Raw genomic sequence first — 57,671 nt, 5'->3', positions numbered from 1 at the left:
CCGGCCTGTCCGCCTCCGAGATCCTGGACGAGCTGATCGACGCCGGCCTGGAGTCGCTGACCGGCGGCGGCGCCGAGATCTTCGACTGGGAGGTCCGGCAGCACATCGTCGACCACGCCACCCACTGGGAGGACTGGTCGCGGATCCACCGCCTCGCCCACGAAAAGGGCCTCAAGACCCCTGCCACGATGCTCTACGGGCACATCGAGGAGCCCCGCCACCGCGTCGACCACGTCCTGCGGCTGCGTGAACTCCAGGACGAGACCGGGGGCTTCCAGGTCTTCATCCCGCTGCGCTACCAGCACGACTTCGTCGACATGCAGGACGGCAAGGTCCGCAACAAGCTCCAGGCGCGGACCACGATGGCCAGCGGCGCCGAGGCCCTGAAGACCTTCGCGGTCTCCCGGCTGCTCTTCGACAACGTCCCGCACGTCAAGGTCTTCTGGGTGATGCACGGCGTGCAGACCGCCCAGCTCGCGCTCCAGCACGGCGCGGACGACATGGACGGCTCGGTCGTCGAGTACAAGATCACGCACGACGCGGACAACTACGGCACGCCGAACAAGCTCACCCGCGACGACCTGCTGGAGCTGATCCGCGACGCCGGCTTCCGCCCCGTCGAGCGCAACACCCGCTACGAGACGCTCCGCGAGTACCCCGGCCCGGACGCCGAGCGCCGCGAGTCCCCGCAGCCGATGCGGCTCTGACGCCACTTCGGCCCCATGGGCCCCCGGTAGGGTCCGCTCCATGAGCGTGCGCTTCGAGCTGGACCCTGCCGTCACCCCGGAAGTCCGCGACGGGATCCGCGCGCTGTGGGCGGACGTCGCCAATGCGGGCGGCGCGGTCGGCCTGGTCCCGCCGGTGACCCCCGAGGACGTCCGCCCCGACCTCGTCCGCCACCTCCTGGCGCTCACCGAGGGCCGCGAACGGCTGCTCATCGGCCGGGACGCCGGAGGCCGGGTCGTGGCCACCGCGTTCCTCACGCTCAACTGGCACCGGATGTCCACCCACTGGCTGTGGGTCTACACCGTGATGGTCCACCCGGACCTCCAGGGCCGGGGCGTCGGCCGCGCCCTGATGGCCGCGGTCGCCGACGCGGCCCGCGGCATCGACGACATCATCGGCCTGCGCCTCACCTGCCGCGGCGGCACCGGCCTGCGCCGCTTCTACGAGTCCTGCGGCTACCAGGAGATCGGCCGCGCCCCCCGCGCCATCAAGCTCGCCGACGGCGACTTCCGCGACGACGTCACCATGTGGCTGGACCTGGCCTGAAGCGCCCCCGGCCGGGGGCCCGGAAGATCGCCCAGCGTCCTGTGCTTGACTGGACGGAGACCCTTTCGGTTGCCGTTGAGAAGAAGGTCCCGACCGTGAGTAGCCCCAAGTTCGCCACGCTCCGCTACACCGCCCTTCGCATCGGCCTGTTCGTTGCCAGCTTCGCCGTGGTGTGGGTGCTGGCGTACTTCCGGATCATTCCGCTCGGCGTCGGCAGCTCCAACACCGTCTGGCTGCTCCTCCTCGCCATCGTGATCTCCGCGCCGCTCAGCTTCGTGCTGCTGCGCAAGCAGCGGGACGCGATGTCCGAACAGATCGTGGCCAAGGTGGACCGCCAGAAGGAGCGCCTCGTGGCCAACCAGCGCATGGAGGACGGGCTGTAGGCCCCGCCCGTCCCGCCGCCGGACTGTAAGACGCGTCACGTCGACGCGCGGTCCGGCCCCCACGACTGCCCGGCGCCCGGTGCACGGAGTCCCAACTCCCTGCACCGGGCGCCGTTTTGTGCTTTCCGGCCGGTTTCGAGGCGCTCGGCCTCCCTGTCCCCCAACCCAAAGATTTTCTTTGGGTTCCTCAAAGTTAAAGTGTTAACGTTCTTGCCATGAAGACCGCAGCTGCGCCCTCGAACCCCATGAGCGTCCCGCTCGTGGTGCGCCTGCACGTCGATCTTTGCCGCTGTATGTCCGCGGCCTGTTGCCGCCGCTGACACGTCCCCCCAGCGGCCGGAGATCCTGCTCGTACGTACGGACCTCCTGGCGCCACGTCATGCCGTTCCCGACGCCCCGCGTCCTCACGCCTTCCCCGTCTCCGGAGTGTGTCCGTTGTCCACGTCTGCCCAGACCCCCGCGCCCGCCGGGGCGCCCCAGAGCCCGAAGACCTCCCGAATACCCAAGATCCCGTTCTGGGTGCAGATCCTGGCCGGCCTCGTCCTCGGCGTGCTGCTCGGCTGGGCCGCCAAGAGCGGCGACATCGGTTGGCTCGGCTCCACCCTGGAGCACGTCGGCGACCTCTTCGTCCAGCTGCTGAAGCTGGCCGTCGCCCCCCTGGTGTTCTTCGCGATCCTGGTCTCGATCACCAACCTGCGGCAGGTCAACAACGCCGCGCGGCTGGCCACCCGCACCCTGCTGTGGTTCATGGTCACCTCGCTCATCGCGGTGGCGATCGGCCTGGCCATCGGCCTGCTGACGCACCCCGGCGCGGGCACCGGGCTGACCCCCAAGGACGGCAAGCTCCCCCAGCACACCGGCTCCTGGATCGACTTCCTCACCGGCATCGTCCCCACCGACGTCATCACGCCGTTCACCGAGCTCAACGTCCTGCAGATCGTCTTCATCGCGGCCGTCGCCGGCATCGCCGCGCTGCAGCTCGGCGAGAAGGCCGAGCCGGTCCTCAAGCTCAGCCGCGCCACCCTGGAACTGCTCCAGAAGGCGCTGTGGTGGGTCATCCGCCTGGCCCCGATCGGCACCGTCGGCCTCATCGGCCACGCCATCGCCACCTACGGCTGGAACCTCATCGGCAAGTACGCGACCTTCACCGTCGACATCTACGTCGGCTGCGCGCTGGTCCTCTTCGTCGTCTACCCGCTGCTGCTCTCCACCGTCGCCAAGGTCAACCCGCTGCAGTTCTTCCGCGGCGCCTGGCCCGCCATCCAGCTGGCCTTCGTCTCCCGCTCCTCGGTCGGCACCATGCCGGTCACCCAGAAGGTCACCGAGCGCCTCGGCGTGCCGAAGGAGTACGCCTCCTTCGCGGTGCCGTTCGGTTCGACGACCAAGATGGACGGCTGCGCCTCGATCTACCCGGCGATCGCCGCGATCTTCATCGCGCAGATCTTCGACGTGCACCTGAGCATCGCCGACTACGTCCTGATCGCCTTCGTCTCGGTCATCGGCTCCGCCGCCACCGCCGGCCTCACCGGCGCCACGGTCATGCTGACCCTGACCCTCTCCACGCTGGGCCTGCCCCTGGAGGGCGTCGGCCTGCTCATGGCGATTGACCCGATCCTGGACATGATGCGGACCGCCACCAACGTGGCCGGCCAGGCCGTCATCCCGATCCTGGTCTCGGCCCGGGAGAACATCCTGGACCGCGACGCCTACGCCCGTGCGACCAGCATCAGCATCGGCGACACCGGCGCCGACGCCGAGGCCACCGGGCCCGCCGCCGAGCGCGAGCCGGCCCCGGCCGCGGCCTGACGCCACCCGCCGGGGTCCGACCCCGCAGCATCCGCAACGCCCCCGCGGCCCGTACGAGGCCGCGGGGGCGCTGTCGTGCGCGGCGGCGCGCACCACGTCAGCGGGCGCCCGCCGCCGCGCCGGTGTGCGCCAGGATCGCCGCCACCAGCGGACGGTGCACCGCCGGCGGCAGCGCGTGCCCCATCCCCTCGACCTCCACCAGCCGCGCGCCCCGCACCGCCTGTGCGAGGTGCTGCGGGTGCGGCGGCGGGAACACCGGCTCGGCCGGGGCGCAGACCACCAGCGTCGGCACGGCGGTGCGCGCCAGTTCGTCGGTGCGGAGCATCCCGCCGTCGTCGGCGCGCCCGTGGGCGGTGCCCACGCGGTGGTGCCCGGTGTGCGCGACGACCCGGCGCTCCAGGTCGCGGAAGAACGCCGCGTCGAACGGCAACCGCCCGCCGCCGAGCACCCGCCAGTGCGCGATCCGGCGCTCGATCTCGGCCGCTTCGCCGTGGTCCACCACCGGCCGGGCCCACATCTCCAGCACCTCTGGGGCGATGCCCGGCAACGCGTCCACCGGGACGGTGGAACCGTCGGGCCGGGTGTACGGGACGGTGCTGAGGGCGCAGGTGCCCATCAGCGTGGCGCTGAGCACCCGGTCGGGGTGGTCGGCGAGGAGCAGCTGCGCCAACATGCCGCCCAGCGACAGCCCGACCACGTGTGCCCGCTCGACGCCGAGCCCGTCCAGCACGGCGAGCGCATCGGCGGCCAGGTCCGTGATCCGGTACGGACGGTCCTCGAACGACCAGGTGGAGCGGCCGGTGTCCCGGTGGTCGTAACGGATCACCCGGTGGTGCGCGGCCAGTGCGTCCACCAGCGGCTCCGGCCAGCCGACGCCGGTGGCCTGCGCGCCCATGACCAGCAGCAGCGCCGGCGCGTCGACGGGTCCCCGCTGCTCGGTCCACAGCCGGATCCCCGGAGCGACCTCGACGAACTGCTCGTACACCGTCGTCCCTCGTTGCTGCACCATGCGTGGACCTCCTCGCCCTCAACGAAACGAACCGTAGCGTCTCGCCTTGTCTCACATCATGTCAAGCGAGCGGGCGCGGAGGACGAAGATCGTAAACTTACTTTGCGGTAAATGCCGCAAAGGGGTGTGCTGACGGAGGGGCTTGAGGGTGGGAGCTGCCAAGCGCAAGCGGGTGCCGCGGGCGGTCCGGGAGCAGCAGATGATGGACGCCGCGGTGCGGACGTTCGCGCGGTGCGGGTACCGGGCCGCATCCATGGACGAGATCGCCGAACGCGCCGGCGTCTCCAAGCCCCTGGTCTACCTCTACCTCCACTCCAAGGAAGACCTCTTCGGCGCGGTCGTCCGGCGCGAGTCCGCGGCGCTGGTGGCGGCCGTGACCGCGGCCGTCGAACCGGGCGCCGCCGCCGACCGCCAGCTCTGGAGCGGCCTGGCCGGCTTCTTCGCGCACACCGCCGCACACCCCGACGGCTGGGCGGTGCTGCACCAGCAGGCGCGGGCCCAGGGGGAGCCGTTCGTCGTCGAAGTGGCCGCCATGCGGGCGGAGATCGTCCGGTTCGTCACGGGCCTGATCGGCGCCGCCGCGAAGGAGGCCGGCTGCGCCGGCGAACTGGCCGACCGCGAGGCGGCCGGCCTGGCCCACGCCCTGGTCGGCGCCGCCGAATCCCTCGCCGAGTGGGTCAACGCCCCTACGGCGGAGGGCACTTCGTCCGCCGTAGGCGCCGCACCGGACCGCCCCACGGCCGAGGAGGCCGCCGGCACCCTGATGAACTTCGCCTGGACCGGCCTCGACCGTCGCATGCGCGGCGCACGCTGGGCGCCGGCCTGACCGGACCGGCGGGCCGTCACCGCCCCCCGGCCGCACGGGAATTGCCCTGCACGGGCATTGGCTAGCCCCGTGCCCCCGGCGTAAATTTACCGCGCAGTAAGGTTACCGTCGGGTCAGCGCCGAGAGTGGCCGGCACCTTGCTGCATCCACCGCGTTCCGGTCGACCGCGCCCACCCCGTCGCCGTCGCCGCGCCCCACCCCGTCGCCGCGGCCCACCCCGCCCGCGCCACCACCGGGACCGCGCCACCGGACCGCCGCCGTCCGGCAACCGCAACCGGGGCGGCGGGCGAGCCGCCCGCGGCGCGGGTGTCCCCGCCCGCACGGCGCGCGAGCCGACGACGCGGCGCGGCCACGGTCCCGCACCCCCTCTCCCCCCTGCAACACCAGCGCGCAACACCGAGGAGCCGCTCGTGTTCGACCACCCCACCGCACCCCCGACCACCCCCGCCCCGCGCCTCACCCCGCCCCGCACCACGCTGCACGACGGCACCGGCCGCGCCGCCGCCGTGCCCCCGCTCGCCCCACCCGTCCGCACCGGCTCACTGGGCGACATCCCCTTCACCAACGCCGCCGAGGACCCGGAAGCGACCGTCCTCTCCCGCAAACAGCCCGACGGAACCTGGCACGACGTCACCGCCGCCGCGTTCGCCGCCGAGGTCCGCGCCGTCGCCAAGGGCCTGATCGCGCACGGCCTCCGCCCCGGCGACCGGCTCGCGATCATGGCCCGGACGACCTACGAGTGGACCCTCCTCGACTTCGCCGCCTGGGCCGCCGGCCTGGTCACCGTCCCCCTCTACCCGACCTCCTCCGCCCACCAGGCGCAGTGGATCCTGCACGACTCGACGGCCCGCGCCTGCGCCGTCGAGGCCGTCGACGAGGCCCGGCTGATCAGCCAGCTCCGCGGCCGGCTCCCGGCCCTGGACCACCTGTGGCAGTTCAGCACCGGCGCCGTCGCCCAACTCGTCGACGCCGGCCGCGACCTTCCCGACGAGGTCGTGGACGAACGCCGCGCCACCCTCACCCCGCACGTCCTGGCCACCCTCGTCTACACCTCCGGCACCACCGGCAACCCCAAGGGCTGCGCCCTCACCCACGCCAACTTCTTCGCCGAGGTCGACAACGCCATCGCCCTGCTCCACCCGGTCTTCACGTCGGTCAGCGAGGAGCCCGCCGCCACCCTCCTCTTCCTCCCCCTCGCGCACGTCTTCGGCCGCATGGTCGCCGTCGGCTGCCTGCGCGCCCGGGTCCGCCTCGGGCACGCCGCCAGCATGCAGACCGACGAACTCCTCGCCGACCTCGCGGCCTTCCGCCCCACCTTCCTCCTGGCCATCCCGTACGTCCTGGAGAAGGTCTTCAACACCGGCCGCGCCACCGCGGAGAAGACGGGCCGGGCCGCCTCCTTCGACCGCGCGGCCCGCATCGCCCGCGCCTACGGGGAGGCCGTCGAGGCCCGCGAACACGGGACGGGCCCCGGCCCCGGCCTCACCCTCAAGGTCGCCCGCACGCTCTACGACCCACTGGTCTACCGCCGGATCCGGGCCGCCCTCGGGGGCCGGGTCCGCTACGCGATCAGCGGCGGCTCGCCCCTGGGCCACCGCCTCGCCGCCTTCTACTCCGGCGCCGGCATCGAGGTCTTCGAGGGCTACGGCCTGACGGAGACCACCGCCGCGAGCACCCTCACCCCGCCGCTGCGCCCGCGGATCGGCACGGTCGGCTGGCCGCTGCCCGGCAGCGCCGTCCGCATCGCCGACGACGGCGAGGTCCTGCTCCGCGGCCCGCACGTCTTCGCCGGCTACTGGGACGGCGCCCGCAACGCCGTCCGTCCGGTCACCGACCAGGACGGTTGGCTGGCCACCGGCGACCTCGGAGCGCTCGACGCCGACGGCTACCTCACCCTCACCGGCCGCAAGAAGGAGATCATCGTGACCAGCGGGGGCAAGAACGTCGCCCCCGCGCCCCTGGAGGACCGGCTCCGCGCCCACCCCCTCGTCGGCCCGTGCATGGTCGTCGGCGACGACCGCCCCTACGTCACCGCCCTGCTCACGCTGGACCCCGACGGCCTCGCCCACTGGCGCCAGATGACCAAGAAGCGCGACGTGCCGCTCGCCGAACTCGTCCGCGACGAGCGCCTCCTCGCCGACCTGCAGACCGCCGTCGACGACGCCAACCAGCTCGTCTCCCGCGCCGAGTCGATCCGCCGCTTCGCCGTCCTCACGGCGGAGTTCTCCGAGCGGACCGGCCACCTCACCCCGTCCCTCAAACTCCGCCGCGCCGCCGTGGCCCGTGACTTCGCCCACGAAATCTCCCGGCTTTACCAAAGGGAGTGAAAGGGAGTGACCGGGTTTGCGAAAGGGTTCGACCCGGCTCTGGAGCCACGGCCCTCGGCGCGTCAAACTGGAACCCCCGTGTCACCTCTGTGGGGGAGGTGGCACGGGGCCTTTCCGCCTGCCGGGCGCCCGTCGGCCCCGCGCGGCCGGCGGCGCCCCCTCACCGCGGGGGCAGGGCCACCGCGGTCTGCATCTGGCACGAGTTGCACCAAAACGCCCACCCGTTGGCGTCCACGGACCGCGATCCGCACGCCAGACAGGGATCCCCGACGAAGCTCGCCGCCACCCACGCACCGGCCGACGCGGCCCGCCGCCCCGCGGCCGCCCGCTCCTCGGCGAAGCAGGGGATGCACACGCCGCCCTCCCGGCCGGGCAACTTCATCGGCCGCAACCCGCAGACGGCGCACGGGAGTCTGCCGACGTACTGCGCGTCCAGGCCGACCGGCTTGTCGCTTCTGCTGAAGGCCACCATCGTCTGCGTCCGCCTCCTCTATGCCAGGACGGTTCCGGTGCCGGCGCAGCCGGAGCACTGCGTGGTGACCTTGTGGCCGCCGGGGGTCTCCCACTCGACGGTGCCCGCACCGCCGCAGTCCGGACACGGCTTCTGCGGGGGCATGCTCTCGCTCATTCTGCCCACGGTAGGACGTGTCATGTGGCCGTGTGACCACTTTCCGTGATCGCGGCCCTCGGTACCGCAATCGCCAAGTGCGGCTTCCCATTTGGACCGGTGGCCCGGTTTTTCCCCAGGTGCCCGAATTCGGAGAGCGGGCGCCCGTAAGGAGCGCGGGCCGGGGCCGCGAGCCCGGGAAGTGCGCAGGCCAGGGTGGTGTCGTGGGCGCGCGCGGCGGTCGGGGCGGTGGGCCGCGACGGGAATTGGGGGAGATTTCCCGGGCCGCGTGATTCCCGGTAATCCGCAATCCGATCTTCCGGGTCTTGCGGTGGCGGGATATTTGCGGGGGCGTTCCGTCGTGGGGGAATTATTCGTTCCGTATCCGGCCGTGGTGATCCTCGGCGGGGGCACCGGGAGCGGGGGCCGGCCGGGAGGAGGGGCGGCGCCAGGCGGCGGGCGATCCGTGCCATGCGCCGTGCCGCGGTGGGCCACGGCGGCTATTCACTTGGTATTCATTTTTCCGGCATGCCGGCGGGCGGGGAAACCGGGCGGCGGCCAGAGGACACGAAAGGCTGTACAAAAAGGGCAGGAGCCCCACTCTCCGCCCGAAGGCGGAGGGGGGCTCCTTGGGTGCTACTGGTCAATCACATGAGAAAGACCGGAGCGGGTGATTAGGCCGGGCTGACGTTCTCCGCCTGCGGGCCCTTCGGACCCTGGGTGACGTCGAAGGTGACCTGCTGGTTCTCCTCGAGGGAGCGGAAACCGGCGGCGTTGATCGCGGAGTAGTGGACGAAGACATCCGGGCCGCCGCCGTCCTGGGCGATGAAGCCGAAGCCCTTTTCAGCGTTGAACCACTTGACGGTTCCGGTAGCCATGAGCCCTCCTTGGGCCAAAGGGTTGCCCTGCTCCAGAACCTGCGAAGAAGTCTGAAAACTACAAAAGCCTGCGGGTTACATGCTCCGCAGGCTCTGTACTGCAAGGGAAACCAAACTGCAACTTGGCTTGAGCCTAGCACGGTGTGCTCCGGAGGTGGAAGAGCCAAAGATCACGTTTGGCTCTGAGCAGGAATGGCAACACCGGGCCCCGGCGTCCGGTACTGGGACCGACGGGTCTAGCCTCCGCATGTGGACAATTCAACCTTCGGAGACGCACCCGCGGGCACCGACGCAGACCACCGTCGCAGCCGGCCGCGAGTGGGCCACATCCAGTTCCTGAACTGCCTGCCCCTTTACTGGGGCCTGGCCCGCACGGGCACCCTCCTCGACCTGGACCTCACCAAGGACACCCCCGAGAAGCTCAGCGAGCGCCTGGTGCGCGGGGAGCTCGACATCGCGCCGATCACGCTCGTCGAGTTCCTCCGGGCCGCCGACGACCTCGTGGCCTTCCCGGACCTCGCGGTCGGCTGCGACGGGCCGGTCATGTCCTGTGTGATCGTCTCGCAGAAGCCGTTGGACCAGCTGGACGGCGCCCGGGTCGCCCTCGGGTCGACCTCGCGGACCTCCGTGCGGCTGGCGCAGCTGCTGCTCGCCGAGAAGATCGGCGTGCAGCCGGAATACTTCACCTGCCCGCCGGACCTCGGGCTGATGATGCAGGAGGCCGAGGCGGCGGTGCTGATCGGCGACGCCGCGCTCCGCGCCAACCTGCACGACGCCCCCAGGCTCGGCCTGGAGGTCCACGACCTGGGCCAGATGTGGAAGGACTGGACGGGGCTGCCGTTCGTCTTCGCCGTCTGGGCGGCCCGGCGCGACTACCTGGAGCGCGAGCCGGAGGTGGTCCACGAGGTGCACGAGGCGTTCCTGGCCTCGCGGGACCTCTCGCTGGAGGAGGTCGGCAAGGTCGCCGAGCAGGCCGCCCGCTGGGAGCACTTCGACGAGGCGCTGCTGGAGCGGTACTTCACCACCCTGGACTTCCGGTTCGGACCGGACCAGCTGCGCGGGGTCACGGAGTTCGCCCGCCGGGTGGGGCCGACCACCGGGTTCCCGGCCGACGTGAAGGTGGAACTGCTCGCGGCGGGCGCCGACGCCCTCGCCTAGGCCGCGCCGCGCTGCCGGGCCGGATGCCGTCCCGTCCGGCCGCGCGGACTACGGCGCCGGTGCCGGCGTCGGGCCGAGCAGGACCCGGCTGACGGCCTCCAGGCTCTCGTTGCGCATCCCGCGCAGATAGCTGCGGGCGTTGTGGCCGCCGCCCTCGATGACGTGCAGCCGGGCGTGCACCGGTCCCTTGGCGTACCGCTCGACGAACCGCTCCAGGTTGGCCCGGCCGCTCTCCTGGGTGCCGACCTGGAACTGCACGTAGACGTCCGGGGCGCCGGGGCGGGCGGCCAGGCGCTGCGCCAGCAGCTCCGGGTCGTTGGCCCGCATCTCCGCCCGGTGGCCGCGCCACAGCGGGGAGTCGGGGCGGGTGTCCGGGCCGCTGGCGATCACCGCCTTGAACCGGTCAGGGTGTTGGAGGACCTGCTTCAGGGCCGCGAACCCACCGGACGAGGAGCCCATGAACGCCCAGCCGTCGCGGCTGGTGAACGTCCGGAAGTTGGCCCTGACCAGGTCGGGGACGTCGTCGGACAGCCACGTGCCCATCTTCGGCTGCCCCGGGATGTCGCTGCCGTCGTAGTAGCGCTTGGCGGGGTTGAGGACCGGCATCACGACGAGGAACGGCCGGCCGCGGCCCAGGGCCGCCAGGTCGGTGACGGTCTGCTGGAGCTTGTGGCCGGTCGCCGCCCAGTAGTTGTCGGGGTGGCCGTAACCGCCCGGCAGGGCGATCAGGACCGGGAACGCGCTGCCGCGGTAGCGCTCCTCGTAGTACTCCTTGGGCGCCCAGACCCACACCTTTCCGGTGAAACCGGACTTCCCGCCGTGCAGGGTGGTGACGCCGATCTTGGTGCCGTCGCCGAGGGTGGCGGCCGTCCGGAACTCGGCCGGCGGACCGCTCGGCATCCGGACCGCCGGCTGCACCGCGGACGCCTGCACCTGACCCGGTGCCCCGTCGGGCAGCGCACGGCTGAACGACATCGGCTCCCCGGTGTCGTTGAGCACGTCCAGGTACTTCACGGTCGGATAGGCGCAGAGGCCGACCACGGCCACCGCGCCGGTCAGGAAGGACGCGCGCCAGCGCGGGAGTCGGGCCGACCGCCGAGCCCCGTCGGGCCGGGCGGAACGGCCGCGTCCGAGGAAGCGACCGCGCCGCATCAGGCCGCGCCGTCCGCGATGGTCCTCCCGGCGCGGGTCGTGGGAACGGTCCCCGGAGGTGCGGTGCATGGCGTTCTCCCGATCTGCCGATGGACGGGCCCTGGGCCAGGAGGTGCGGGGCGGATGGTCGGCTTGCGCCCTGTTTGATGCGGAAAGCGGGCCCGAGGGTTTCGGCGATCCGACATGACCTGAGTCATAAGCTGGTGCCGCCGTCTTGGAGGGGGAGGCGCCATGGAACCGCTGGCCGACGGGGACCCACGGGTCCTGGGCGGATACCGGCTGCTCGGCCGCCTGGGCGCGGGCGGCATGGGCCGCGTCTACCTGGGGCGCAGCGCCGGCGGACGGACCGTCGCGGTGAAGGCCGTGCACGCCCAGTACGCCGCCGACGAGCAGTTCCGGGCCCGCTTCAGGCGCGAGGTCGCCTCGGCGCGCCGGGTCGGCGGCGCCTGGACCGCGCCCGTCCTGGACGCCGACCCCGACGCCGCGGTGCCCTGGGTCGCCACCGGCTACGTCGCCGGCCCCTCGCTGGCCCGCGCGGTCGCCGACCACGGCCCGCTCGCCGACCGTGCGGTGCGGGCCCTGGGCGCCGGACTGGCCGAGGCGCTCACCGCGGTGCACGCGCTGGGCCTCGTCCACCGGGACGTCAAGCCCTCCAACGTGCTGTTGACCCTGGACGGGCCCCGGCTGATCGACTTCGGGATCGCGCGGGCCACGGACGGCACCGCCTCCCTGACCTCCACCGGGGTCTCCGTCGGCTCGCCCGGCTACATGGCGCCCGAGCAGGTCCTGGGCAAGGGGGCCGGGGCCAGGGCCGACGTCTTCTCCCTGGGGGCGGTGCTGGTGTACGCGGCCACCGGGGCCGGCCCGTTCCTCGGGGACTCGTCCGCCGCGCTGCTCTACAAGGTGGTGCACGAGGAACCCGAACTGGGGCCGGAACTCATCGGCGACCTGAGGGAGTTGGTGGTCGCCTGCCTGGCCAAGGAGCCCGTCCGGCGGCCGGCCCCCGAAACGGTCGCGGCCCGGCTCGCCGGCGCCGGGGGCGCGGCCGAACTGGTGCGCGCCGGCTGGCTGCCGGGCCCCCTGGTCGAGCAGGTCAGCCGCCAGGCGGTGGCCCTGCTCGACCTGGACGCGGCGGCGGATTCCGGTGCGGGGACGGGGGACGCGGCGTCCGGGGCGTGGGCGTCCGGTCCGCTCTCCGGTCCCGTTTCCGCGCTGGCTTCCGGCCCCGGCGGCTCCGGGACGGCCTCCGGGCTGATCCCGTTCGACCCGCGGGCGCAGAGCGGCGGACCGGCCACGCAGCCGGGGGCGGGCGGGGCGGCCTCCACCGGGCCCGCGCCCGTACCGCCGCCGCCCGGAACTCCGCCCGGTGCCCTCCACGGGCCACCGCCGGGGCCTTTGCCACCGGCCTGGCCGGCGGCCGGCGCCCCGCACGCCGCGGACGCGCCCCCACCACCGCCCACGCCCCCGGCCGCGCCCTTCGCCCCTTCCCCGTCCGGCCTCGCCGAGCTGCCGACCGGCTCCGCGGCGTCCTCGGCCGCCGGCCCCAAGGAGCGGCGGATCGCGCTCACCGGTGCGCTCGGCGGCAAGGAGCGGCCCCGGCGGATGAGCTGCACCCTGGTGCTCTCGGTGGCCGGCGCGCTGGCGGTCGCCACCACCACCGCGGTGTTCTTCGGCGTGCTCAAGGGGCCGGGGGGCGGCGGCTCGGCCGCCGAGCCGCCGTCCGGGGGCCGCCCGACGGTCGGGTCCCCCGCGCCGACCGCCGCCGGCGGCGTTCCGAAGGGCTTCCTCGGCACCTGGAGCGGCACCGTCACCATGGCGAACGGGATCCCCAACGGCACCATGACCAGCGTCATCAAGGCCGGCCACGAGGGCGACGTCGTCGTGCGGACCACCTACGACGTGGTGCTGCTGCGGTGCCAGGCCGCGTCGAAGCTGGTGTCGGCCACCGGCGACCGGCTCGTCCTGCGGGAGAGCCCCGACGGCAAACAGGGGCCGGGGTGCACGGGCAACACCTCCACCGTGACGTACGTCCTGGGCAAGGACGGCTCGCTCTCCTTCACCTCGGACGACGAGCGGGGCGGCACCCCGAAGGCCACCCTGACGAGGAGCGGCGGCTGAGCGGCGGGCCGGCCGGCGGAGTAGCAGGCCGGCGGCCCGGCCCGCGAACCGGCCCCCACCGGCGGTGTCGGGCCCCTGGCGTACGCTGGTTGGCGGTCCTGCTTTTTGCAGTGCTCGCTGTCTGTCCGCCTCCGAAAGGGACGCCCCGGTGACCGAGAACGCCGACCTCAAGACCATTGATGTCACCGCCGTACTCGACCGCGCCGCGCAGGGCGGCCGCATCACGCCCGAGGAGGCGCTCGAGCTCTACCGCTCCGCGCCGTTGCACGCGCTGGGCCAGGCCGCCGACGCCGTGCGCCGCCGTCGTTACGCCGGCACGGAGCACATCGCGACGTACATCATCGAGCGCAACATCAACTACACCAACGTCTGTGTGACGGCGTGCAAGTTCTGCGCCTTCTACGCCGCCCCCAAGGACACCGAGAAGGGCTGGACCCGCGACCTCGACGACATCCTGCGGCGCTGCGCGGAGACCGTCGAACTGGGCGGCACCCAGATCATGTTCCAGGGCGGCCACCACCCGGACTACGGCGTCGAGTACTACGAAGAGCACTTCTCGGCGATCAAGAAGGCGTTCCCGCAGCTGGTCATCCACTCCCTCGGCGCCTCCGAGATCGAGCACATGGCGCGGATCTCGAAGGTCTCCGCCGAGGAGGCGATCTCCCGGATCCACGCCGCGGGCCTGGACTCCTTCGCGGGCGCCGGCGCCGAACTCCTCCCCGCCCGCCCCCGCAAGGCGATCGCGCCGCTGAAGGAGTCCGGCGAGCGCTGGCTGGAGATCATGGAGGCGGCGCACCGGCTCGGCGTCGAGTCGACGTCCACGATGCTGATGGGCACCGGCGAGACCAACGCCGAGCGCATCGAGCACCTGCGGATGATCCGCGACGTCCAGGACCGCACCGGCGGCTTCCGCGCCTTCATCCCGTACACCTACCAGCCGGAGAACAACCACCTGAAGGGGCGGACGCAGGCCACCCTCTTCGAGTACCTCCGCATGATCGCCATCGCCCGGCTCTTCCTCGACAACGTCGCCCACATCCAGGGCTCGTGGCTGACCACCGGCAAGGAGGTCGGCCAGCTGTCGCTGCACTACGGCGCGGACGACCTCGGCTCGATCATGCTGGAGGAGAACGTGGTCTCCTCGGCCGGCGCCAAGCACCGCTCCAACCGCCAGGAGATCATCGACCTGATCCGCAAGGCGGGCCGGGTGCCGGCGCAGCGCGCGACGACGTACGAGCACCTCGTCGTGCACGACGACCCGGCCAACGACCCGGTCGACGACCGCGTCGTCTCGCACCTCTCCTCGACGGCCATCGAGGGCGGCACCGCCCACCCGGAACTGAAGCTCGTCGACGCCAACTGACCACCCGCGACGGGGCGCCGACCGTAGAGGGACGCTGACGAGACCGGATGTTGACGCTCCACAAGGTGCGGGCCGTGCGGCCCGCAGCCACTGAGGACGCCGAGCCGCTTCCCGGCTACGCGGTCGTCGTCGACGGCGACCGGCTGGCCGCCGTCGGACCGTACGAGGAGCTGGCGGCGGCCTACGGGAGCGCCCGGATCCGGGAGTGGGACGGGGTGCTGACCCCCGGCCGCCACGAACCGGACGGTGCGGCGCTCCTGGAGGCCGCCTACCACCCCGATCCGCGCGAGGCCGACGAGCTGGGCACCGCGCCGCTGACCGGTGCGGCGCTGGCCGCCCTCCCGATGTCGGAAACCCGCTGGGGCGCGAGCGCCCGGCGTGGCCTGCAGCGCCTGTTGGCCGCCGGCACCACCTCGCTGGCCGGCCCGTTCGCCCGCCCCGCGGTCCGCACCGCGGTCCAACGTTCCGGCCTCGGCCGGAGCGACGGCCGGCCCCCGGCTCCCCTCGCCCCCGGCGCCCCGGCCGACTTCGCCGTCTTCGCCCCCGACGGCAGCTGCCTGGCCACCGTCCTCGCCGGCCGCCTGGTCCACCGCCGCCGCTGACCGCGCGCCGGGACGCCGGTTCCGCGCGCCCGGGCGCCCCGTCAGGGACCCGTCAAGGCGGACCCGTCGCACGTCAGGGCGGTGTCAACGGAAGCGGAGTGACGGATTCAGGCCGGCAAGATCGTGTTCGCGGGGACGGCCGTCACCCGGCCGCTCACGATGCGTCACGCACCGCTCGACCGCCCGGAATGCCAGAGGGGGGCACGACGGCCGTCCCCGACCAACCGTCCGGCCGCCGGCCGGGGCGGTGCCGGGGGCCGGCGGCGCACGGTGGACAATGGCCCGGTGACCCGAGCATCCCTGGACAAGCAGCCGCACGAAGTCGCCGCGATGTTCGACGACGTGGCGGCACGGTACGACCTCACCAACGACGTGCTCTCCCTGGGCCAGGCGCGGCTCTGGCGCAAGGAGGTGGACCGCGCGGTGGCCGCGCGGCCCGCCGAGCGGGTGCTCGACCTCGCGGCCGGGACCGGCACCTCCTCGCTGCCGTTCACGCGGTCCGGGGCCTACGTCGTGCCGTGCGACTTCTCGGTCGGCATGCTGCGGGAGGGCAAGAAGCGGCACCCGTGGCTGCCGCTCACGGCGGGGGACGGGACCCGGCTGCCGTTCGCCGACGCAGTCTTCGACGCCGTCACGATCTCCTTCGGGCTGCGCAACATCCAGGACACCGGGGCCGCGTTGGCCGAGCTGTACCGGGTCACCAAGCCCGGTGGGCGCGTGGTGATCTGCGAGTTCAGCGAGCCGACCTGGGCGCCGTTCAGGACCGTCTACACCGAGTACCTGATGCGGGCGCTGCCGCCGGTCGCCCGGGCGGTCAGCAGCAACCCGGACGCGTACGTCTACCTCGCGGAGTCCATCCGCACCTGGCCCAACCAGCCGGAGCTGGCCGCCCGCCTCCAGGGCGCGGGCTGGACCGAGGTCGCCTGGCGCAACCTGACCGGCGGGATCGTGGCGCTGCACCGGGGCACCAAGCCGGTCGAGGGCTGAGCCGCAGCGCCCGGCCGGCCCGGGGCGCGGAAGCGACGGAGGGCCCGTCCCGACCGTGGAACCACGGTCGGGACGGGCCCTCCGACGTGCTGCGCGACGCCCGGACTCCCCGTGCGAAGCGGTGCCGGTCCCGTCGTGCGACGGGACGCGGGTCACTTCTTGAAGGCGTAGTCCATGAGCTTCTTGGCGTCCGCGGTGCGGTTGTTCACCGACGGGGAGGCCAGGACCGTGCCGATGACGGTCTTGCCGCCGCGGGTGGCCGCGAAGACCAGGCAGTACTTGGCCTCCGGGCCCGAGCCGGTCTTCACGCCGATGGTGCCCTGGTAGCTGCCGAGCAGGTTGTTGGTGTTGGTCCACGACATGTAGCGGTAGCCGCCGCTCTTCGTCGTGACCTTCTGCTTGGTCGACTTGGTGCCGACGACCGTGCGGAAGGTGGAGTACTTCATCGCGTTGCTGGCGAGCTTGGTCAGGTCGCGCGGCGTCGAGTAGTTCGCACCACGCCCTATCCCGTCGAACGAGTCGAAGTGGGAGTTCTTCATGCCCAGGCTCTTGGCGGTGGCGTTCATCTGGCCGATGAACGACTTCACCCGGGCGTCCCGGGTCGAGCCGGTGCCGAACTTGTCGGCCAGCGCGTAGGCGGCGTCGCAGCCGGACGGGAGCATCAGCCCGTAGAGCAGCTGGCCGACGGTCACCTTGTCGCCGACGATCAGGTGGGCCGACGAGGCCCAGTTGTTGTTGACGATGTAGTCGCTGTACGCCTTCTGGACCGTGACCTGGGAATTCAGGTTGAGGCCCTTCTGGGCCAGCACCACCCGGGCCGTCATGATCTTGGTGGTGGAGCCGGTGGACCGGCGGGTGTCCGCGGCCTTGGCGAAGAGCGTCGACCCGGTGCCGTTGTTCATCACGAAACCGCCGGCGGCGGTGATGCCGGGCGTCGGGAGGGTCGCGGCCTGCGCCTGGGAGCCCAACGCGCCGGCGGTCAGGACGGCCCCGGTGGTGACGGCCACCGCGGATGCGCGCCGAATGCCCTTGATGCGCCTGATGCCTTTGATGCCGATTTTCAAGTGGATGCTCCAAATACCCCTGCAGTGCGGGCACATGAGAGTGCCGCTCCCTCTTGAGACACACGGGGCGGGGCAATGGATGCGCGGGCCCGGCTCTTGTTTCGGTCAAGTCCACGGGCCGGGCCCGGGTTCCTCCGGGGCCGGTGCGCCGACGCCCGTGGCGGGGGGCGGGATGCGCGGACCGGGCAGACGCGGACGGGCGGGGACGGGCGGGGACAACCCTTCAGTTTCCGATCATCAGGGCCCCCATAGACTGCACCTGCCCAGTGCCGGTCGGCACCCAGATATCCACAGCGGATATCCAGATTTCGACTTCCGGGAGACAATGCCGTGACCGAGTCCGTGTCCGAGCCCGAGTCCGCGAGCGCCCTCCGATCGGAGCACCGCGCGGACGTGATCGTCGTCGGCGCCGGCCCGGCCGGTGCGGCCACCGCGTACCACCTCGCCAAGTCCGGCCTGGACGTGCTGCTCCTGGAGAAGACCGCGTTCCCGCGCGAGAAGGTCTGCGGCGACGGGCTCACCCCGCGCGCCACCAAGCAGCTGATCGCGATGGGCATCGACATCTCCGAAGAGGCCGGCTGGCTGCGCAACAAGGGCCTGCGCATCATCGGCGGCGGCTCCCGACTCCAGCTCGACTGGCCGGAACTCGCCTCCTTCCCGGACTACGGTCTGGTCCGCAAGCGCGACGACTTCGACGAGCAGCTGGCCCGGCAGGCGCAGAAGGCCGGGGCCCGGCTCTACGAGCGGTGCAACGTGGGCGCGCCGATCGTCGACGAGCTGACCGGCCACATCTCCGGTGTGCACGCCAAGCTCGGCGAGGAGAAGGCGCCGGTGACCTTCCACGCCCCGCTCGTGGTCGCCGCCGACGGCAACTCCACCCGGCTGTCGCTGGCGATGGGGCTGCACCGGCGCGAGGACCGGCCGATGGGCGTCGCGGTGCGGACGTACTTCACCTCGCCGCGCCACGACGACGACTACCTGGAGTCCTGGCTGGAGCTGTGGGACCGCCGGGGCGCGCAGGACCGGCTGCTGCCGGGCTACGGCTGGATCTTCGGCATGGGGGACGGCACGAGCAACGTCGGCCTCGGGATCCTCAACTCCAGCTCCGCCTTCCGGGAGCTGGACTGGCGGGAGATCCTCAAGGCGTGGTGCGCCTCGATGCCGGCCGACTGGGGCTACACCCCGGAGAACATGACCGGTCCGATCCGCGGTGCGGCCCTGCCGATGGCCTTCAACCGCCAGCCGCACTACACCAAGGGCCTGCTCCTGGTCGGCGACGCCGGCGGTCTGGTGAACCCGTTCAACGGCGAGGGCATCGCGTACGCCATGGAGTCCGGCGCGATCGCGGCCGAGGTGATCGTCCAGGCGCAGGCCCGGGCGACGTACGCGCAGCGCGAGCTGGCGTTGCAGCGCTACCCGAAGGTCCTCAAGGACACCTACGGCGGCTACTACTCCCTGGGCCGGGCGTTCGTGAAGCTGATCGGGAACCCCAAGGTGATGCAGATCGCCACCCAGCGCGGCCTGACCCACCCGCTGCTGATGCGCTTCACGCTCAAGATGCTCGCCAACCTCACCGACCCCACGGGCGGCGACGCGATGGACCGGATCATCAACGGTCTGAGCAAGGTCGCGCCGAAGGCCTGACGCACGTCGCGCGCCGGCCCCGGGAAAACGGGGCCGGCCCGCCCCAACCCCCGTGACCAGCGGAGTGACTGAGCCCTCCCGTTGGCCGGGGGTTTTCGCCGCATCGCGGAGCTGATCCCGTGCGCCGTCTACACGGAGCGCCCGGACGCCGGCCACCGCCTCCACGCCGGCCACCACGCCCGGCTCGACGCCGACCTGGGGGAGTTCCTCAAGCGCTGACGGGCCGGCGGCCGGCCCCGGACGACGCGGAAACCGCCCCTCCCGAGCGGGGGAGGGGCGGTTTCCGTAGGGCGTCTTACGGTGCGGTGGTCGGTCAGAGGACGCGCACCGCGCCGGTGGGCATGTCGTAGCTGAGGGGGCGCTCGACGATGCCGGTGCTCGGGTTCTGGGCGCCGATGAAGTTGCCGTTACCGACGTAGACGGCGACGTGGTAGGCGCTGCCGGCGCTGCCCCAGTAGAGGATGTCGCCGACCTGGAGGTTGCCGAGGCCGACCTGGGTGCCGGTGGTCGACTGGCTCTGCGAGACCCGCGGCAGGTCGATGCCGATCTGGGAGAACGCGGCCTGGGTCAGGCCGGAGCAGTCGTACGAGGACGGGCCGCTGGAGCCGAGCACGTACGCCTTGCCGAGCTGCGACTTCAGGAAGGAGACGAGGGTGGAGACGCTGCCGGAGGCCGCGGGGGCGTCGGAGACGGCGGAGAGCGTGCTGCGCGCGTCGGAGCGGGAGGCGCGGGTCTGCGCGGCCTCCTTGGCCTTGCGGGCCTCCTCGGCGGCCTTCTTCGCCTCGGCCTCGGCCTTGGCCTGCTTCTCCGCGGCGGCCTTCGCCTTGTCCGCGGCCTTGTCGGCCTTGGCGGCCGCGGCGTCCTGGAGCGCCTGACGCTCGTAGCTGAACGCGGCCTGCTGGGCGGCGTCCGCGCTCTTGGCGGCGCTGGTGGCCAGCGCCGTAGTGATGGTGGGCATCTCCTGGGTTTCGGAGACGGGCTTCTCGGCGGCATTGGCCGGCACGGTCGCGCCGGTCACCGCGAGGGTGAGGAAGCCACCGGTCACGCCCGCACGCAGGGCCCGCGAGGACGCGGAGCGGCGGGGCTTCCGGTGGCTGGGTATGAGTGCGTTCGGGGACATGGCACCACGGCTATCAGGAGCCGCAGGTTGCTGCCAACAAAGGTGGGGTGCGCCACACTTGGCGTGTACGCGACGAATAAAACGGACTTTTTGTCAGCCGTCGCGCCGCTGACGCGATGTCCGAATTTCGCGATCATGTTCCTACGCACGGCATTTGATGTTCGGCGCGGCCTCCGGGGGCGCTTATCACTTCTTGATCCGCCACGCCAAGGCTTCCCGGACGTCAAGGTCTTATGACTCCAAGCCGCGTGGGATAGGTCACTCGTGAGTGTCCGTTATGTTCCCGTGACCGACCGTCGGTTCCCGGCCGGCCGTGCACCGCCCCGGAGTTCCGCGGATCCACCCTCCGCTCGTGAGCGGGAGCACGTACCAACGATCACGAGAGGGTCACGAGAGCATCACGTCTACGGCCGTCGCGCATATAGCAGTTGACTCGCGTCCAGCGCCAATTTGCTTGCGAGGCTTGGTTCTTGATAGTGAAACCACCGCTCTGACCAGCGGTAACCGGGGTGAATGTCACCTCTGGTGATCACTCGCGCGCTTCGTGTGTGGAGATCACCGGTCATCCGACTTCATGATCCTTCGTCAGGTGGTGAAGATCACAAAGGCGTTGTCTCACCCCGTGTCGCAGATCACAGACCGACGGGCATAAGATGCGGGCATCGGGCTTGTGAACTGCCTCACATATCCACGATCACCGGGGCAGCGGGCGAGTCCGAGCGGACCGCCATCCAGTCATCGTCGACTGAAGGGAGCGAGGACGGTGAACGCTTACGCGCCCATCCTCGTACTGGGAGCCCTCGGGGCAGGCTTTGCGATCTTCTCCGTGGTCATGGCCACGCTCATCGGCCCCAGGCGCTACAACCGGGCCAAGCTCGAAGCGTACGAATGCGGAATCGAGCCGACGCCACAGCCGTCCGGTGGCGGTCGCTTCCCGATCAAGTACTACCTGACGGCGATGCTCTTCATCGTCTTCGACATCGAGATCGTCTTCCTCTATCCCTGGGCGGTCAGCTTCGACGCCCTGGGACTGTTCGGGCTCGTCGAGATGCTCCTCTTCGCGCTCACCGTCTTCGTCGCCTACGCCTACGTCTGGCGTCGCGGCGGCCTGGAATGGGACTAGGGGGCACCAATGGGACTGGAAGAGAAGCTGCCCAGCGGCTTTTTGCTGACCACCGTCGAGCAGGCCGCGGGCTGGGTGCGTAAGTCATCGGTCTTCCCCGCGACCTTCGGGCTGGCCTGCTGCGCCATCGAGATGATGACCACCGGCGCCGGGCGCTACGACCTGGCCCGCTTCGGCATGGAGGTCTTCCGCGGCTCCCCGCGGCAGGCCGACCTGATGATCGTGGCCGGCCGGGTGAGCCAGAAGATGGCGCCGGTGCTGCGGCAGGTCTACGACCAGATGCCGAACCCGAAGTGGGTGATCTCCATGGGGGTTTGCGCCTCCTCGGGCGGCATGTTCAACAACTACGCGATCGTGCAGGGCGTCGACCACATCGTCCCGGTCGACATCTACCTGCCGGGCTGCCCGCCCCGCCCCGAGATGCTCATGGACGCCATCCTCAAGCTCCACAAGAAGATCCAGGGCACCAAGCTCGGGGTCAACGCGGTGCAGGCGGCCCACGAGGAAGAGGCCGCGGCGCTCAGGGCACTCCCGCTGATCGAGATGGACCGCTCGTCAGAGAAGAAAGGGCTGCTGCGGTGAGCGAGCCGACGAACCCCCCGAACCCGGACGCCCCCGACGAGGCCGTCCCGGCGCAGCGCGCGGACACCGGTGAGGTGATCGGCACCCGCCGCGGGATGTTCGGCGCCAACGACGGCGGTGACACGTCCGGTTACGGCGGGCTGGTCCGCACCGTCCGCCTGCCCGGCGCCAGCACCCGCCCCTACGGGGGGCCGGACGGCGCCGAGGGCGCCGGCGTCTTCGACGAGATCGCCGACGAGCTGGAGGGCGCCCTCGACGAACAGGGCCTGGTGCCCGAGCACGTCATCGACAAGACCGTCGTCGACCGCGGCGAGATCACCTTCCACGTCCAGCGGGAGTACCTGCCGGCCGTCGCCCGGACCCTGCGCGACGACCCCGCGCTCCGCTTCGAGCTGTGCACCGGCGTCAGCGGGGTCCACTACCCCGATGACAAGGGCCGCGAGCTGCACGCCGTTTACCACCTGCGCTCGATCACCCACAACCGGCTGATCCGGCTGGAGGTCACCGCCCCCGACGCAGACCCGCACGTGCCGTCCACCGTCGACATCTATCCGACCAACGACTGGCACGAGCGCGAGACCTACGACTTCTTCGGCCTGATCTTCGACGGGCACCCGGCGCTCACCCGGATCATGATGCCGGACGACTGGCAGGGCTTCCCGCAGCGCAAGGACTACCCCCTCGGCGGCATCCCCGTCGAGTACAAGGGCGCGCAGATCCCGGCTCCCGACCAGCGGAGGTCGTACACCTGATGAGCACTCCCAGTGAGACGTCCCGGGCCACCCCCCGCGAGACCACCGAGGGCCCCGTCTACACCGTCACCGGCGGCGACTGGGACGAGATCGCCGCGGCCGCCGCCAAGTCCGACGACGAGCGGATCATCGTCAACATGGGGCCGCAGCACCCCTCCACCCACGGCGTGCTCCGGCTGATCCTGGAGATCGACGGCGAGACCGTCACCGAGGCCCGCTGCGGCATCGGCTACCTCCACACCGGCATCGAGAAGAACCTCGAATTCCGCACCTGGACGCAGGGCACCACGTTCGTGACGCGGATGGACTACCTCACGCCGTTCTTCAACGAGACGGCGTACTGCCTGGCCGTGGAGAAGCTGCTCGGCATCACCGACGACGTCCCGGACCGGGCCTCGGTGATCCGCGTGCTGCTGATGGAACTCAACCGGCTCTCCTCCCACCTGGTGTGCATCGCCACCGGCGGCATGGAGCTGGGCGCCACCACGATCATGATCTACGGCTTCCGGGACCGGGAACTGATCCTCGACATCTACGAGCTGATCACCGGCCTGCGGATGAACCACGCCTACGTCCGCCCCGGCGGCCTGGCCCAGGACCTGCCGCCCGGCGCCGTCGACCAGATCCGCGCCTTCGTCAAGAAGATGCAGAAGAACATGGCCGAGTACGACAAGCTCGCCACCGGCAACCCGGTCTTCAAGGCGCGCATGGAGGGCATCGGCTACCTCGACCTGGCCGGCTGCATGGCCACCGGCGCCACCGGGCCCCTCGTCCGCTCCGCCGGACTGCCCCACGACCTGCGCAAGACGCAGCCGTACTGTGGATACGAGACCTACGACTTCGAGGTGCCGACCGCCGACACCTGCGACGCCTACGGCCGGTTCCTGATCCGGCTGGAGGAGATGCGCCAGTCGCTGCGGATCGTCGAACAGTGCCTGGACCGGCTGGAGCCGGGGCCGGTGATGGTCGCCGACAAGAAGATCGCCTGGCCCGCCCAGTTGGCCCTCGGCCCCGACGGCCTGGGCAACTCCCTGGACCACATCAAGAAGATCATGGGCACCTCGATGGAGGCCCTGATCCACCACTTCAAGCTGGTGACGGAGGGCTTCAGGGTCCCGCCCGGAGAGGTGTACACCGCCGTCGAGTCGCCCAAGGGCGAACTGGGCGTGCACGCGGTCAGCGACGGCGGCACCCGCCCCTACCGGGTGCACTTCCGCGACCCCTCGTTCACCAACCTCCAGGCCATGGCGGCGATGTGCGAAGGCGGCCAGGTCGCCGACGTCATCGTCGCCGTCGCGTCCATCGACCCCGTGATGGGAGGCGTCGACCGGTGAACGCCACTCCGGCACCCAAGGACGTCCAGCTGGGGATGCCCCAGCTTCCGGCCCCCGACTATCCGGCCGACGTCAAGGCCCGGCTCGCCGCGGACGCGCGGGAGGTGATCGCCCGCTACCCCGATTCCCGCTCGGCGCTGCTGCCGCTGCTGCACCTCGTCCAGGCCGAGGAAGGCCACGTCACCCGCACCGGCGTCCGCTTCTGCGCCGAACAGCTCGACCTGACCACCGCCGAGGTCACCGCGGTCTCGACGTTCTACTCGATGTACCGCCGGGGGCCCAGCGGCGACTACCAGGTCGGGGTCTGCACCAACACCCTGTGCGCGGTGATGGGCGGCGACGCCATCTTCGAGGAGCTCAAGGAGCACCTCGGCGTCGACAACGGCGGGACCACCGAGGACGGCGCGATCACCCTCGAACACATCGAGTGCAACGCCGCCTGCGACTTCGCGCCCGTCGTGATGGTCAACTGGGAGTTCTTCGACAACCAGACGCCCCGCTCCGCCCGGCAGCTCGTCGACGACCTGCGGGCCGGCCGGACCGTCGAACCCACCCGCGGCGCCCCGCTCTGTTCGTTCAAGGAGACCGCCCGGATCCTCGCCGGCTTCCCCGACGGCCGGTCCGGTGCCGTCGAGGCGACCGGCGGGGCCGGGCCCGCCTCGCTGGTCGGACTGCGCCTGGCCCGGGGCGAGGCCCCGGCCGGGCCCGCCACGGACCACGTCATCGCACCCCGGGCGGCGGCCTCCGCCGGCGAACCGCCCAGCGGGCACCCCGGTGAGCAGGCGCCCCCGGCCCACCCCAGCTCGCACGACGCCCCGCAGCAGACCTCGGCCTCCGACGACGCCTTCCCGGCCGGGCCCACCGCCAAGGAGGGGGAGTGATGACCGTGGCAGCCGAATTCGGCGGTGCCTCCCGGCCGCACGCCGGCGGAACGACCCATCCGGAGAAGGTCCTCGCACCGGTCCTCTCCGCGTTCTGGGACGACCCGAAGTCCTGGACGCTGGAGACCTACCTGCGCCACGAGGGGTACGAAGGCGCCCGCAAGGCCCTCGCGATGGCCCCGGACGACGTCATCGCCTACGTCAAGGACTCCGGGCTCCGCGGACGCGGCGGCGCCGGCTTCCCGACCGGCATGAAGTGGCAGTTCATCCCGCAGGGCGACGGCAAACCGCACTACCTGGTGGTCAACGCCGACGAGTCGGAGCCGGGGACCTGCAAGGACATCCCGCTGCTCTTCGCCAACCCGCACGCGCTGATCGAGGGGATCGTGATCGCCTGCCACGCGATCCGCTCGCACCACGCCTTCATCTACCTGCGCGGTGAGGTCGTGCCCGTGCTGCGCCGCCTGCACGAGGCCGTGCGGGAGGCGTACGCGGCGGGCTTCCTCGGCAAGGGCGCCCTCGGCTCGGGCCTCGACCTGGACGTCACGGTGCACGCGGGCGCCGGCGCGTACATCTGCGGCGAGGAGACCGCGCTGCTGGACTCGCTGGAAGGTCGTCGTGGCCAACCTCGTCTGCGACCCCCCTTCCCCGCCGTGGCCGGCCTCTACGCCTGCCCCACTGTGGTGAACAACGTCGAATCCATCGCCTCGGTTCCCGCGATCCTGAACAAGGGCAAGGAGTGGTTCAGGTCGATGGGCAGCGAGAAGTCCCCGGGCTTCACGCTCTACTCGCTCAGCGGCCACGTCGCCAACCCCGGCCAGTACGAAGGCCCGTTGGGCATCACCCTGCGCCAGCTGCTGGAGGTCAGCGGCGGGATGCGCCCCGGCCACCGGCTGAAGTTCTGGACGCCGGGCGGCTCCTCCACCCCGATGTTCACCGACGAGCACCTCGACGTACCGCTCGACTACGAGGGCGTCGGCGCGGCCGGCTCGATGCTCGGCACCAAGGCGCTGCAGTGCTTCGACGAGACCACCTGCGTGGTCCGGGCGGTGACCCGCTGGACGGAGTTCTACGCCCACGAGTCCTGCGGGAAGTGCACGCCGTGCCGCGAAGGGACGTACTGGCTGGTGCAGTTGCTGCGCGACATCGAGGCCGGCCGGGGCCGGCTCGCCGACCTCGACAAGCTCGCCGACATCGCCGACAACATCAACGGCAAGTCCTTCTGCGCCCTCGGTGACGGCGCCGCCTCGCCGATCTTCTCCTCGCTCCAGTACTTCCGCGCGGAGTACGAGGAGCACATCACCGGCAAGGGCTGCCCCTTCGACCCCGCCAAGTCGACCCTCTGGGCCGACAACGACGCTCACCTGGGGGTGAACGCATGACCGTGCTCCAGCCAAGCAGCGGCCCCGCCGCGGGCCAGCGCCCCAACGGGGGCGGGGCGGCGGCGGTGCCACCGGAGGACCTCGTCACCCTGACGATCGACGGCATCGAGATCTCCGTTCCCAAGGGGACGTTGGTCATCCGGGCCGCCGAACTCCTCGGCATCGAGATCCCGCGCTTCTGCGACCACCCGCTGCTGGACCCGGCGGGCGCCTGCCGGCAGTGCATCGTCGAGGTCGAGGGCCAGCGCAAGCCGATGGCCTCCTGCACCATCACCTGCACCGACGGGATGGTGGTCCGCACGCAGCTGACCTCCCCGGTCGCCGAGAAGGCGCAGCGCGGCGTGATGGAGCTGCTGCTGATCAACCACCCCCTGGACTGCCCGGTCTGCGACAAGGGCGGCGAGTGCCCGCTGCAGAACCAGGCGATGCAGGTCGGCGACCCCGACTCCCGCTTCGAGGGCAAGAAGCGCACCTACGAGAAGCCGGTGCCGATCTCCACCCAGGTGCTGCTGGACCGCGAGCGGTGCGTGCTGTGCGCGCGGTGCACCCGCTTCAGCAACCAGATCGCCGGCGACCCGATGATCGAGCTGGTCGAGCGCGGTGCCCTCCAACAGGTCGGCACCGGCGAGGGCGACCCGTTCGCGTCGTACTTCTCCGGGAACACCATCCAGATCTGCCCGGTGGGCGCGCTCACCTCGGCCGCCTACCGCTTCCGTTCCCGCCCCTTCGACCTGGTCTCCTCGCCGTCGGTGTGCGAGCACTGCGCGGGCGGTTGCGCGACCCGCACCGACCACCGGCGCGGCAAGGTGCTGCGGCGGCTGGCGGCGGACGACCCCGAGGTCAACGAGGAGTGGATCTGCGACAAGGGCCGGTTCGCCTTCCGGTACGCGCAGGCCCGCGACCGGCTGGAGCACCCGCTGGTGCGCAACGCCGAGACCGGCGAACTGGAGCCGGCGAGCTGGCCCGCCGCGCTGGACGCCGCGGCGCGCGGGCTGGCCGCCGCCCGGGGCCGGGCCGGCGTGCTGACCGGCGGCCGGCTGACCGTCGAGGACGCCTACGCGTACGCCAAGTTCGCCCGGGTCGCGCTGCACACCAACGACATCGACTTCCGGGCCCGGCCGCACAGCGCGGAGGAGGCGGACTTCCTCGCCGCCCACGTCGCCGGCCGCGGCCGGGACCTCGACGGGAGCGGCGTCACCTACACCTCGTTGGAGCAGGCGCCGGCGGTCCTGCTGGCCGGCATCGAGGCGGAGGAGGAGGCGCCCGGCGTCTTCCTGCGGCTGCGCAAGGCGCACCGCAAGCACGGCCAGCGCACCTGGGGGCTGGCCAGCCACGCCACCCGCGGGTTGATCAAGGCGGGCGGGACGCTGCTGCCGGCCGCGCCCGGCACCGAGACCGAATGGCTGGACGCGCTCGCGGGCGGCGTCGGGCTGGACGGCGAGGGCCGGGCCGCGGCCGAGGCGTTGCGCGCGGACGGCGCGGTGATCATCGTCGGCGAGCGGCTGGCGGCGGTGCCCGGAGCGCTGACCGCGGCGCTGCGCACCGCCGCCGCCACCGGCGCCCACCTGGTGTGGATGCCGCGCCGGGCGGGCGAGCGGGGGGCCGTCGAGGTGGGTGCGCTGCCTGGGCTGTTGCCCGGTGGCCGGCCGGCCACCGACCCGGTGGCGCGGGACGAGGTCGCCGCGGCCTGGGGCGTCGGCGCGCTGCCGCACCGGCACGGTCGGGACGCCGGCCAGATCGTCGAGGCCGCGGCCACCGGCGAGCTGGCCGCCCTGCTGGTGGCGGGCGTGGAGGTGGCCGACCTGCCCGATCCGGCGCGGGTGTTGGCGGCGCTGGACGAGGTCGGGTTCCTGGTCAGCGTGGAGCTGCGGCCCTCCCGGGTCACCGAGCGGGCCGACGTGGTCCTCCCGGTGGCGGCGGTGGTGGAGAAGGCCGGCACCTTCCTCAACTGGGAGGGCCGGGCCCGGTCGTTCGAGGCCGCGCTCAAGCCGGACCAGATGACCCGGCGACAGCTGATGCCGGACTCCCGGGTCCTCCAGATGCTCGCCGACGCCATGGACGCGGACCTGGACCTGCCGGACGTGCCCGCGGTGCGGCGGGAGCTGGACCGGCTCGGCGCCTGGCGCGGCCCGTTCGCCGGTCAACCGACTGAGACGGGACGGTCGTTGCCCCGTCCGGCCCCGGGTGAGGCCGTGCTCGCCGGGCACCGGCTCCTGTTGGACCAGGGGCTGCTCCAGGAGGGCGACGAGGCGCTGGCCGGGACCCGGCACGCCGCGGTCGCCCGCCTGTCGTCGGCCACCGCCGAGGAGACCGGCGTCGCGGACGGCGAGGTGGTGGTGGTCACCGGGCCGGCCGGCTCGGTGCGGTTGCCGCTCCAGGTCACGACGATGCCGGACCGGGTGGTGTGGCTGCCGCTGAATTCCGTGGGGGGCGGCGTCGCCGCCGACACCGGGGCGCACCCCGGTGAGCTGGTCGAGGTCAGTGCCTCCCGCACACCCCCATCCGATACGCCGGCGCCGGCCGGGGAGGTGGACGCATGATGCAGCATCCCGGTTTTCCGGTGGCCGCGTTGGCCGCCCAGGAAGACCTGTCGATGTTCGGGCGCGACCCGTGGTGGCTGGTCGTCATCAAGGCGGTGTTCTGCTTCGCGTTCCTGATGCTGACGGTGTTGTTCTCCATCGTCTGGGAGCGCAAGGTCGTCGCCTGGATGCAGCTGCGGATCGGTCCGAACCGGCACGGGCCCTGGGGGATGCTCCAGTCCCTGGCCGACGGCATCAAGTTGATGCTGAAGGAGGACCTGGTCGTCCGGCGGGCCGACAAGGCGGTGTACATCCTGGCGCCCATCGTGGCGGCGATCCCGGCCTTCATGGCGATCGCGGTGATCCCCTTCGGTCCGGCGGACAACGAGATCTCGATCTTCGGGCACCGCACGCCGATGCAGCTGACCGACCTCCCGATCGGCGTCCTGTACATCCTGGCCACGGCCTCGGTCGGCATCTACGGCATCGTGCTGGCGGGTTGGTCCTCCGGTTCGACGTACCCGCTGCTGGGCGGCCTGCGGTCGTGCGCGCAGATGATCTCGTACGAGATCGCGATGGGCGCGGCGTTCGCGTCGGTCTTCCTGTACTCCGGGTCGATGTCGACGTCGACCATCGTGGAGTCGCAGACGAACAAGTGGTACGTGCTGCTGCTGCCGGTGTCCTTCCTCATCTACATCATCACGATGGTGGGGGAGACCAACCGGGCGCCGTTCGACATGCCGGAGTCCGAGGGCGACCTGGTCGGCGGCTTCAACACCGAGTACTCGTCCATCAAGTTCGCGATGTTCATGCTGGCCGAGTACGTCAACATGGTCACCGTCTCGTCGGTCGCGGTCACCCTCTTCCTCGGCGGGTGGCGGGCGCCCTGGCCCGTCTCGACCTTCTGGGAGGGCGCGAACCACGGCTGGTGGCCGATGCTCTGGTTCGTCCTCAAGGTGCAGCTGCTGCTGTTCTTCTTCATCTGGCTGCGCGGGACGCTGCCCCGGGTCCGCTACGACCAGTTGATGCGGCTGGGCTGGAAGGTCCTCATCCCGGTGTCGATGGTGTGGCTGTTGCTCGTCGCCACCGTCCGGGCCCTGAAGAACGAGGGCTACGACTTCTCCCAGATCGTGCTGTACGTGGGCGGCAGTGCGGTGGCGCTGTTGCTGATCTCGCTGGTCGTGGACTTCTTCCGGCGGGTGGAGCCGGAGGGCGACGGCGACGCCGCGTTCGACCCGATGGCCGGTGGGTTCCCCGTTCCGCCGCTGCCCGGGCAGACCGTGCCGCCGGTGCCGCGCAGGCGGCCCCGTCGCGACGGAGAGTTGATTGTCAGTGGTCGGGTGGACACTGTGAGTGACGGAATCGAGAGCGACGGAAAGGGGGGCGACGGTGCCTGAGTTCGAGAACCCGGTGGCCGGCTTCGGCGTGACCTTCAAGGCCATGTTCAAGAAGCGGCTGACCGAGCAGTACCCCGAGGAGAAGAAGCCGACGGCGCCGCGTTTCCACGGCCGGCACCAGCTCAACCGCCATCCGGACGGGCTGGAGAAGTGCATCGGCTGCGAGCTGTGCGCCTGGGCCTGTCCGGCGGACGCGATCTACGTCGAGGGCGCGGACAACACCGAAGAGGAGCGCTACTCCCCGGGCGAGCGGTACGGCGCGGTCTACCAGATCAACTACCTCCGCTGCATCCTGTGCGGCCTGTGCGTGGAGGCCTGCCCGACCCGCGCGCTCACCATGACCAACGAGTACGAACTCGCCGACCGGTCCCGCGAATCGCTCATCTACACCAAGGAAGAGCTGCTCGTGGGCCTGTCGGAGGGGATGGTCGACTCCCCGCACGCGATCTTCCCGGGGATGACCGAACGGGACTACTACAACGGGCTGGTGGACCAGGCCGCGCCGGGCACGGTCCGGCAGGTGGCCCGCTCCAAGGGGGAGACCCCCGAGGACGCGGCGGCCGGGGCAGCCGGGTCGACGGGGTCGGCCGAACGGCCGGGCGCGACGGGCAAGGAGGCGCGCGCATGACGCACCTCGCCGCCGCGGCCTCCACGGGCGAGGCCGTGCAGTTCTGGATCCTGGGGATCGTCGCCGTGGCCGGCGCGCTGTGCACGATCCTGATGAAGCGGGCCGTGCACAGCGCCCTCTCGCTCGCCGGGACCATGATCGTCCTGGCGGTCTTCTACCTGGCCAACGGCGCGTACTTCCTCGGCGTCGTGCAGGTCGTGGTGTACACCGGCGCGATCATGATGCTGTTCCTGTTCGTGGTGATGCTGGTCGGCGTCACCGCGGCGGACTCCCTCAAGGAGACCCTCAAGGGCCAGCGTTGGCTCGCCGCCGGCCTGGGCCTCGGCTTCGGCATCCTGCTGATCGCCGGGATCGGCAACGCCTCGCTCAAGGAGTTCAACGGCCTGGCCGACGCCAACGCCGGGGGCAACGTCCAGGGCCTGGCCGCGCTGATCTTCACCAAGTACGTCTTCGCCTTCGAGATCACCGGCGCGCTGCTGATCACCGCGGTGGTCGGGGCGATGGTGCTGACCCACCGGGAGCGCACCGAGCGCGCCAAGACCCAGCGGGAGCTGTCCGAGGCCCGCGTCCGCGAGGGCAAGCAGGTGACCCCGCTGCCCGCACCGGGCGTCTACGCCCGGCACAACGCGGTCGACATCCCCGGTCTGCTGCCGGACGGCACCCCGTCCGAGCTGACGGTCAGTCCGACGCTGCGGGAGCGCGGTCAGGTCCGGGACGTCTCCGGGCAGTCGCTGGCCGACCTCAAGGCGCTGGAGCAGCGGTCCGAGGAGTGGTTGGGGCGGGAGTCCGGCGGGTCGCCGAAGAAGCGGCCCGGCCCCTCGGCACCGAAGGAGGGTGCCCAGAAATGAACCCGGTCTACTACCTCTACCTCGCCGCCCTGTTGTTCACCATCGGCGCGGCCGGCGTGCTGATCAGGCGGAACGCCATCGTGGTGTTCATGTGCATCGAGCTGATGCTGAACGCCTGCAACCTCGCCTTTGTCACCTTCTCGCGGATGCACGGGAATCTGGACGGCCAGATCATCGCCTTCTTCACGATGGTCGTCGCCGCTGCGGAGGTCGTGGTCGGCCTGGCCATCATCGTGTCGATCTTCCGCACCCGTCATTCGGCCTCGGTCGACGACGCCAGCCTGATGAAGCTGTAAGGGGTCGCACAAAGTGGAGAACTTGATCGCGCTGCTCGTCGCGGCACCGCTGGTCGGTGCGGCCCTGCTGTTGTGCGGCGGCAAACGCCTGGACCGCACCGGGCACTGGATCGGCACGCTCCTCGCGGTGGCGTCGTTCGCCGTCGCGGTGGTGCTCTTCGTCGACATGCTCGGCAAGGGCGCCGAGCACCGGGCGCTGCACCAGCACCTGTTCAGCTGGATCCCGGTCGGTGGCTTCCGGGCCGACCTCGCCTTCCAGCTGGACCAGTTGTCGATGACCTTCGCCCTGCTGATCACGGGTGTCGGGTCCCTGATCCACATCTATTCGATCGGCTACATGGAGCACGACGAGCGGCGCCGCCGCTTCTTCGGCTACCTCAACCTCTTCCTGGCGGCGATGCTGCTGCTCGTCCTCGCCGACAACTACCTCCTGCTGTACGTCGGTTGGGAGGGCGTGGGCCTGGCGTCGTACCTGCTCATCGGGTTCTGGCAGCACAAGCCCAGCGCGGCGACCGCCGCGAAGAAGGCGTTCCTGGTCAACCGCGTCGGCGACATGGGCCTGTCCATCGCGATCATGCTGATGTTCACGACGTTCGGCACGTTCGCCTTCGGGCCGGTGCTCACCGCGACCGGCGGCGCCTCCGAGGGCAAGCTGACCGCCATCGGGCTGGTGCTGCTGCTGGCCGCCTGCGGCAAGTCGGCGCAGGTGCCGCTGCAGTCCTGGCTGGGCGACGCGATGGAGGGCCCGACGCCGGTGTCGGCGCTGATCCACGCCGCCACGATGGTGACCGCCGGGGTGTACCTGATCACCCGCTCCGGGGCGATCTTCAACGCCGCGCCGGACGCGCAGACCGCGGTGGTCGCGGTCGGCGCGGTCACCCTGCTGTTCGGTGCGATCGTCGGTTGCGCCAAGGACGACATCAAGAAGGCGCTGGCCGGTTCGACGATGTCGCAGATCGGCTACATGGTCCTGGCCGCGGGGCTGGGCCCGATCGGCTACGCCTTCGCGATCATGCACCTGGTCACCCACGGCTTCTTCAAGGCGGGCCTCTTCCTCGGCGCCGGTTCGGTGATGCACGGGATGAACGACGAGGTGGACATGCGTCGTTACGGCGGCCTGCGCAGGTACATGCCGGTCACCTTCGTCACCTTCGGGCTCGGCTACCTGGCCATCATCGGCTTCCCCGGGCTCTCCGGCTTCTTCTCCAAGGACAAGATCATCGAGGCGGCGTTCGCCCGCGGCGGCACCGAGGGCTGGATCCTCGGCGGTGCGGCCCTGTTGGGCGCCGCGCTCACCGCGTTCTACATGACGCGGGTGATGCTGATGACGTTCTTCGGCGAGAAGCGGTGGGACCCGAAGGAGGTGCACCCGCACGAGTCGCCGAAGGTGATGACGATCCCGATGATCGTGCTGGCCGTCGGTTCGGTCTTCGCGGGCGGGCTGTTCAGCGCGGGCGACTCCTTCGTCCGCTGGCTGGAGCCGGTCACCTCGTTCGCGCACGGCCACTCCCCGGTGAGTGCCGGTGCGGTCACCGCCGCCACGATGGTGGTGCTGGTGATCGGCGTCGGCATCGCCTGGCTGATGTACGGCCGCAAGGCGGTCCCGGCCACCGCGCCGCGCGGTTCGCTGCTGACCCGGGCGGCCCGCCGCGACCTGCTCCAGGACGACTTCAACCACGTCGTCCTGGTACGGGGCGGCGAGCACCTGACCCGCACGCTGGTCTACCTCGACCACTCCCTGGTGGACGGCGCGGTCAACGGCACGGCGGCCTCGATGGGCGGACTCTCCAGCCGGCTGCGCCAGTTGCAGACCGGATTCGTCCGCTCCTACGCGGTCCAGATGCTGGGCGGGGCCGCCGTTCTCGTCGCCGCGACCCTGCTGATGAGGGGTGTCTGAGCCATGTCGTTTCCCCTGCTGACGGCGACCGCCGCGGTGCCGGCGATCGGTGCGATCGCCACCGCCGCGGTGCCCGCCGCCAAGCGCACCGCCGCCAAGTGGCTGGCGCTGCTGTTCTCGCTGGCCACGCTGGCGCTGGCGCTGGTGATCGCGGTGCGCTTCGACCCCGGCGCGAAGGGGCCGTTCCAGCTCACCGAATCCCACGCCTGGATCCGGGACTTCGGGGTCCGCTACGACCTCGGCGTGGACGGCATCGCGGTCGCCCTGATCGCGCTGACCGCGTTGCTCATCCCGTTCGTCATCCTGGCCGGCTGGCACGACGCCGATCCCCTGGAGGGCGCGGAGCCCAATCGCCGCTGGCGGCCCACCCAGGGCTTCTTCGCGCTGATCCTGGCGGTCGAGGCGATGGTGGTGCTCTCCTTCGAGGCCACCGACGTCTTCCTCTTCTACATCTTCTTCGAAGCCATGCTGATCCCGATGTACTTCCTCATCGGCGGCTTCGGGGACCGGGCCGGTGGGCGCGGCGAGCAGCAGGCCGCCGCCCAGCGCTCCTACGCCGCGGTGAAGTTCCTGCTCTACAACCTCGTCGGCGGTCTGATCATGCTGGCCGCGGTGATCGGGCTGTACGCCGTCACCGCCGACCAGTTGGGCGCCGGCACCTTCTCGCTGACGCGGATCGTCGAGGCCAGGGCCTCCGGCGCGCTGACCCTCGGCACCGGCACCGAGCGGCTGCTGTTCCTCGGCTTCTTCTTCGCGTTCGCGGTGAAGGCGCCGCTGTGGCCGCTGCACACCTGGCTGCCCAACGCCATGGGCGAGGCGACCTCCCCGGTCGCGGTGCTGATCACCGCGGTCGTCGACAAGGTCGGCACGTTCGCGATGCTGCGCTTCTGCCTCCAGCTCTTCCCGGAGGCCAGCAGCTGGGCCACCCCGGTGATCCTGGTGCTGGCGCTGATCAGCATCGTCTACGGCGCGCTGGTCGCCGTCGGCCAGCGGGACATCAAGCGGCTGATCGCCTACGCCTCGATCTCGCACTTCGGCTTCATCATCCTGGGCATCTTCGCGATGACCTCCCAGGGCCAGGGCGGCGCGACGCTCTACATGGTCAACCACGGCATCTCGACCGCCGCGCTGATGCTGGTGGCCGGCTTCCTGATCAGCCGCCGCGGTTCGCGGTTGATCGCGGACTACGGCGGGGTCCAGAAGGTCGCCCCGATCCTCGCCGGCACCTTCCTCATCGGCGGCCTGGCCACCCTGTCGCTGCCCGGGCTGGCGCCGTTCGTCAGTGAGTTCCTGGTCCTGGTGGGCACGTTCAGCCGCTATCCGGTGATCGGGATCATCGCCACCGTCGGCATCGTCCTGGCCGCGCTGTACGTCCTCGTCCTGTACCAGCGGACGATGACCGGCCCGGTCAAGGCGGAGGTCAGCAAGATGCCCGACCTCAGGGCGCGGGAGCTGGTGGTGGTCGCGCCGCTGATCGCGCTGCTGCTCTTCCTCGGGGTGTATCCCAAGCCGCTCACCGACATCGTCAATCCGGCGGTCCAGCACACCCTGTCCGTCGTGGACAAGAAGGACCCTAAGCCCACCGTGCAGGTGGACGCCGTGCCAGGTTCGGGCCGGCACGGCCAGACCGCGCAGACCCAAGACGTGGAGGCCGCGAAGTGAGTTCCGTGGCGAGTGTCCACAGCCTGTGGACGGCAGCGGCCGAGCTGCCGGCCAAGATCCCGGCACCGCGGATCGAGTACGTCCAGCTGTCGCCGACGCTGATCATCCTCGGTGCCGCGATCGTCGGCGTCCTGATCGAGGCGTTCCTGCCGCGCCGTGGCCGCTACTACGCCCAGGTGCTGCTGACCGTGGTGGCGCTGGCCGCCGCGTTCGCCGCGGTGATCGGGCTGGCCGCGGGCGGCTTCGGCTCGTCCAAGGCGCACCTGGCCGCGATGGGCGCGATCGCGGTGGACGGCCCGGCGCTGTTCCTCCAGGGCACGATCCTGTTGGTGTCGCTGATCGCGGTGTTCACCTTCGCCGAGCGCCGGCTGGATCCGGCGACCCACGGCAAGCGGGTGGACTCCTTCGCGGCGCAGGCCGCCGCCGTCCCCGGCGGCGAGGCCGAACAGGCCGCGGTCAAGGCCGGTTTCACCACCACCGAGGTCTTCCCGGTCCTGCTCTTCGCGGTCGGCGGCATGCTGATCTTCCCGGCCGCCAACGACCTGCTGACCCTCTTCATCGCGCTGGAGGTCTTCTCCCTCCCGCTCTACGTCCTGTGCGCGCTGGCCCGCCGGCAGCGGCTGCTCTCGCAGGAGTCCGCGGTGAAGTACTTCCTGCTCGGCGCCTTCTCCTCGGCCTTCCTGCTGTTCGGCGTGGCCCTGCTCTACGGCTACGCCGGCACCGTGACGTACGCCGGCATCGCCGAGGTGATCTCGGACGGCGCCCGGCAGGTCGACCCGGCGCTGGCCGGCACGATGGGCAACGACGCGCTGCTGCTGATCGGCGGGGCGCTGGTGCTGATGGGCCTGCTGTTCAAGGTGGGCGCGGTGCCGTTCCACATGTGGACGCCGGACGTCTACCAGGGCGCCCCGACCCCGGTGACGGGGTTCATGGCGGCCGCCACCAAGGTCGCCGCGTTCGGCGCGCTGCTGCGGCTGCTGTACGTGGTCCTGCCCGGCATGCGCTGGGACTGGCGGCCGGTGATGTGGGGCGTGGCGATCCTGACCATGCTGGGCGGTGCGGTGCTGGCCATCACGCAGACCGACATCAAGCGGCTGCTGGCCTACTCCTCCATCGCGCACGCGGGGTTCATCCTCGCCGGTGTCATCGCCGCCAGCCAGGACGGCATCTCCTCGGTGCTCTTCTACCTGGCGGCGTACTCCTTCGTCACGCTCGGCGCGTTCGCCGTGGTGACGCTGGTGCGGGACGCCGGCGGCGAGGCCACCCACCTGTCCAAGTGGGCCGGGCTCGGGCGGCGTTCGCCCCTGGTGGCCGCGGTCTTCGCGGTCTTCCTGCTGGCCTTCGCCGGCATCCCGCTGACGTCCGGGTTCGCCGGGAAGTTCGCGGTGTTCAAGGCGGCGGCGGAGAGCGGCGCGGGCTGGCTGGTGGTGATCGGTGTGATCTCCTCGGCGATCGCGGCGTTCTTCTACATCCGGGTGATCGTGCTGATGTTCTTCAGCGAGCCGAAGGCGGACGGTCCGACGGTGGCGGTGCCCAGCGTGCTGACGTCCACCACCATCGCGGTCGGCGTCGCGGCCACGCTGGTGCTGGGCCTGGCGCCGCAGTACTTCCTCGACCTGGCCGGGCACGCGTCAGTCTTCATCCGCTGATCCGCCGGCCCGACGCACGGCCGCCGCCCGGTGCCCCCAAGGGGGTGCCGGGCGGCGGCCGTTGCGGTGCGGGGCCGCGGTCAGCTCTTGGGCAGGTCCGGCAGCTTGGGCATCTCGGGGATCTTGACGCTGCCGTCCTCGGTCTTGGTGTACGTGTCGGTCGGCCCGTTCTTCCAGCTGACGGTCAGGGTCTTGCCGTCGGCACCGGTCTTGAGGGTGCCCATGGTGCGGGTGGTGTCGCCGTCGGTGCACTTGAGGACGGCCATGGTCATCCCGGCCATCTTCTCGATCTTGCCCATGCAGGCGGACTGGTGCCCGTTGCTGAACGCGACGGTGCCCTTGGCGACCACCAGGACCAGCGGGCTGGCGGCCGTGCCGCCCTTCCAGGCGCCCTCGATGGTGCTGGGGTCCGCCGCCTTGCCGTCGCCGCCGCCCGCACTCGACGGTGCGGTCGGTGGCGTCTTGCTCGGGGTGCCGGCGTCCTTGCCGCTGCCGCCGCTGCTTCCGCAACCGCTGAGCAGCAGCGCGGCGATGGCGGCCGCCCCGGCGAACTGCGCTGCCTTGCGCACGTACGTCTCCTCCGTTGTGGGACAGGGAGACGTGAGGCTAGCAGCGGCCCGGGGCGGCCGGTGGGCGGGCGACGCGGTCAGCTCGCCGCCGCGGACTTCCGCTCCCGCACGGCGCGTTCGACCGCGTGCGCCGTCCACTCGGTGCGGGCCAGCCGCCGCAACGTGCGCCGTGCGGCGCGGTGGCCGTTGCCGGGCAGCAGCTTGCCGTCCAGGTCGCAGGCGGCGGCCAGGGCGGCGAGCGTCCGGGCGCGGGGGTCCGGCAGGCCGGCGTCCAGTGCCGCCGCGAACCGTTCCCTGGCCGGCCCGGCCAGGTCCACCGACCCGGCCGGGAACCGCTCGTAGGGGAAGAGGCCCAGCGCCCGCCGGGTCTGCCGGCGCAGCGCACCGCGGTCCGTCAACTGCCCGACGCACAGCTCGTGGACCGTGCCGCCGGCCCGGCGCACCCAGGGCCGGGCCCGGACGCCGCGGTGGTCCTTCTCCGGGCCGGGCAGTGCGGCGAGCGCCCCGTCCAGCACCGGGTCGCCGAGCGGCAGCGGCCGGGCCACCACGACCCGGCCGTCCCGCTCGACGATCCGCCCGGCCGCCGCCAGGTCGGCGAGGGCCGCCCCGGCCAGCCCGAACCGCAGGAACTGGCCGGGGACCAGGGGCCGACCGCGCGCCGGGTCGAGGCCGAGCAGCAGCAGTTCCTCGGGGAGGGTGAGGTCGGCGGCCGGGCGGGTGGTCATGCGGGGGCGCCCGCGGGGTCTTCCAGGGCGGGCAGTACCCGGCCGGTGACCTCGCCGAGGCCGATCCGGACGCCGTCCGGGCCGGGCGCCCAGGCGGTGAGGGTGACCTCGTCGCCGTCCTGGAGGTAGGGGCCCTTGCCCCGGGTGAGTTCCAGCAGGCAGCCGAGCTGGTCGGGTTCGGGGCCGGAGACGGTGCCGGAGGCGTAGAGGTCGCCGGTGCGCAGCGAGGCGCCGTTGACGGTCAGGTGGGCGAGCTGCTGGGCGGCCGTCCAGTACATCGCGGCGAACGGCGGGCGGGAGAGCACCTCGCCGTTGAGCCGCACCTCGATGCGCAGGTCCAGGCCGCCCGGCTCGGCGGCGGTGTCGTCGAGGTACGGCAGCGGCGGCACGTCCCGGGCGGGCGGTGCCGTACGGGCCGCGTCGAAGGCGTCGAGCGGGGTGATCCAGGCGGAGACGGAGGTGGCGAAGGACTTGCCGAGGAACGGGCCGAGCGGCACGTACTCCCATGCCTGGATGTCGCGTGCGGACCAGTCGTTGACCAGGCAGACGCCGAAGACGTGCGTGCGGAAGGCGTCCAGGCCGACCGGCGCGTGCAGGGTGGAGGGCGTGCCGACGACGAAGCCGACCTCGGCCTCGATGTCCAGGCGGGTGGACGGGCCGAAGACCGGTGCCGCGTCGGCCGGTGCCTTGCGCTGGCCGTGCGGCCGCACCACCGGGGTGCCGGAGACCACGACGGTGCCGGCCCGGCCGTGGTAACCGATGGGCAGGTGCTTCCAGTTGGGCGGCAACGCGGCGTCGTCGGGGCGGAAGATCCGGCCGACGTTGGTGGCGTGGTGCTCGCTGGAGTAGAAGTCGACGTAGTCGGCGACGTCGAAGGGCAGGTGGAGGGTGACGTCGTCCAACGGGCGCAGCAGCGGGGCCACCGTGGTGCGGTGCGCCGGGTCGGTGAGGGCGGTGCGGACGGCCGCGTGGACCTCCTGCCACACCGGGCGGCCGGCGGCCAACAGCGGGTTGAGGGTGTCGGCGGCGAGCAGGGCGGCGTGCGCGGCGGGGACGACGTCGGGCAGGGCGTCGGGCAGGGCGCCCAGGTCCAGGACGTGCCGGCCGTAGCGGACGCCGAGCCGGCGCAGGCCGGGTGCGTCGGCGGTGCTGAAGACGCCGTAGGGGAGGGTGTGCGGGCCGAAGGGGTCGCCTTCGGTCAGGTCGAACGGGCTCTGCTCGGGCATGGACAGTGCTCCTCGCGCTCGTCGTCGCCGGTGGGCGGCCGGCCGGTGGGGTGTCCCCTGCTCGCACCGCGTGGAGAGCCTGGGGAAGGGTGCCCCGTGGACCGGTGGGTCCGTCGACCAGGGTACGACCGGCGGCGATCACCGGGGTGGTCCTCGGCCGGGAAGGAGCGGTAGCGGGCCGGGAAGCGGCGGGCGGGGCGGTGGGCGCGCGGGCAACGGACCGTCGGAGTTCGGAAGAACCTTGCCGCAAGGTGCAATTCGGGCGCAGCGTACGGCGGGTGGCATTCCGGACGATCGGGGAGCGGGAGGTTCGGGAGTGGTGGGTGTAGCGTCCGGGCGCGATGGCCGGAATCGGTCGCGGCGTCGCCCGCCGGCGAAATCGCCGGCTCCTGGAGAGAGTGAACAATGCGGTGCGGTCGGCGGGGTGTGATCGCTCCCGGTAGTGCCGGTTTCGTCCGGCCACCACTGTGACGCCAGGGGCTTCTGAGTCGTCTGAAGCCCCTACTGCCCCATCTCTCCCACGGAAACGCCGCACCGGGTGACGATCGGAAACCTACCCCCCGGACGGCTTCTGTGCTGGGCGAGTGGTTCGGGGGGCGGGCGCTCGCGGTGATCCAACCGTGACCGGATACGCTGGCCAATGGTGGAGACAGCGACAGATCGACATTCAGTTTGATCGTCAGCAGACAGGAGTACCCCTCGTGACCGTCGTCGGGCCCATTGGGCTGAGCGTGCGGGACCAGGCTCTCGAAGCCGATGTCCAGGCCGGATTGGCGGCTGTCGAGGAGGGCCTGCTGGAGGCCACCAAGAGCGACGTGCCGTTCATCACCGAGGCCGCGCAGCACCTGGTGCGCGCCGGCGGCAAGCGGTTCCGGCCGCTGCTGGCGATGCTGGCCGCCCAGTTCGGCGACCCGTACAGCCCCGGCGTGGTCCCCGCGGCCGTCGTCGTCGAACTCACGCACCTGGCGACGCTCTACCACGACGACGTGATGGACGAGGCCGAGGTGCGCCGCGGCGTGGCCAGCGCCAACGCCCGCTGGGGCAACTCCGTCGCGGTGCTGACCGGCGACTTCCTCTTCTCCCGCGCGTCGCACATCCTCGCCGACCTCGGCCCCGACGCGGTCCGGATCCAGGCCGAGGCGTTCGAGCGCCTGGTCACCGGCCAGATCCTGGAGACCGCGGGACCGCGCGACGGCCGCGACCCGATCGAGCACTACCTGGACGTCATCGCCGGCAAGACCGGCTCGCTGATCGCCGTCGCCGGCCGCTTCGGCGCGATGATGTCCGGCGCCGACGAGGCGACCGTCAACATCCTCACCCAGTACGGCGAGCGGCTGGGCACCGCCTTCCAGCTGGCCGACGACGTCCTGGACATCGCCAGCGACTCGCACGAGTCCGGCAAGACGCCCGGCACCGACCTGCGCGAGGGCATCCCGACGCTGCCCGTGCTGCGGCTGCGGGCGCTCGCCGAGAGCAGCGCGGGCACCGCCGAGGACCGCGCGCTGTGCGAGCTGCTGGCCGGCGACCTCACCGACGACGCCCGGCACGCCGAGGCGCTGGCCGGACTGCGCGCCCACCCGGCCCTGGAGCAGGCCCGCCGGGACACCGTGCGCTACGCCGAGCAGGCCCGCGCGATGCTGGTGCCGCTGCCGGAGTGCATGGCGAAGGCCGCCCTGGAAGGGCTCTGCGACACCGTCGTGCACCGGGCGGGCTGACCCCGCGACGGGCGCCCCGCCCCGCGCCCCGGGCCCACCGGCCCGTCCCCGACGTTCTCCGGCCCGTCCTTGACGTTCTCCGGCCCGTCCCCGGCGTTCCCGGGGTCGTCCCCTACGGCATTTCGGCATGGGCGGTGCGACCCGCGGCGTACGGGCCCGGCCCGACGGCGGCCGGGTGTCATCCCTCAGCAGTAGGCGGAGTTGGCCCTGCGGGTTGACGCCAGCATCGGCAGCTTTTGGTGAGATGGAGACACCACGAAGCGGCGGGGCGGGTCATCATGGCCCGGCGGGTGGACGAGTGGACGACCCAGCACCGCCGCACACCACGGAGGTAGGCCAGATGCCACGGAACGAACCGACCGAGGTCACCGGGGAATGGGACGGGGGACGCTCCGCGAAGCGTCGCAAGGCGGTGCGGTACGCCGTGCCGGTCGCGGTGGCGGGGGTGGCGGCCGCGACGATCGGGCTGGTCCCGGCGTTCGCCGGTTCCGGTTCGCCGGACCTGCCGAAGATCTCCGCCCAGGACCTGATAGCGAAGATCGCCAAGTCCGACGTCCAGCAGCTGTCCGGCACGGTCCAGGTCACCACGGACCTCGGCCTGCCCAGCCTGCCGGGCGGTGCGGGCGTCGGCGGCTTCGGCGGCGGCCAGGGCGGCGCCGAGAAGGGTGCGGGCGGCGCCGCGTCGCCGCAGAGCAAGCTGACCGAGCTGGCGTCCGGTACGCACACCCTGCGGGTCGCCGTCGACGGCCCCGAGAAGCAGCGGGTGTCGCTCGTCGGCACCTCCGCCGACTACACCCTCATCCACAACGGCACGGACGTCTGGGCGTACGACAGCGGCAGCAACAGCGCCGTACACCACACCGCGCCCCGGGACGCCCACCGCGGCCCGCAGCACGGTGCGCCCGAGGGGCTGCCCGAGGGCCTGACGGGCGCCACCCCGCAGCAGCTCGCCCAGCAGGCGCTGAAGGCGGCCGGCGACACCACCTCGGTGACGGTCGGCGACACCGCCAAGGTCGCCGGGCGGGACGCCTACCAGCTCGTCATCAAGCCCCGGCAGGCCGCTTCCACGGTCGGCTCGATCCGGGTCGCGGTGGACGCCGCCAACGGCGTTCCGCTGAAGTTCACCCTCACCCCGAAGAGCGGCGGACCGGCCGCGATCGACGTCGGCTACACCCGCGTCGACTTCGCCCGACCGGCGGCGGACAGCTTCTCCTTCACCCCGCCCAAGGGCGCCAAGGTCGTCAACGGCGACCAGGCCGCGCAGCAAGCCGCCCGCCAGCACGGCAAGGACCTCAAGGACCTCAAGGGCGCCAAGGGTGCACCGGAGCACAACGGCGCGAAGGGCTTCGGCGGGTTCGACGTCGTCGGCAAGGGCTGGACGTCTGTCGCCACCCTCAAGGGCGCCGGCGGTCCGGGCGGCAAGGACCAGCTCAAGGGCGACGCCGGGAAGTTCCTGGACAGCCTGGGCACCAAGGTGACCGGCGGCTTCGGCTCCGGGCACGTCTTCAGCACCCGCCTGGTCAACGCCCTGGTGACCGACGACGGGACGGTCTACGTCGGCGCCGTCGACAAGCAGGCCCTGATCGCCGCGGCCGACGCCGCGAAGAAGTAACGCTCCACGGCCGGCGACCGGGCCGCGCCGCACCTCCGGCTCGGAGGGCGCGGCGCGGCCCGTAGGCGGTCCGCCGCGCGCCCGACCGGCGGCCCGAAGGCCACCGCACACGAGGAGTTGGGGGAGAACGTGCCACCACCACCCGCCGCGGACGACGGGCGCGCGGCACCACACGATGAGCACCGGGTGATCGAGACCCGGGGGCTGACCAAGACCTACCGCGGCGCGCGCCCCGCCGTCGACGGGCTGGACCTCGCCGTGCCGCGCGGCAGCGTCTTCGGCTTCCTCGGGCCCAACGGCTCCGGCAAGACCACCACCATCCGGATGCTGATGGGGCTGATCGAGCCGACCGCCGGCACCGCCCGGGTGCTCGGTCGGCCGATGCCCGGCGCGGTCCGCGAGGTGCTCCCCAGGGTCGGCGCCCTCATCGAAGGGCCGGCGCTCTACGGCTTCCTGAGCGGGCGGGACAACCTGCGGCGGTTCGACGCCGCCGACCCGGCCGCCGACCCCCGCACCCGCACCGAGCGGGTGGGCCGGGCGCTGGAGCGGGTCGGCCTGGCCGCCGCTGCCGGCAAGAAGGCGCGCGCCTACTCCCTCGGCATGAAGCAGCGCCTGGGGCTGGCCGCCGCCCTGCTCCAACCCCGCGAGCTGCTGGTGCTGGACGAGCCGACCAACGGCCTGGACCCGCAGGGCATGCGGGAGATCCGCGCCCTGGTGCGGGAGTTGGCGGCGGACGGCACCACCGTCTTCCTCTCCTCCCACCTCCTCGACGAGATCGAGCAGGTCTGCACGCACGCCGCGGTGATGGCCCGGGGCCGGCTGGTCACCCAGGGCCCGGTCGCCGGGCTCACCGCCGCCGTCCTGGGCCCGGACGGCGGCCGGGGCCGGCTGACGGTGACCACCCCCGATCCGGCCGACGCGGTCCGGGTCCTGAAGGAGCACGGCCTGCGGGGCCTGCGGGCCGACGGCGACCGGGTCGGCGGCGAGCTGCCCGCGGCGCTCCCGGACGGCGCGCCCCCGCCGGACCCGGCGGAGCTGAACGCCGCACTGGTCCGCGCCGGGGTCCGGGTCCGGGCCTTCGGCACCGAACGACCGTCCCTGGAGGACGTCTTCGTCCGGCTCACCGGGGAGGGATTCGATGTCGCGGGTTGAGGGCCAGGCACCGCCGGCCGGAACGGCACCGCAGGCGGCCCGCCGCCGGCCGTCGTGGTCGGCGGACCTGCTGCGCAGCGAACTCGGCACCACCTTCCGGCGCTGGCGCACCCTGGTGCTGCTGGCGGTGCTGGCGGCCGTGCCGGTCCTGGTCGGCGTCGCGGTCCGGATCCAGGCCGGGCGGTCCGGGGGCGGCGACGGCCGGGGGCCGGCGTTCCTCACCGCGGTCGCCGGCAACGGCCTCTTCCTGGTCTTCACCGCCCTCGCGGTGACGCTGCCGGTGTTCCTGCCGATGGCGGTCGGGGTGATCGCCGGGGACGCCGTCGCCGGCGAGGCGCACACCGGGACGCTGCGCTACCTCCTCGTGGCGCCCGCCGGCCGCGGCCGGCTGCTGCTCGCCAAGTTCGGCACCGTCGTGGCGTTCTGCCTGGCCGGCACGCTCGTCGTGGCGCTGTCCGCACTGGCCACCGGCGCGCTGCTGTTCCCGCTGGGGGACGTGACGCTGCTGTCGGGGACGTCCATCTCCCTCGGCGAGGGGCTGCTGCGGGCCCTGGCCATCGCCGGGGTCGTGGCGCTCTCCCTCCTCGGGGTGGCGGCCCTCGGGCTGTTCGTGTCCACGCTCACCGACAGCGGCGTCGCCGCCATGGCCACGACGGTCGGCCTGGTGCTCACCGCCCAGATCCTCGACGGCATACCGCAGCTCCAGGCCCTCCAGCCGTACCTCTTCCCGCACTACTGGCTGTCCTTCGCCGACCTGCTCCGCGACCCGGTCTACTGGGACGGGATCCAGCGGGACCTGGGCCTCCAGGCGCTCTACGCGGTGGTGTTCGGCTCGGCGGCCTGGGCGCGGTTCACCACCCGCGACGTCACGGCGTGACAGTGCCGGGCGCGGCCTTCGGGTCGGCCGCCCGGGCGTCCGGGGCCGGGCCGGGGCGTTCCGCCGGCATCGGCCGCGCGGTCCGGTCCGCCTCGGCCGCGACGGCCTCGCCCGCCCGCGCCCCGGCGGCCGCCAGTGCGGCGCGCCCCCGCCGGGCGGTCTGCAGCGCGTCCCAGGTCAGCAGCACCAGCGCGGCCCACACCAGGGCGAAGCCGGCCCAGCGCTCCGGCGGCATCCGCTCGCCGAAGACCGTCAGCCCCAGCAGGAACTGGAAGGTCGGGGCCAGGTACTGGAGCATGCCGACCGTGGTCAGCGGCAGCCGCACCGCGGAGGCGCCGAAGCAGATCAGCGGCACCGCGGTCGCGATGCCACACGCCGCGAGCAGCAGGGCCTGCCCGGTCCCGCCGGTGACGAAGACGGATTGCCCGCGCACCCCGAGGAAGACCAGATAGCCCAGCGCCGGCAGCGCCTGCAAGGCGGTCTCGGCGCTGAAGCCCTCGATGCCGTCGAGCTTGATGCCCTTCTTCACCAGCCCGTACGTCGCGAACGACAGGGCCAGCCCGAGCGCGATCCACGGCATCCGGCCGTAGGCGACGGTCATCACCACGACGGCCAGCGTGCCGACGCCCACCGCGGTCCACTGCAGCGGCCGCAGTCGTTCGCGCAGCACCAGCACCCCGAAGGCGATGCTGACCAGCGGGTTGATGAAGTACCCGAGCGAGGCTTCGAGCACGTGCCCGGTGTTGACCGCCCAGATGTAGAGGAACCAGTTCAGCGAGATCACCACGGCGCAGACCAGGACCAGTCCGAGCCGCTTGGGCTGCCGCAGCAGCGGGCGTATCCAGGACCAGCGGCGCAGCGCCGCCAGGATGATCACCGCGACCGGCAGCGACCACAGCATGCGGTGGGCCAGGATCTCGGCCGGTGCCGCGGCGTCCAACAGGTGCCAGTACAGCGGTAGCAGGCCCCACATCGTGTAGGCGGCGAGGCCGTACACGAGGCCGGCGCGTTGGTCGGTTCGAGGCGGCAAGGGGCCCTCCAGGTCGCACGGGGTCGATCCTGTGCAAGGTAGCGCCGTCCGCCCCTCCTGTCATGTCCGTTCCGTTAGACGGTCATGACAGGGGCGTGAAGGGTCGGGGCGGTGGACCGCACGGGCGGCGCGGGCGCGACCTCGGCCGGGTCCGCGAACGCCGAGCGGGTGCCCGCGGGGAGCGGCGGTGCGCTCCCCGCGGACACCCGCGGGAGGTTCGGCCGGAACCCGGCCCGGGACCTGCTAGCCGACGACCGTCCAGGTGTCGTTGCCGGCGAGGAGGGCCGCCAGGTCGCCCTTGCCCTTCTGCTCGACGGCGGTGTCCAGCTGCTCGGACATCAGCGTGTCGTAGACCGGCCGGTCGACGTCGCGCAGCACACCGATGGGGGTGTGGTGCAGGGTGTCGGGGTCGGCGAGCCGGGACAGGGCGAACGCCGTGGTGGGGGAGGGGTTGTGCGCGTCGTGCACCAGGACCCCGTCGGTGCCCTCCTCCCGAACATCGATGATCTTGAGGTCGCCGGTGGCGGGGTCACGGACCACGCCCTTGGAGCCGAAGCCGTCGGGGGCCAGGGCGCCGAACCGGATCGGCTGCCCGTGCTCCAGCCGGATCACCGCTTCCTGGGCCTGCTCCTTGTCCTTGAGGGCTTCGAAGGCGCCGTCGTTGAAGATGTTGCAGTTCTGGTAGATCTCCACCAGTGCCGTGCCCGGGTGGGCGGCGGCCGCGCGCAGCACCGAGGTGAGGTGCTTGCGGTCGGAGTCGACGGTGCGGGCCACGAAGGACGCCTCGGCGCCGAGCGCCAGCGAGACCGGGTTGAACGGCGCGTCCAGCGAGCCCATCGGCGTCGACTTGGTGATCTTGCCGACCTCGGAGGTGGGGCTGTACTGGCCCTTGGTCAGCCCGTAGATCCGGTTGTTGAACAGCAGGATCTTGAGGTTGACGTTGCGCCGCAGGGCGTGGATGAGGTGGTTGCCGCCGATCGACAGCGCGTCGCCGTCACCGGTGACCACCCAGACCGACAGGTCGCGGCGCGAGGAGGCCAGGCCGGTGGCGATGGCCGGGGCGCGGCCGTGGATGGAGTGCATCCCGTAGGTGTTCATGTAGTACGGGAAGCGGGAGGAGCAGCCGATGCCGGAGACGAAGACGACGTTCTCCTTGGCCAGGCCGAGCTCCGGCATGAAGCCCTGGACGGCGGCGAGGACCGCGTAGTCACCGCAACCGGGGCACCAGCGCACTTCCTGGTCCGACTTGAAGTCCTTCATGGACTGCTTCGCCGTGGCCTTGGGCACCAGGGAGAGCGCCTCGATCTGGGAGGGCTTCTCCGAGACCGTGTCAGTCATTGATGGCCTCCTTAAAGACCTCCGCCAGCTGCTCCGCCTTGAAGGGCATCCCGCTGACCTGGGTGTGCGAGCGCGCGTCGACGAGATACCTGGCGCGCAGCAGGATGGCGAGCTGACCGAGGTTCATCTCCGGCACGACGACCTTGTCGTAACGCGCCAGGACCTCGCCCAGATTCCCCGGGAAGGGGTTGAGGTGGCGCAGGTGCGCCTGGGCGATGTGCTCCCCGGCGCCCCGGACCCGTCGGACCGCCGCGGTGATCGGCCCGTACGTCGAACCCCAGCCCAGGACGAGGGTGCGCGCGCCGGCGCCGGACTCGTCCGCCGGGTCGTCGACCTCCAGGTCGGGGACCTCGACGCCGTCCACCTTGGCCTGGCGGGTGCGGACCATGAAGTCGTGGTTGGCCGGGTCGTAGGAGATGTTGCCCGTGCCGTCCTGCTTCTCGATGCCGCCGATGCGGTGCTCCAGGCCGGGCGTGCCGGGGACGGCCCACGGGCGGGCCAGGCTCTCCGGGTCGCGCTTGTACGGCCAGAACACCTCGGTGCCGTCCGCCAGCTGGTGGTTGGGACCGGTGGCGAACTGCACGCGCAGGTCGGGGAGTTGGTCGACCTCGGGGATCCGCCAGGGCTCCGAGCCGTTGGCCAGGTAGCCGTCGGAGAGCAGGAAGACCGGGGTGCGGTAGGTGAGCGCGATCCGGGCCGCGTCCAGCGCCGCGTCGAAGCAGTCGGCCGGGGTCTTCGGCGCCACGATCGGCACCGGTGCCTCGCCGTTGCGGCCGTACATCGCCTGGAGCAGGTCGGCCTGCTCGGTCTTGGTGGGCAGGCCGGTCGAGGGGCCGCCGCGCTGGATGTCGACGATCAGCAGCGGGAGTTCGAGGCTGACCGCGAGGCCGATGGTCTCCGACTTCAGGGCGACGCCCGGGCCGGAGGTGGTGGTGACCGCCAGCGACCCGCCGAACGCCGCGCCCAGCGCCGCGCCGATGCCGGCGATCTCGTCCTCCGCCTGGAACGTCCGCACGCCGAAGTTCTTGTGCCGGGACAGCTCGTGCAGGATGTCGGAGGCCGGGGTGATCGGGTACGAGCCGAGGTACAGCGGCAGGTCGGCCTGGCGCGCGGCGGCGATCAGGCCGTAGGAGAGCGCGAGGTTGCCGGAGATGTTGCGGTAGGTGCCGGTGGGGAAGGCGGTGGTGGCCGGCGCGACCTCGTAAGAGGTGGCGAAGTCCTCGGTGGTCTCGCCGAAGTTCCAGCCGGCCCGGAAGGCGGTGACGTTCGCCTCGGCGATGTCCGGCTTCTTGGCGAACTTGGCCCGCAGGAACTTCTCAGTGCCCTCGGTCGGCCGGTGGTACATCCACGACAGCAGGCCCAGCGCGAACATGTTCTTGCTGCGCTCGGCCTCCTTGCGGGAGAGCCCGAACTCCTTGAGCGCCTCGATGGTCAGCGTCGTCAGCGGCACCGGGTGGACGTGGTACGCCGACAGCGAGCCGTCCTCCAGCGGGTTGGTCTCGTAGCCGACCTTCGCCATCGGGCGCTTGGTGAACTCGTCGGTGTTGACGATGATCTCGGCGCCGCGCGGCACGTCGCCGATGTTGGCCTTCAGTGCGGCCGGGTTCATCGCCACCAGGACGTTGGGTGCGTCACCGGGGGTGAGGATGTCGTGGTCGGCGAAGTGCAGCTGGAAGCTGGAGACGCCCGGGAGGGTTCCGGCGGGGGCCCGGATCTCGGCGGGGAAGTTGGGCAGCGTCGACAGGTCGTTGCCGAACGACGCCGTCTCGGACGTGAAACGGTCACCGGTGAGCTGCATACCGTCACCGGAGTCGCCGGCGAACCGGATGATCACCCGGTCCAGGCGCCGGACTTCCTTGCCCGGGCCGCCGTCGCCGGACGTGCGCTGTTCCCCGACTAGCGCTCCGTCGGCCTGCTCGGCTGTGCTACTGACCTGGCTGGTCACTGCTTCGGACCTCCCTCAAGGGGTGCGGCATCCCCGCCGGACGCAGGGCGTGGGACGTGTCGTACCGACCGGTTGTCCCATAACCATCGTACTTGGGTAAGGGTGCCCTTCCCTGGGGCAGCCACATCGTGGACGCCGAGATGAGACACCGTTCTGTCCTGGTTCGTCATCGAATCACTGTCCCCGTCCCCCCTGTTTCCCTACCGCACCGGTCTCGTCCATTGGTGCTAGGGCCATGGTTCTACGACCAGGGCTCCGAGGATCGGTAGATCCGCACATCGGTGACATCTGGCAGGGTGCCAGGCCGTCAGGAGTCGAGGTGGGTGAGGACCGCGAGCACCCGTCGGTGATCCCCGTCACTCGGCGTCAGCCCCAGTTTCAGGAAGATGTTGCTGACGTGCTTCTCGACCGCGCCGTCGCTGACGACCAGTTGCCGGGCGATCGCGGAGTTGGTGCGGCCCTCGGCCATCAGCCCCAGCACCTCGCGCTCGCGGGGGGTCAGGTGCGCCAGCGCGTCCTGCTTGCGGCTGCGGCTGAGCAGCTGGGCCACCACCTCCGGGTCCAGCGCGGTGCCGCCGCGGGCCACCCGGACCACCGCGTCGACGAACTCCCGCACCTCGGCGACCCGGTCCTTGAGCAGGTAGCCGATGCCCCGGGTCGAGCCGGCCAGCAGCTCGGTGGCGTACTGCTCCTCGACGTACTGCGACAGCACCAGCACCCCGATCCCGGGGTGGTCCCGGCGCAGCCGGAGCGCGGCCCGCACGCCCTCGTCGGTGTGGGTCGGCGGCATCCGCACGTCCGCCACCACCACGTCCGGCGGGGTGCCCGCGCCGGCCAGGTCGGCGACGGTCTTCAGGAGCGCCTCGCCGTCCCCCACGCCGGCCACGACCTCGTGCCCGCGGTCGGTCAGCAATCGGGTCAGACCCTCTCGCAGCAGCACCGAGTCCTCGGCGATGACCACCCGCACGCTGTCCTCCACGTCCACCACGACGACATTCCCCCCACGCTCCACACGGTCCAGCCTGCCGGGCCCCAGCATTCCAGCATCCGGAACGGGGCGGGCGGGTGAGGGGGAAACAGGGCGGGTGGGTGAGGGGGAAACGGGGCGGGTGGGCGAGGAGCTAGAGGTGTGGGTGGGTGAGGAGCTAGAGGTGTGGGTGGGTGTGGAGCTGAAGGTGTGGGTGGCTGGGGGATCAAAGGTGCGGCGGGTGTGGTGCGGCGGGGTGGTAGCGGGTGGCGCGGTGGGTCGGACCCCCGTCCCGGCCCACCGCGCGGCGGTTGTCGCCCGGGCGGTCAGCCGCGCCAGGGCAGCTCGGCGGTGACGGCGGTCGGGCCGCCGGCGGGGGAGTCCACGACGAGCAGGCCGTCGACGGAGCCCAGCCGTTCGGCGAGGCCGGTCAGGCCGCCGCCGGACTCGGTGGTCGCGCCGCCCCGGCCGTCGTCCGACACCAGGAGCATCAGCCGCCCCGCCGGTCGGCCGGTTCCGGCCGCCTCCGGGGAGCCGGCGGGTCCGTCGGCCCGGTCGTCCCCGTCGTGCCAGACGTCCACCGTCGCGCGGTCCGCGCCGCTGTGCTTGGCGACGTTCTGGAGCAGTTCGGAGACGGTGAAGTAGGCGATGCCCTCGATGGCCGGTGCGGGGCGGCGCGTCAGGTCCACGTGGACCGTGACCGGCACCGGGCAGCGGCCGGCCAGCGCGGACAGGGCCGGGCCGAGCCCGCGGTCGGTGAGGATCGCGGGGTGGATGCCGCGGGCCAGGTCCCGCAGCTCCTGGAGCGCGATCTTCACCTCGCCGTGCGCCTCGTCCACCATCCGCGCCGCCGCCTGGGGGTCCGCGGCCAGCTTCTCCTTGGCCAGGCCCAGGTCCATCGCCAGCGCCACCAGGCGGGCCTGGGCGCCGTCGTGCAGGTCCCGTTCGATCCGCCGCAGGTCGGCGGCGGCGGTGTCGACCACCACCCCGCGGTCCGACTCCAGCTCGATGACCCGGTTGGCCAGCGGCGACGGCCCCAGCAGTCCGCGCACCAGCAGCCGGTCGACCTGGGTCAGCGCGCGGAACACCCACGGCCCGGCCAGCACGATCAGCAGCCCGCACGCCCCGCTCACTATGGCCGACACGGTCGGGCTCGCGTAGAGGACGGTGCCCCCGTCCCCCCACAGTTGGATGCCGGGCAGCCCGGTGTACGAGGGCACGATCCAGTACCAGAGCGGGAAGGTCAGCAGCGACCAGCCCACCGCCCAGAACGTCAGCGCGAAGACGAACGTGAACAGCGCCCAGGGGAACAGCACGAACGCGTAGAGCAGGTGCCGCCAGGACGCGCCGCTCTTGAGCACCGCCGCGATCCACGCCATCGGGCCCGGCTTCGCGGGGCGCAGCGGCTCCGGGGCGGGCACGTCCAGCCGCAGCAGTGCCGCGGCCCGGGCCCGCTCCAGGGCGCCCAGCCCGCGCGCCCCCAGCAGCCCGCCGGCCAGCACCGGCACGCCCAGGAACGTGATCAGCAACCCGGCGCTCAGCCCGACCAGGGTCACCGCGTAGGCGAACGCCACGCAGGCCACCGGAAGGCTCAGGCACAGGTGCAGGAACTCCCGCCAGGTGCGCCCGGAGAACGGGGCGCGCAGGCCCGCGGGCACCCGGTGGCCGCCGGGCCGCGGGGGGTGGGCGCGGTGCGCGGAGTACGCGGTGTCCATGTCTCGAAGTCCGTCCGTTCTGCCGTGGCGTCCGGTGCCGGGGCGGTGCCGCTGCGCGGCGCGGTCCGGCGGTGGTTCCGGCCGGCCCCTGCCGGCTCCGTCCAGGGTCGCGGCCCGCCGCCGCCCGGGCCATGAAGCTGCTCGCAGTCTTCGGCCGGGGGTTTTCCCCACCCCGGCGGCGGGCGGGCCGCTCAGCGTCCGCCGGCGCCCCGACCCCGCCCGGTCCGGGGCCCGGCGCCGGCCTCCGGCCGCGGCCGCCACGGCACCTCCGCCGTGACCCGGGTCGGCCCGCCCGCCGGCGAATCCAGCACGAACAGCCCGTCCACGGCGCCCAGTCGGTCGGCCAGCCCGGTCATCCCGCTGCCGCCGTCGAGCCGTGCGCCGCCCTTGCCGTCGTCCTGCACCTGGATCAGCAGCCGGTCCCGGGAGCGCCACACCTCCACCGACGCCCCCCGCGCCGCACTGTGCTTGGCGACGTTCTGGAGCAGTTCGGAGACGGTGAAGTAGACGATGCCCTCGATGGCCGGCGCGGGCCGCTCGGCGAGGTGCACGGAGGTGGTGACCGGCACCGTGCAGCGCCCGGCGAGCGATGCCAGCGCCGGTCCCAGCCCGCGGTCGGTGAGGATCGCCGGATGGATGCCGCGGGCCAGGTCCCGCAGTTCCTGGAGGGCCAGCTTCACCTCGCCGTGCGCCTCGTCCACCATCGCCGCCACGGTCGCGTCGGCCTGGCCCTCCAGCAGCTTCTCCTTGGCCAGGCCCAGGCCCATGGCGAGCGCCACCAGGCGGGCCTGGGCGCCGTCGTGCAGGTCCCGTTCGATCCGCCGCAGGTCGGCGGCGGCGGTGTCGACCACCGCCCCGCGGTCCGACTCCAGCTCGGCGATCCGGCGTTCCAACTCGTCGGAGGGCGAGAGCAGTCCCCGCACCATCGCCCGGTCCACGTTGGACAGCCAGCGCGCCAACCACGGCAACACCGGCCAGCCCACGAACAGCGCGGTGAGGACCACCGAGAAGGTGACGACGCCCCATGGCAGCCGGATGACCGCGAACAGCGCGTGCCGCCAGGCCACCGGGTCCTTCAGGTGCGCCCACAGCCAGCCGAAGAAGCCGCGCTCCCGTAGTCGCAGCGGGCTGGGCTCGGCGACGGAGACCCCGAGCCAGGCGCGTGCCCGGGCCCGTTCCAGCTTCCCGTAGAGCCGACAGGCCGTCAGCCCCGCGGCCAGCAGCGGCAGCCCGACGACCGTGACGGAGAGGCCGATGCCCAACGTCAGCCACACCACCAGCACCACGAACGCCGTGAGGCCCAGCGGGAGGTTGACCAGCAGGTGGCCGATCTCCCGCCAGGTCGACGCGTCGAGTGGTGGCCGCGGTGGCGGGAGCGACACCCCGTCGGTGGCGTCGGCGTCGGCAGCGAGCTGGGAACTTTCCGTCATGTGCCCCAGCTTGCCGGGCTCCGTGCCGCTCTGCCATGGGGTGCGTCGGGTGGTGGGCGGGGGGTTTGCCCCACCCCGCGCACGGCGGTCCGGATTGGCGCGGGACGCTGTGGACAGGGTGCGCCGCCGGGCCCGTATGGTGTTGCGGTGCAGAACGGCCGCGTGGACATGACGAGTGCGACGACGGGTGCGGATGCGGCCCCCGGACAGCGCGCCGACCACGGCCGGACCCCGGCCCCGGCGGGACCCGCCGCGGCGCGGTGCGGCCCGACCGCTCCCCAGGACACCGGCGGCCGGTGCTGGGACGAGTGCAGCCGCGACCGGACCGCGGTGGCCGCCAGCGGACTGCTCGCCGCGGTCGTCGGGAGCTGCGCCGCCACCTGGTACGGCACCGCAGCCGCCCTCTGGTTGGCCGTCGTGGCCGTCGTGGCCGCCGCCGGCGGCACCGCGCTGACCGCGGTGCCCAAGCAGCGGACCGCCGGCGCCGCCCTCCTGCTCTCCGGTACTGCCCTCGGCGTCCTCGCCTCCTGGCAGGCGACCCCGGGCGGGGCCGCCCGGCTGGCCGCCACCGGACTCGCCGCCGCGGTCGCGCTGGCCCTGCTCGGCCTCCGCACCGGCCTGGGGCGCGGCGGGCTCACCGGCGCGGCCGCGGTCGCGCTGGCGGTGGCCTGCTGGGAACTGCTGCTGGCCGTGACCGACCCGGTCCGCACCGGCGTCACGCTCGGCTTCCTCTCCCTCCTGGCCCTGGGGGCGTTGCCCCGGCTGGCGCTGCGCGCGGCCGGCCTGACCGGGCTGGACGACCGGCACGCCGGCGGCACCCCGGTCAGCCGCCACCAGGTGGCCGCCGCGCTCGCCGCCACCCACCGCGGGCTGGCCCCGGCCACCGTGGCGCTGGCGGCCTCGGCCGGCGCGGCCGGGGTCCTCGCGGCGGGCGAGGCCGGGCCCTGGACGGTGCTCACCGCCCTGTTGCTCGCCCTCGTGCTGTTCTCCCGGGCCCGCGCCTACCCCTTGGCCGCCGAGGTGGTCGCCCTGCTCGCCGCCGGAACAGCCGTCTGCGTGCGGCTGGTGCTGCTCTGCGCGACGGACGGCGGGGCCCCGGGGCCGGCGCTGGCCGCACTGGGGCTCCTGGCCGCCGTCCCGGTGGTGTCGCGCGCGGTCCGGCTCCCGGAGCCGCTGCGGAACCGGTTGCGGCGCTGGCTGGACCGCGTGGAGGCGGTGAGCATGGTGGCGCTGATCCCCGTCGGCCTCGGCGCGTTCGGGCTGTACGGGCCGCTGCTGGGCGGCTCCTGACGGAGTGGACGGGCGGGGGACGGGGGCTTCGGAAGCTGGGGAGGCCCGGGAGGCGGCCGGGGACGAGGGGGGACGACGGGTGCATCCTGTGAAGACCCGACCGGGCCGGAACGTTCCGGCCGGGCCCGGGAGTTCGAAACGCAGGGGCTTACAAGGGCGGCGATGACGGGGCGGGGGTGAGGACCGGGTGACGACGGAGGGCGTGGTGGGCGCGGTGAGTGCGGACGGTGCGAGCGGTCCGGCGGATGCGGCGGGCGTGCGGGGCGCGGTGGGCGCGGTGAACGGCGGCCCGGTGGCAGGAGCCGCCGGTGGTGCCGGTGCCGGTGCCATGGGCGCTGCGGCTCCGGCCGGTACCGGTGCGGCGGCCGGTTCGGGCGGCGTGGCGGCGGCCGGTGGTGCGCCGGGTGCCCTGCCCGCCGCGGTGCCGATGCCGACGGCCGCCCCGGCACCCGCTCCCGCTCCTGCTCCCGTTCCGGCCTCGGCCCCGACCCGCCCGTTGCCCGTCGTCGCCGAGCCGTCCCCGTTCGAGCCGTCCCCGTTCGACCCGGCACCGGCACCCGCCGCCGCACCGCCGCCGGCCGCCGGGCCCGCGCCGACAGCTGCACCGGCAGCCGCACCTAACGCACCCGCCGCTCCCTACGCACCCACCGCTCCCTACGTACCCGTCACGCCCTACGCACCCGCCGCTCCGCCCCCAGCCGCCCCGCTGTCGCCGACCGCCATCGTGCCGGGCCCCGTAACGCCCGCCGGCCCGGTCCCGCCGGCCACCGGCCCCCTGCCCCCGTCGGTCGCCCCCGCCGGCCCCGCGCCCACCGCCGCGTCGGCGCCCGCCCCCGGGCACTACGGGCGCACCGGGCTGCCCGCCCGCACGCCGCTCTCCGTGCCGCTGCTGCCGCCGGAGTTGGCCGACGGGCAGCCGCGGCCGCGTCGCGGCGATCCGCTGGCGCGGCGCGCGGGCCGGGCCCTGCGCCGGGTCTTCGCGTCCTCGCCCGCCGCCGAGACCGCGGCCGTCACCCAGGCCGCGGCCGCCATCCAGCAACCGGTCAGCAGCGGCCGGCAGATCGCGGTGTCGAGCATCCGCGGCGGTGCGGGCAAGTCCACCGTCGCCGCCCTGCTCGCGCTGACCTTCGCCCACTACCGCCCCGACCCGGTCCTCGCCGTGGAGGCCGACCCGGCGCTGGGCACGCTCCCGCACCGGCTCGGCGCCCGCGAGGTCCGCTGGTCGAGCGGCGACCTCGCGCAGATCCTCGACCCGTCGATGCTGATCACCGACCTGACCGGCTACCTCCTCCCGTTCGCCGGCGGCGGCTGGCTGCTCCCCGGCAGTCAGGGCGCCATCGGCACCCGCCTGGACCTCGACACCTACCGGGTGGTGATGACCACGCTGCGCCGGCACTTCGCCGCGACGGTCGTGGACTGCGAGACGCTGCCCGCCGAAGTGGCCCGCACCGCGTTGGTGACGACCCAGGCCCGGGTCGTGGTCACCCCGGCGACGCCGGAGGGCGTGGCCGCCACCCGTTCCGTACTGGACTGGGTCGGCAGCCTGCACCGCGGACTGCTGCCGACCACGGTCGTGGTGCTCACCCACTCCTCGCCGGACAGCGGCGTCGACGTCCGCAAGGCCGCCGCGCACCTGGGCGCCGGCGGCGCGGCGGTGCTGCCGCTGCCCTACGACCGCCACCTGGCGGCGGGCGGCGCCATCCGCAGCGAGCTGTTGGGGGCCCGCACGCGGGAGGCGGCGGCCCGGATCGCGGCCGAGGTCATGGAGTGGCCGGTCTCCCGGGACGGGTCCCGGCGCCGGCCGCCGCACCAGGAGCCGCCGCAGCCGACCGGCCAGGGGGCGCCGCCCCGCGGGGGCCACCCCGCCCCGGTGCCCGCCCCGGCGCCCCACCCCCACTCGGCGCCGGCCCCCCAGGGCTACCCCCAGCCGCCGGTGCGCCCCCCGGGCGCTCCGCACCTGACGCCTCATCCCCAGCCCCAGGCGCACCCGCAGCACCTCGCGCCGCTCCCGCCCACCGATCCCCGGAACCCCTACGGCGGCGGCACCCCGCGCTGAGCGGAGACCGTCCCGGGCCCCTCCCGGCCCGCCCCGCTCGCTCGCCGTCCCGCCAGGCGGACGGTTGCCGTCCGGTCAGTGAGACACCTCGTGAGACGACCGGACCGGCCGTCTACGCTGCCGGCCACCCAGTTAGGGCGAAGTGGGGACAACCCCACCGACCGCGATCATGTGGCTTCTCAAGGCGGCCGGGGCAGGGCCTAGACTCCCGTCCGTACAGATCGTGTAAAAGTCGTTTCAAGAAGCGCAGTCAGGGAGCGAGGGGCGGACGTGCCGGACGCGACCGTACGCACCACCGTCGCCGCGGACTATTTCCAGGGCTATTCGGCCGTCGGGATCATCGCCGTGGTCGGAGTGCTGTTCGTCGCCGTGGCCTTCGGGGCCGGGCGACTGCTGCGACCCGTCGTGCCCACGCCCGAGAAGCTGCTGACGTACGAGTGCGGCGTGGATCCGGTCGGCGAGGGCTGGGCGCACACCCAGGTCCGCTACTACGTCTACGCCTTCCTCTACGTCGTCTTCGCCGTCGACTCGATCTTCCTTTTCCCCTGGGCCACGGTCTTCGCCGCTCCTGGATTCGGCGGAGTGACGCTGGTGGAGATGTTCGTCTTCCTCGGCTTCCTCGCCATCGGCCTGCTCTACGCGTACAAGAAGGGCGTCCTGGAATGGACGTGACCCCCGCCTCCGCCGCCCCCGAGTTCCTGCCGGAGCCGCGGCGCCTCGGCGCGCTGGCCCGGCTGGCGCCCGAACCCATGAAGGTG

51 protein-coding genes (2 of these 51 running past the window's edge) are annotated in these 57,671 nt (G+C 72.5%); 35 read left to right on the top strand and 16 right to left on the bottom strand.

The genetic code is table 11. The features are described 5' to 3' along the window. From mqnE to ABD385_RS26720, 4 genes are all read left to right on the top strand, one after another. Positions 1-707, top strand: the 3' portion of a protein-coding gene (gene mqnE / locus ABD385_RS26735) for an aminofutalosine synthase MqnE (protein ID WP_344580846.1). Its footprint begins 457 nt before the window's first position; only the last 707 of its 1,164 coding nucleotides appear in the window; the start codon falls outside the window, past its left edge; the stop codon is at positions 705-707. Between the two features lie 40 nt (positions 708-747). After that, positions 748-1,272, top strand: a complete 525-nt coding sequence (locus ABD385_RS26730) for a GNAT family N-acetyltransferase (RefSeq protein ID WP_344580710.1) — start codon at positions 748-750, stop codon at positions 1,270-1,272. A gap of 95 nt (positions 1,273-1,367) precedes the next feature. Next, positions 1,368-1,655: a DUF4229 domain-containing protein gene (locus tag ABD385_RS26725; protein ID WP_344580708.1), complete on the top strand. Its 288-nt coding sequence runs from the start codon at positions 1,368-1,370 to the stop codon at positions 1,653-1,655. A 435-nt stretch (positions 1,656-2,090) separates the two neighbouring features. Continuing rightward, the gene (locus ABD385_RS26720) at positions 2,091-3,461 is read left to right on the top strand and encodes a dicarboxylate/amino acid:cation symporter (protein WP_344580705.1); all 1,371 of its coding nucleotides are present in this window, start codon (positions 2,091-2,093) and stop codon (positions 3,459-3,461) included. 97 nt (positions 3,462-3,558) lie between these two features. Here the strand turns inward: ABD385_RS26720 and ABD385_RS26715 are convergent, their stop codons facing one another. Beyond that, positions 3,559-4,470, bottom strand: a complete 912-nt coding sequence (locus ABD385_RS26715; protein WP_344580702.1) for an alpha/beta fold hydrolase — start codon at positions 4,468-4,470, stop codon at positions 3,559-3,561. 148 nt (positions 4,471-4,618) lie between these two features. Between ABD385_RS26715 and ABD385_RS26710 the strand changes: the two genes are divergently transcribed. Together ABD385_RS26710 and ABD385_RS26705 are read left to right on the top strand one after the other, a co-directional pair. Beyond that, positions 4,619-5,296: a TetR/AcrR family transcriptional regulator gene (locus ABD385_RS26710; RefSeq protein WP_344580699.1), complete on the top strand. Its 678-nt coding sequence runs from the start codon at positions 4,619-4,621 to the stop codon at positions 5,294-5,296. Between the two features lie 410 nt (positions 5,297-5,706). Next, positions 5,707-7,623 carry an AMP-dependent synthetase/ligase gene (locus ABD385_RS26705; RefSeq protein ID WP_425585483.1) on the top strand — a complete coding sequence of 639 codons (1,917 nt, stop codon included), beginning with the start codon at positions 5,707-5,709 and terminating at the stop codon, positions 7,621-7,623. A 160-nt stretch (positions 7,624-7,783) separates the two neighbouring features. Here the strand turns inward: ABD385_RS26705 and ABD385_RS26700 are convergent, their stop codons facing one another. From ABD385_RS26700 to ABD385_RS26690, 3 genes are all read right to left on the bottom strand, one after another. Beyond that, a complete protein-coding gene (locus tag ABD385_RS26700; RefSeq protein WP_344580696.1) occupies positions 7,784-8,095 on the bottom strand; it encodes a hypothetical protein in 312 nt (103 codons plus the stop codon). Between the two features lie 18 nt (positions 8,096-8,113). Beyond that, the gene (locus ABD385_RS26695) at positions 8,114-8,251 is read right to left on the bottom strand and encodes a hypothetical protein (RefSeq protein ID WP_157846767.1); all 138 of its coding nucleotides are present in this window, start codon (positions 8,249-8,251) and stop codon (positions 8,114-8,116) included. A gap of 653 nt (positions 8,252-8,904) precedes the next feature. Next, positions 8,905-9,108 (bottom strand): cold-shock protein, encoded by a 204-nt coding sequence (locus tag ABD385_RS26690; RefSeq protein WP_344580692.1) that lies wholly within the window; start codon positions 9,106-9,108, stop codon positions 8,905-8,907. Between the two features lie 249 nt (positions 9,109-9,357). Here ABD385_RS26690 and ABD385_RS26685 point away from each other — a divergent pair, with 249 nt between their 5' ends. After that, positions 9,358-10,266, top strand: coding sequence for a menaquinone biosynthetic enzyme MqnA/MqnD family protein (locus tag ABD385_RS26685; RefSeq protein WP_344580689.1), 909 nt, complete (start codon positions 9,358-9,360; stop codon positions 10,264-10,266). Between the two features lie 48 nt (positions 10,267-10,314). On the opposite strand, the gene ABD385_RS26680 is transcribed toward ABD385_RS26685, so the two are convergent. Next, positions 10,315-11,487: an alpha/beta hydrolase gene (locus tag ABD385_RS26680; RefSeq protein WP_344580688.1), complete on the bottom strand. Its 1,173-nt coding sequence runs from the start codon at positions 11,485-11,487 to the stop codon at positions 10,315-10,317. Between the two features lie 162 nt (positions 11,488-11,649). Here ABD385_RS26680 and ABD385_RS26675 point away from each other — a divergent pair, with 162 nt between their 5' ends. The 4 genes from ABD385_RS26675 (at position 11,650) to ABD385_RS26660 (ending at position 16,488) form a co-directional block, all read left to right on the top strand. After that, positions 11,650-13,536 (top strand): serine/threonine-protein kinase, encoded by a 1,887-nt coding sequence (locus tag ABD385_RS26675; protein WP_344580685.1) that lies wholly within the window; start codon positions 11,650-11,652, stop codon positions 13,534-13,536. A gap of 148 nt (positions 13,537-13,684) precedes the next feature. Continuing rightward, entirely contained in the window at positions 13,685-14,899 is a 1,215-nt protein-coding gene (mqnC, locus tag ABD385_RS26670; protein ID WP_344580682.1) for a cyclic dehypoxanthinyl futalosine synthase, read from the top strand. Between the two features lie 47 nt (positions 14,900-14,946). Continuing rightward, complete coding sequence (locus ABD385_RS26665) at positions 14,947-15,501, top strand: imidazolonepropionase-like domain-containing protein (RefSeq protein WP_344580680.1); 555 nt, start codon at positions 14,947-14,949, stop codon at positions 15,499-15,501. Positions 15,502-15,786: 285 nt separating this feature from the next. Continuing rightward, a complete protein-coding gene (locus tag ABD385_RS26660; protein ID WP_344580677.1) occupies positions 15,787-16,488 on the top strand; it encodes a demethylmenaquinone methyltransferase in 702 nt (233 codons plus the stop codon). Between the two features lie 152 nt (positions 16,489-16,640). Here ABD385_RS26660 and ABD385_RS26655 read toward each other — a convergent pair whose 3' ends face one another. Continuing rightward, positions 16,641-17,588 carry a D-alanyl-D-alanine carboxypeptidase family protein gene (locus tag ABD385_RS26655; RefSeq protein WP_425585482.1) on the bottom strand — a complete coding sequence of 316 codons (948 nt, stop codon included), beginning with the start codon at positions 17,586-17,588 and terminating at the stop codon, positions 16,641-16,643. Positions 17,589-17,849: 261 nt separating this feature from the next. Between ABD385_RS26655 and ABD385_RS26650 the strand changes: the two genes are divergently transcribed. Continuing rightward, positions 17,850-19,196, top strand: a complete 1,347-nt coding sequence (locus tag ABD385_RS26650) for a geranylgeranyl reductase family protein (RefSeq protein WP_344580842.1) — start codon at positions 17,850-17,852, stop codon at positions 19,194-19,196. An 81-nt stretch (positions 19,197-19,277) separates the two neighbouring features. Next, a complete protein-coding gene (locus tag ABD385_RS26645; protein WP_344580671.1) occupies positions 19,278-19,415 on the top strand; it encodes a hypothetical protein in 138 nt (45 codons plus the stop codon). Positions 19,416-19,509: 94 nt separating this feature from the next. Here ABD385_RS26645 and ABD385_RS26640 read toward each other — a convergent pair whose 3' ends face one another. After that, complete coding sequence (locus tag ABD385_RS26640) at positions 19,510-20,316, bottom strand: C40 family peptidase (RefSeq protein WP_344580668.1); 807 nt, start codon at positions 20,314-20,316, stop codon at positions 19,510-19,512. Between the two features lie 763 nt (positions 20,317-21,079). On the opposite strand from ABD385_RS26640, the gene ABD385_RS26635 reads away from it, so the two are divergent. Genes ABD385_RS26635 through nuoN form a run of 14 tightly spaced genes read left to right on the top strand, consistent with a single transcriptional unit; the run spans position 21,080 to position 37,266 of the window. Continuing rightward, positions 21,080-21,439: an NADH-quinone oxidoreductase subunit A gene (locus ABD385_RS26635; protein ID WP_016574488.1), complete on the top strand. Its 360-nt coding sequence runs from the start codon at positions 21,080-21,082 to the stop codon at positions 21,437-21,439. A 9-nt stretch (positions 21,440-21,448) separates the two neighbouring features. After that, positions 21,449-22,021 carry a NuoB/complex I 20 kDa subunit family protein gene (locus ABD385_RS26630; protein ID WP_344580665.1) on the top strand — a complete coding sequence of 191 codons (573 nt, stop codon included), beginning with the start codon at positions 21,449-21,451 and terminating at the stop codon, positions 22,019-22,021. Then, on the top strand, positions 22,018-22,773 hold the full coding sequence (locus ABD385_RS26625; protein ID WP_344580663.1) for an NADH-quinone oxidoreductase subunit C: 756 nt from the start codon (positions 22,018-22,020) through the stop codon (positions 22,771-22,773). Before ABD385_RS26630 ends, ABD385_RS26625 begins: the two co-directional genes overlap by 4 nt. After that, a complete protein-coding gene (locus tag ABD385_RS26620) occupies positions 22,773-24,107 on the top strand; it encodes an NADH-quinone oxidoreductase subunit D (protein WP_344580661.1) in 1,335 nt (444 codons plus the stop codon). The genes ABD385_RS26625 and ABD385_RS26620 overlap by 1 nt, the downstream gene beginning before the upstream one ends. 35 nt (positions 24,108-24,142) lie before the next feature. Beyond that, on the top strand, positions 24,143-24,988 hold the full coding sequence (nuoE, locus tag ABD385_RS26615) for an NADH-quinone oxidoreductase subunit NuoE (RefSeq protein ID WP_344580841.1): 846 nt from the start codon (positions 24,143-24,145) through the stop codon (positions 24,986-24,988). Further along, complete coding sequence (nuoF, locus tag ABD385_RS26610; protein ID WP_344580660.1) at positions 24,988-26,370, top strand: NADH-quinone oxidoreductase subunit NuoF; 1,383 nt, start codon at positions 24,988-24,990, stop codon at positions 26,368-26,370. The genes nuoE and nuoF overlap by 1 nt, the downstream gene beginning before the upstream one ends. Next, complete coding sequence (locus ABD385_RS26605) at positions 26,367-28,910, top strand: NADH-quinone oxidoreductase subunit G (RefSeq protein ID WP_344580658.1); 2,544 nt, start codon at positions 26,367-26,369, stop codon at positions 28,908-28,910. The genes nuoF and ABD385_RS26605 overlap by 4 nt, the downstream gene beginning before the upstream one ends. After that, positions 28,907-30,286, top strand: a complete 1,380-nt coding sequence (gene nuoH, locus ABD385_RS26600; protein WP_344580655.1) for an NADH-quinone oxidoreductase subunit NuoH — start codon at positions 28,907-28,909, stop codon at positions 30,284-30,286. The genes ABD385_RS26605 and nuoH overlap by 4 nt, the downstream gene beginning before the upstream one ends. Next, positions 30,279-30,914 carry an NADH-quinone oxidoreductase subunit NuoI gene (nuoI, locus tag ABD385_RS26595; RefSeq protein ID WP_344580652.1) on the top strand — a complete coding sequence of 212 codons (636 nt, stop codon included), beginning with the start codon at positions 30,279-30,281 and terminating at the stop codon, positions 30,912-30,914. The genes nuoH and nuoI overlap by 8 nt, the downstream gene beginning before the upstream one ends. Beyond that, on the top strand, positions 30,911-31,762 hold the full coding sequence (locus tag ABD385_RS26590) for an NADH-quinone oxidoreductase subunit J (protein WP_344580649.1): 852 nt from the start codon (positions 30,911-30,913) through the stop codon (positions 31,760-31,762). The genes nuoI and ABD385_RS26590 overlap by 4 nt, the downstream gene beginning before the upstream one ends. Further along, a complete protein-coding gene (nuoK, locus tag ABD385_RS26585; protein ID WP_016573026.1) occupies positions 31,759-32,058 on the top strand; it encodes an NADH-quinone oxidoreductase subunit NuoK in 300 nt (99 codons plus the stop codon). The genes ABD385_RS26590 and nuoK overlap by 4 nt, the downstream gene beginning before the upstream one ends. A 13-nt stretch (positions 32,059-32,071) precedes the next feature. Then, positions 32,072-33,955, top strand: a complete 1,884-nt coding sequence (gene nuoL / locus ABD385_RS26580) for an NADH-quinone oxidoreductase subunit L (protein ID WP_344580644.1) — start codon at positions 32,072-32,074, stop codon at positions 33,953-33,955. Between the two features lie 3 nt (positions 33,956-33,958). Then, entirely contained in the window at positions 33,959-35,617 is a 1,659-nt protein-coding gene (locus tag ABD385_RS26575; RefSeq protein WP_344580641.1) for an NADH-quinone oxidoreductase subunit M, read from the top strand. Then, on the top strand, positions 35,614-37,266 hold the full coding sequence (gene nuoN, locus ABD385_RS26570) for an NADH-quinone oxidoreductase subunit NuoN (RefSeq protein ID WP_344580638.1): 1,653 nt from the start codon (positions 35,614-35,616) through the stop codon (positions 37,264-37,266). The genes ABD385_RS26575 and nuoN overlap by 4 nt, the downstream gene beginning before the upstream one ends. Positions 37,267-37,346: 80 nt before the next feature. Here nuoN and ABD385_RS26565 read toward each other — a convergent pair whose 3' ends face one another. From ABD385_RS26565 to fahA, 3 genes are all read right to left on the bottom strand, one after another. Then, a complete protein-coding gene (locus ABD385_RS26565; protein WP_344580636.1) occupies positions 37,347-37,835 on the bottom strand; it encodes a hypothetical protein in 489 nt (162 codons plus the stop codon). Between the two features lie 77 nt (positions 37,836-37,912). Next, positions 37,913-38,560 carry a GPP34 family phosphoprotein gene (locus ABD385_RS26560; protein WP_344580633.1) on the bottom strand — a complete coding sequence of 216 codons (648 nt, stop codon included), beginning with the start codon at positions 38,558-38,560 and terminating at the stop codon, positions 37,913-37,915. Beyond that, entirely contained in the window at positions 38,557-39,786 is a 1,230-nt protein-coding gene (fahA, locus tag ABD385_RS26555; protein WP_344580631.1) for a fumarylacetoacetase, read from the bottom strand. Before fahA ends, ABD385_RS26560 begins: the two co-directional genes overlap by 4 nt. A 701-nt stretch (positions 39,787-40,487) precedes the next feature. Between fahA and ABD385_RS26550 the strand changes: the two genes are divergently transcribed. The 4 genes from ABD385_RS26550 (at position 40,488) to ABD385_RS26535 (ending at position 45,142) form a co-directional block, all read left to right on the top strand. Beyond that, entirely contained in the window at positions 40,488-41,501 is a 1,014-nt protein-coding gene (locus ABD385_RS26550; protein ID WP_344580628.1) for a polyprenyl synthetase family protein, read from the top strand. 340 nt (positions 41,502-41,841) lie between these two features. Next, positions 41,842-43,113 carry a LolA family protein gene (locus tag ABD385_RS26545; RefSeq protein WP_344580625.1) on the top strand — a complete coding sequence of 424 codons (1,272 nt, stop codon included), beginning with the start codon at positions 41,842-41,844 and terminating at the stop codon, positions 43,111-43,113. A 129-nt stretch (positions 43,114-43,242) separates the two neighbouring features. Beyond that, entirely contained in the window at positions 43,243-44,265 is a 1,023-nt protein-coding gene (locus ABD385_RS26540) for an ABC transporter ATP-binding protein (protein WP_344580623.1), read from the top strand. Next, the gene (locus ABD385_RS26535) at positions 44,252-45,142 is read left to right on the top strand and encodes an ABC transporter permease (RefSeq protein ID WP_344580621.1); all 891 of its coding nucleotides are present in this window, start codon (positions 44,252-44,254) and stop codon (positions 45,140-45,142) included. The genes ABD385_RS26540 and ABD385_RS26535 overlap by 14 nt, the downstream gene beginning before the upstream one ends. Here the strand turns inward: ABD385_RS26535 and rarD are convergent. The 6 genes from rarD to ABD385_RS26505 form a co-directional block, all read right to left on the bottom strand. Beyond that, on the bottom strand, positions 45,132-46,172 hold the full coding sequence (gene rarD / locus ABD385_RS26530) for an EamA family transporter RarD (RefSeq protein ID WP_344580618.1): 1,041 nt from the start codon (positions 46,170-46,172) through the stop codon (positions 45,132-45,134). The genes ABD385_RS26535 and rarD overlap by 11 nt on opposite strands. 243 nt (positions 46,173-46,415) lie before the next feature. Next, positions 46,416-47,510, bottom strand: a complete 1,095-nt coding sequence (locus tag ABD385_RS26525) for a 2-oxoacid:ferredoxin oxidoreductase subunit beta (protein ID WP_344580617.1) — start codon at positions 47,508-47,510, stop codon at positions 46,416-46,418. Then, on the bottom strand, positions 47,503-49,455 hold the full coding sequence (locus tag ABD385_RS26520) for a 2-oxoacid:acceptor oxidoreductase subunit alpha (protein WP_344580613.1): 1,953 nt from the start codon (positions 49,453-49,455) through the stop codon (positions 47,503-47,505). The genes ABD385_RS26525 and ABD385_RS26520 overlap by 8 nt, the downstream gene beginning before the upstream one ends. 307 nt (positions 49,456-49,762) lie before the next feature. Beyond that, a complete protein-coding gene (locus tag ABD385_RS26515) occupies positions 49,763-50,422 on the bottom strand; it encodes a LuxR C-terminal-related transcriptional regulator (RefSeq protein ID WP_344580839.1) in 660 nt (219 codons plus the stop codon). Positions 50,423-50,748: 326 nt separating this feature from the next. After that, the gene (locus tag ABD385_RS26510; RefSeq protein WP_344580612.1) at positions 50,749-52,137 is read right to left on the bottom strand and encodes a sensor histidine kinase; all 1,389 of its coding nucleotides are present in this window, start codon (positions 52,135-52,137) and stop codon (positions 50,749-50,751) included. Between the two features lie 191 nt (positions 52,138-52,328). Beyond that, on the bottom strand, positions 52,329-53,567 hold the full coding sequence (locus tag ABD385_RS26505; protein ID WP_344580609.1) for a sensor histidine kinase: 1,239 nt from the start codon (positions 53,565-53,567) through the stop codon (positions 52,329-52,331). Positions 53,568-53,714: 147 nt separating this feature from the next. Between ABD385_RS26505 and ABD385_RS26500 the strand changes: the two genes are divergently transcribed. From ABD385_RS26500 to ABD385_RS26485, 4 genes are all read left to right on the top strand, one after another. Further along, a complete protein-coding gene (locus ABD385_RS26500) occupies positions 53,715-54,857 on the top strand; it encodes a secretion protein snm4 (RefSeq protein ID WP_344580607.1) in 1,143 nt (380 codons plus the stop codon). Positions 54,858-55,044: 187 nt separating this feature from the next. Continuing rightward, positions 55,045-56,913: a CpaE/TadZ family protein gene (locus ABD385_RS26495; protein WP_344580605.1), complete on the top strand. Its 1,869-nt coding sequence runs from the start codon at positions 55,045-55,047 to the stop codon at positions 56,911-56,913. Between the two features lie 270 nt (positions 56,914-57,183). Beyond that, positions 57,184-57,585 (top strand): NADH-quinone oxidoreductase subunit A, encoded by a 402-nt coding sequence (locus ABD385_RS26490; protein WP_016573332.1) that lies wholly within the window; start codon positions 57,184-57,186, stop codon positions 57,583-57,585. Next, positions 57,576-57,671, top strand: the 5' portion of a protein-coding gene (locus ABD385_RS26485) for an NADH-quinone oxidoreductase subunit B (RefSeq protein ID WP_344580602.1). The gene runs 534 nt beyond the window's last position; 96 of the gene's 630 nt are visible here — the first part of the coding sequence; it begins with the start codon at positions 57,576-57,578; its stop codon lies beyond the right edge, outside the window. The genes ABD385_RS26490 and ABD385_RS26485 overlap by 10 nt, the downstream gene beginning before the upstream one ends.

Origin of the sequence: Streptomyces lunalinharesii (assembly GCF_039532155.1) — a bacterium.
Classification (GTDB): domain Bacteria; phylum Actinomycetota; class Actinomycetes; order Streptomycetales; family Streptomycetaceae; genus Streptomyces; species Streptomyces lunalinharesii.
The sequence above is the reverse complement of the archived record's forward strand: the minus strand, read 5'-3'. Positions and strand labels throughout refer to the sequence as shown.

Coding starts and splice junctions, on each gene's coding strand:
- ABD385_RS26730 (WP_344580710.1), top strand. CDS start 748: ATGAGCGTGCGCTTCGAGCTGGACCCTGCCGTCACCCCGGAAGTCCGC.
- ABD385_RS26715 (WP_344580702.1), bottom strand. CDS start 4,470: ATGGTGCAGCAACGAGGGACGACGGTGTACGAGCAGTTCGTCGAGGTC.
- ABD385_RS26700 (WP_344580696.1), bottom strand. CDS start 8,095: ATGGTGGCCTTCAGCAGAAGCGACAAGCCGGTCGGCCTGGACGCGCAG.
- ABD385_RS26695 (WP_157846767.1), bottom strand. CDS start 8,251: ATGAGCGAGAGCATGCCCCCGCAGAAGCCGTGTCCGGACTGCGGCGGT.
- ABD385_RS26690 (WP_344580692.1), bottom strand. CDS start 9,108: ATGGCTACCGGAACCGTCAAGTGGTTCAACGCTGAAAAGGGCTTCGGC.
- ABD385_RS26680 (WP_344580688.1), bottom strand. CDS start 11,487: ATGCACCGCACCTCCGGGGACCGTTCCCACGACCCGCGCCGGGAGGAC.
- ABD385_RS26675 (WP_344580685.1), top strand. CDS start 11,650: ATGGAACCGCTGGCCGACGGGGACCCACGGGTCCTGGGCGGATACCGG.
- ABD385_RS26665 (WP_344580680.1), top strand. CDS start 14,947: ATGTTGACGCTCCACAAGGTGCGGGCCGTGCGGCCCGCAGCCACTGAG.
- ABD385_RS26655 (WP_425585482.1), bottom strand. CDS start 17,588: ATGTGCCCGCACTGCAGGGGTATTTGGAGCATCCACTTGAAAATCGGC.
- ABD385_RS26640 (WP_344580668.1), bottom strand. CDS start 20,316: ATGTCCCCGAACGCACTCATACCCAGCCACCGGAAGCCCCGCCGCTCC.
- ABD385_RS26630 (WP_344580665.1), top strand. CDS start 21,449: ATGGGACTGGAAGAGAAGCTGCCCAGCGGCTTTTTGCTGACCACCGTC.
- ABD385_RS26620 (WP_344580661.1), top strand. CDS start 22,773: ATGAGCACTCCCAGTGAGACGTCCCGGGCCACCCCCCGCGAGACCACC.
- nuoE (WP_344580841.1), top strand. CDS start 24,143: ATGCCCCAGCTTCCGGCCCCCGACTATCCGGCCGACGTCAAGGCCCGG.
- nuoF (WP_344580660.1), top strand. CDS start 24,988: ATGACCGTGGCAGCCGAATTCGGCGGTGCCTCCCGGCCGCACGCCGGC.
- ABD385_RS26605 (WP_344580658.1), top strand. CDS start 26,367: ATGACCGTGCTCCAGCCAAGCAGCGGCCCCGCCGCGGGCCAGCGCCCC.
- nuoH (WP_344580655.1), top strand. CDS start 28,907: ATGATGCAGCATCCCGGTTTTCCGGTGGCCGCGTTGGCCGCCCAGGAA.
- ABD385_RS26590 (WP_344580649.1), top strand. CDS start 30,911: ATGACGCACCTCGCCGCCGCGGCCTCCACGGGCGAGGCCGTGCAGTTC.
- nuoK (WP_016573026.1), top strand. CDS start 31,759: ATGAACCCGGTCTACTACCTCTACCTCGCCGCCCTGTTGTTCACCATC.
- ABD385_RS26575 (WP_344580641.1), top strand. CDS start 33,959: ATGTCGTTTCCCCTGCTGACGGCGACCGCCGCGGTGCCGGCGATCGGT.
- ABD385_RS26560 (WP_344580633.1), bottom strand. CDS start 38,560: ATGACCACCCGCCCGGCCGCCGACCTCACCCTCCCCGAGGAACTGCTG.
- fahA (WP_344580631.1), bottom strand. CDS start 39,786: ATGCCCGAGCAGAGCCCGTTCGACCTGACCGAAGGCGACCCCTTCGGC.
- ABD385_RS26545 (WP_344580625.1), top strand. CDS start 41,842: ATGCCACGGAACGAACCGACCGAGGTCACCGGGGAATGGGACGGGGGA.
- ABD385_RS26535 (WP_344580621.1), top strand. CDS start 44,252: ATGTCGCGGGTTGAGGGCCAGGCACCGCCGGCCGGAACGGCACCGCAG.
- ABD385_RS26525 (WP_344580617.1), bottom strand. CDS start 47,510: ATGACTGACACGGTCTCGGAGAAGCCCTCCCAGATCGAGGCGCTCTCC.
- ABD385_RS26510 (WP_344580612.1), bottom strand. CDS start 52,137: ATGGACACCGCGTACTCCGCGCACCGCGCCCACCCCCCGCGGCCCGGC.
- ABD385_RS26505 (WP_344580609.1), bottom strand. CDS start 53,567: ATGACGGAAAGTTCCCAGCTCGCTGCCGACGCCGACGCCACCGACGGG.